Below are 56,555 nucleotides of genomic sequence, written 5' to 3'. Positions count from 1 at the left end.
CATCGGGGAGGGTGTACTGGTTGACCGGCGCCTGGCTGGTGGCACAGCCGCTCAGGGCCAGTGCCGCCAGCGTGGCGGTCAAGAGGGTTGCGAGGCCGCGTGGCTTCATGGCTGGCTCCTTGTGCCGGGGGCGCGCGGAATCGGATCTTCGCCGTCCTGGGTGTCGAGCAGCAGCGCGCGCGGGTCTTGACTGATCTTGCGCGCCGCGGGCTGGAGGTCGCGCATCAGGCGCTCCACCTGATCCAGGGTGTCGGTCAGCTCGCGGTAGGCCGGCGAGTCGGCGGACAGCCCCTGCAGCGTGGTCTGCAGGTCCTCGAGGGTGGCATTCAGGTTGCCCGGCAGGTCGCGAACGTCCTGATCGTTGACCAGTGCGTCGAGGCTCTCGGACAACTCGCGGACTTCCTTGAGCATGGTATTGGATGTCGCCAGGTTATTATCGAGGCTTGCCAGGATCGGCTCGATTTCCAGGCCGTTGAGCTTGTCGAGCAGCGCGGTGACCTGTGACTGGATCTGGGCCAGGCCGGTGGAGGTCGTCGGGAAGACGTCACGCTGGGCGAAGGTCTCGGCGGTATGTTCTCCGGCGCGCTGTTCGTCGAAGGTCAGGTCGACGAAAAGAGCGCCAGTGAGCAGGCTGCCGCTCTTCAGCGAGGCGCGCAGGCCACGGTCGAAGAGGCGGGTGAAACGCGCCTTCCATTCCTCCAGGTCGAGTTCCTGGCTGTCGATGCCGAGGCGTTGCGGCTCGATGCGGATCAGCACCGGGATGGCCAGGCGGTCGCGGCCGTCCGGCTGCGGGGCGGTGAAGTTCCAGGGCACGCTGGCCACGGTGCCGATACGCACGCCGCGGAATTCGACGGGAGCGCCCTTGGACAGGCCGCGCACGGTGTTCTCGATCAGCAGGACATACTCCAGGTATTCATCGAAGGTTCCCTGGCGCGCGCTCTTCTCATCGGGGTGCAGAGTGAAGGTAGTGTCCGCCGAGACGGGGTCTCCCTGGGGCAGGTCGTCGGGCACGCCGAAGGTCACCCCGCCGCCGAGCAGGGCTTCGACGGATTCCACCTGAAGGTTGACGCCCTGGGAGTCGAGGCTGAAGTCGATGCCGCTGGTCGACCAGAAACGGGTGTTGCGCGTGATCAGCCTGTGGTACGGACTCTCGATGAACACCCGGTGCTGCATTTCCTGATCTTCGATGTCGAAATCGGCCTTTTCGACACGGCCCACGGGGAAGCCCTGGAAGGTGATGGGATCGCCGACGCTCAGGGCATTGCCCACCTGGCTGACCAGGTTGATGCGCAGGCCTTCGGCGCCGGGGGCCGCAACCGGGGGCTGTTCGCGAACTTCGAAGGAGCGTGCCTCTTCCTCGCTGCGCCCCGGTTCGAGTTGCAGATAAGCGCCGGAGAGCACGGTATTGAGGCCACTGATGCCTTCACGGCCGATGCGCGGCTTGACCACCCAGAAACTGCTGTCCTCGACCAGCATGGGCTCTGCCTGGGTCTTCATGCGTGCCTTCATGACGACATGCGAGCGGTCGTCCGACAGTGACACGGACTCGATCTGACCGACCTCGACATTGCGCGACTTGATCAGGGTGCTGCCGGCCTCGATGCCATCGGCGCTGTCCATGGTCAGGGTGATCATGGGGCCCTGGCTGGCGTAGTTGTCGTAGATCAGCCAGGCACCGATCAACAGTGCCACGATGGGCACGATCCAGATCGGCGACAGCGGGGCCTGACGGGAGGTCCGGGCCCGGTGATCGTTGTCGTCCCGATCATTGTCGGCAGGAGTATCATTCATCGAAGGCGTCCTCGTTTCCTTTTCGGTTCGGCAGGCTCATCCCAGATCAGCCGTGGGTCGAAGCTCATGGCGGCCAGCATGGTGATCACGACCACGGCGCCGAAGGCGAGGGCCGCGGGTCCCGGGGTAATGGACATCAGGTTGCCGGCACGGATCAGGGCCACCAGGATGGCGACCACGAAGATATCGACCATCGACCAGCGACCGATGAACTCGGTCAGCCGATACAGTCGCGTCCTTGCCAGGGCATTCATGCGATGCGCTCTCGGGGCAACCAGACACAGCCACGCCAGGGCAATCAGCTTGCCCAGCGGGACGATCACGCTGGCCACCAGAATGACCAGGGCCACGGGCCAGGATCCCATCTCGATCAGTTTGACGACGCCACCGATGATGGTCGAGGGATCGGGCCGCCCGAAGCTGGTGGTGGTCATGATCGGATAGACATTGGCGGGTATGTACAACACCGCCGCGGCGGCGATCAAGGCCCAGGTGCGTTGCAGGCTCAGGGGGCGACGGTGGTGCAGGGGCTCGCCGCAACGCTGGCAGCGCCCCTTGCCGCGGGCGTCCAGGCGGTTGACCAGCCCGCAGGTGTGACAGCCGGTCAGGCCCTGGGGCGCGGCGGTCTGACCGGTGCGACTGCCGTCGGGGGCCGAGGGCTCGCCGGCCAGGGCAAACCACAGCCAGTCGCGATCCACGGACTGACTGGTGGCCACCAGCAGGATCACGAAGACACCGAAGGCCCAGAAGCCGGAGCCGAGATCGACCTGTGCCAGTCCGGCGATCTTGATCAGGCTGACCAGAGTGCCGACCAGAAAGACATCGGCCATCATCCAGGGCTCGAGATGCGCCAGCGAGCGGGCGATGACCCGACTCAGGGGCAGGGGCCTGCCGGTCAGGAGTCCGATCTGCAACAGGATGACGCCGCACAGGTAGAGAGCGGGCAGCACCAGGATGGTCAGCAGAACGGCGATGGCGACCACGGGTTCATGGTAGCCGATGAGTTGCGTGGCCGACTGGGTCAGCTCGATGTGGTTGCTGACGCCCTTGACGGTAAAGCCGAGGAAGGGGTAACTGATGGCCAGCAACAGGGTGACCAGCGAGGCCACGGCCAGGGCCATGCTGCGCTGCGCCGGGTAGCGGTGACGACGTACCTCGGCGTGACCGCAGCGCGGGCAGGTGGCCTGCTCGCCGGAGCGCAGCGGCGGCAGGGCCATGACCCAGTCGCACTGGTGGCAGGCCCGCAGACGCCGCCGTGAGTGACGCGACTCCGGTGGAGACTGGTCGACAAGCGGCGCTGATCCGGGCAGCGGAATCGGCGGGGGAATCGGCCTTGGCACTAGCGCGTCACTCTCATGATGGCTGGCATGGTCAAACAAGTGGTTGCTGTAAAGCGTCAGTGCCAAGTGTGTCACGTTGACGCCGACGGAACCATAGTCAAACATACAGGCCCGAATGTGACTGGAGATACCATGATGCTTCCCGTACTGGCGGTGCTAGCGGGTCTTGTGCTGTTGATGTGGAGTGCCGAGCGTTTCGTCGATGGTGCGGCCGCCACTTCTGCCCATCTGGGGCTTTCGCCCCTGTTGATCGGCATGCTGGTGATCGGCTTCGGGACCTCGGCACCGGAGCTGGTGGTGTCGGTCATTGCGGCCTACCAGGGCAATCCTGGGCTGGCGCTGGGCAACGCCTATGGCTCCAATATTGCCAACATCGGCCTGATTCTCGGGCTGGTGGCGCTGATCTCGCCACTGGCGGTGCATTCGAGCATGGTGCGTCGCGAGCTGCCCATTCTGGGCAGCGTAACCCTGCTGTCGGCGCTGCTGTTGCTGGGCGGCGTGGTGAGCCGTCTCGAGGGCGGGTTGCTGCTGTTGATCCTGGCGGCCTTCATGGCCTTCTCGATTCGGCAGGGGGCGAAGACGACGTCCGATGCGCTGTCCACTGACACCGAGGAGAGCCTCGCCCAGCACTCGATGACGCTGCGCGCCGGGCTGATGTGGACGGCTCTGGGGCTGGTGCTGCTGGTAGTGAGCTCGCGCCTGCTGGTGTGGGGCGCGGTTTCGATTGCCCAGAGTTTCGGCGTCAGCGACCTGATCATCGGCCTGACGGTGGTGGCGGTGGGCACGTCGCTGCCCGAGCTGGCCTCGTCGATCAGTGCCCTGCGGCGCCGCGAACATGACCTGGTGTTGGGCAATGTGGTGGGTTCCAACCTGTTCAATACCCTGGGTGTCGTGGGGCTGGCGGCGCTGATCGCACCCATCGAGGTGGCCTCCGAGGTGCTGTTGCGCGACTGGAGCCTGATGATGGCCATGACCCTTCTCATGAGTGTCTTCGCCCTCGGCTGGCGGGGGCGCGCCGGGCGCATCAATCGGCTCGAGGGCGGTGCCCTGATGGCCATGTATCTGGTCTATACCGGCTTCATGATCAATCTGGTGGTGCAGGGCGGCTGATCACTCGAGACGCTGGGCAGGCTGCGACAATGCGACACGCTAGCCTGTCATCCCGATGGCGTTATGATAGCCGGAGCATGACCGACAGACTCCCGGACGCCCATCCGGTGTCCAGGAGTCTGTCGACGATGCCGGATCGTGCAGGACCTGCCTGCCTTGTCTATCGCGCAGCCATCTGGAGCCGGATATGGAACTCGATCCTCTGCTGCTGTCTCGACTGCAATTTGCCTTCGTGGTTTCCTTTCACGCCATATTTCCGGTGTTCTCCATCGGTATCGCTTCCTATCTCGCTCTGCTCAACGGTCTCTTCTACAAGACCGGCAATCCAGCCTGGGAACGTCTGGCCATCTTCTGGGCCAAGGTGTTTGCCGTGGTGTTCGGCATGGGGGTCGTCTCGGGCATCGTGATGTCCTTCCAGTTCGGCACCAACTGGAGCAACTTCTCCTGGGCGGCCTCGAATCTGCTGGGTCCCATGCTCAGCTATGAGGTGGTAACGGCCTTCTTCCTGGAGGCGGCCTTCCTGGGGGTGCTGCTGTTCGGGCGTGGCAAGGTGCCCCAGGGCGTTCACCTCTTCGCGTCCCTGATGGTGGCGCTGGGGACCTTCATTTCGGTGTTCTGGATCATCTCGGCCAACAGCTGGATGCAGACGCCGGCCGGGGTCGAGATGGTCGATGGCCGCTTCCAGGTGACGTCCTGGTCCGCGGCGATCTTCAATGCTTCCTTCCCGTATCGCTTCGCGCACATGGTGCTGGCGTCCTTCCTGACAGGGGGCTTCGTGGTCGCCGGCGTGAGCGCCTGGTACCTGCTGATCGGTCGCGATGTCGAGGCCAATCGCAAGGCCTTCTCCATGTGCCTGTGGTTGTTGCTGGTGCTGGCACCGGCCCAGGCGGTGGTGGGTGATGCCCATGGCCTCAACACCCTGGAGCATCAGCCGACCAAGGTGGCCGCCATGGAGGGCAACTGGGATCGCCAGGGCAATGCGCCCCTGCTGTTGTTTGCCTGGCCGGATCAGGACGCGCAGGAAAATCTGGTGGAGTTCGGCATTCCGGGGCTGGCGAGCCTGATCCTGACCCATGATGTCGACGGCGAGATTCCTGGTGTCAGCGAAGCGGCGCCCGCCGAACAGCCGCCGGTGTGGCTGGTCTTCTGGTCGTTCCGCGTCATGGTGGGAGTCGGCCTGGTGATGATCGGGGTGGCGATCGCCGGGCTCTGGCTGCGCGCCCGGGGGCGCCTGTACGAGAGTCGCGGCTTCCTGCAGTTGATGCGGGTGATGAGCATTGCGCCTTTCGTGGCGGTACTGGCCGGCTGGTTCGTCACCGAGATCGGCCGGGCGCCCTGGCTGGTCTACGGCATCATGGATCAGGCCGAGTCGTTGACGTCGTCGCTGAGTGGCTGGATGGCGCTGACCACCCTGCTCGGCTATGTGGCCGTCTATGCCGTGGTCTTCTGGGTCGGTGTCTACTACCTGACCCGGGTGGTGCGCCAGGGCATGCTGCCGGACCTCGAGCCGCATGACGATGAGGTCGAGCGGCCGATGCGCCCGCTTTCCGCCACTCATGTCCCCTTCGAGGACGCCGCCAGTCAACCGGGCAGGAGCTGAGTCATGGAAATGTTGGATTTATCGCTGATCTGGGCCGCGATCATCGGCTTCGGTGTCATCATGTACGTGCTCATGGATGGCTTCGATCTGGGCGTGGGCCTGCTGTTTCCGTTTGCCCCGGACGAAGTGGGGCGCGATGTGATGATGAACACCGTGGCCCCGGTCTGGGATGGCAACGAGACCTGGCTGGTGCTGGGCGGCGCCGGTTTGCTGGCGGCCTTTCCGCTGGTCTATACGGTCTTCCTGCCGGCGCTGTATCTGGGCGTCTTCCTGATGCTGGCCGGGCTGATCTTTCGGGGCATCGCCTTCGAGTTTCGCTTCAAGTCGCATCGCAACCGCCACTGGTGGAACCGCGCCTTCTGCTGGGGCTCGGCGGTGGCCTCCTTCGCCCAGGGCGTCGTAGTGGGCGCCTACATCCAGGGCTTTGCGGTCGAGGACTATGTCTATGTCGGCGGGCCCTTCGACTGGCTGACGCCCTTCAGCGTGCTGACCGGCCTGGGCCTGATGGCGGGCTATTCCCTGCTGGGCGCGACCTGGTTGATCATGAAGACCGAGGGGCGTCTGCAGGAGTGGGTCTATCGTCTGACCCCCAGGCTGCTGGTCGGGGTACTGGCGGTGTTCGCCATCATCAGTGTGTGGACGCCCTTCGTCGACGAATTCGTGCGCGAACGCTGGTTCGGGCATCTGCACCTGATCTGGATCTTCCCGGTTTTGGCCCTGGTGTGTGCCGGTCTGGTGTGGCGGGCCGTCCGGCAGCGGCGTGAAGGCCAGCCCTTCATTGCCACCCTGGGGCTCTTCGTCTTCACCTATCTGGGGCTGGTGGTCAGCAAGTGGCCCTACATCGTGCCGCCGGATTACACCATCTGGGATGCCGCTTCGGCCCCGGAGTCCCAGCTGTTCCTGCTGCTCGGGGTGCTGTTCGTGATTCCCATCGTGCTGGCCTACACCGCCTGGACCTACTGGGTCTTCCGCGGCAAGGTCCGCGAAGGTCAGGGCTATCACTGAGCCGATGCCCGAGATGACATCATCCCTGACGGCGCGCAGCTGGCTGGCGCGTCTCGCCCGGGCCGAGCGCAGGTCGCTCGGCCTGGCGGTCGTGGCGGGTCTGGTGGCCGGCCTGATGACCATCCTGCAGATGGCGACCCTGGCCTGGCTGGTCAGCGCCCTGGTCATCGACGCCGTCCGGCCGGCGACGCTGTTGCCGGGGTTCGCGCTGCTGGCGGTGGCCATGGTGCTGCGGGCACTGGCCCAGTGGTGGCAGGAAACCGCCGGCGTTCAGGCAAGCCTGCGGGTTCGCGCCGAGGCGCGGCGTATCCTGCTGGATCATCTGCAGTCACTCGGTCCAGTGGGGCTGACCGGGCATCATACTGCCAGCCTGGCCAATCGGGTCGTCGATCAGGTCGAGGCCCTGGATGGCTATGTGGCGCGTTTCCTGCCGCAGATGCGGCTGGCGGTGCTGGTGCCGCTGGTCATTCTCGGGGTCGTGCTGGCCCTGGACTGGCTGGCGGCGCTGTTCATGCTGCTGGCCGCGCCGCTGATTCCGCTGTTCATGGCGCTGGTCGGCATGGGGGCCGAACGCCTCAATCGCGATCAGTTCGAGACGGTGTCGCGCCTGTCGCGTCATTTCATTGACCGGGTGCGGGGCATCACCACCCTGCAGCTGTTCGGTGCCGGTCGCCAGGCGGCCGATGACGTGTACGCGGCCGCCGATGCCTATCGCGTGCGCAGCATGCGCACCCTGCGTATCGCCTTTCTGTCCTCGGCGGTGCTCGAGTTTTTTGCCGCCGTGGCCATCGCGGTGGTGGCCATGTACGTGGGCTTCGGTCTGTTGGGGTATATCACCTTCGGGCCCGCGGACCAGTTGACCCTGTTCAGCGGTCTGCTGGTGCTGCTGCTGGCGCCGGAGTTCTTCCAGCCGCTGCGCAGCCTGTCCCAGCACTATCATGATCGCGCTGCGGCCCTGGGCGCGGCCGAGGGCATGGTCGAACTGCTCAATGAAGGCTCGCCGCGGCAGGGCCACATGCCGGCCGCTCCGCGGGGCAAGGCGCTGGTCGAGCTGGACGCGGTCTGTGTCCGTCATGCTGAACGCGGCCGTGTGCTGGGACCGCTCGACCTGACGCTGGAAGCCGGCGAGGTGCTGGGCATCAGCGGTTCTTCCGGGGTGGGCAAGTCGACACTGCTGCAGCTGCTGGCCGGCTTCGTCGAGCCCAGCGCCGGTGAGCATCGCGTCGTGCCGGGATTGCGCCTGGCCTGGATGGACCAGCGCCCCTTGCTGATTCATGGCAGCCTGGCCGACAACCTGCGGCTTGCCGCGCCACAGTCAAGCGACGCGGCCCTGCGCGATGCCCTACAACGTGTCGGCCTGGGTGATCTCCTGGCGACGCTGCCGGCGGGGCTCGAGACTCCGCTGGGCGAGCGGGGTGTCGGCCTGTCGGGCGGGCAGGCTCAGCGTCTGGCGCTGGCCCGCATCTTCCTTTCCGAGGCGCCGGTGGTGCTGCTGGACGAACCCACGGCCAGCCTGGATGCCGACAGCGAAGCGCGGGTATTGGCGGCCTTCTCCGCGCTGATCGAACAGGGCCGAACCCTGGTCATCGCCAGCCACCGGGCAGCGCCGCTGGCCCTGGCGAGTCGGCGGCTGACGCTGCAGGAGCAGGGAGGGCATGGCGATGAATGAGACCGGGGTGATCACGACGCTGCGGCCCTGGCTGAGACATCTGGCGCGTCGGCGCGGGCGTCTGGCGATCGGTGCTCTGCTGATGCTGCTGGCCCTGATGGCGGCCCTGGGGCTGCTGGCGCTTTCCGGCTGGTTCATCACCGCCACGGGCCTGACCGGCCTGGCGCTGGCGGCCGGGGCGGCCGTGACCCTGGATGTCTATGTGCCGGGGGGCGGCATACGCACCTTTGCGCTGACGCGTACCCTGGCGCGTTACGGCGAACGTCTCTATAACCATGACACCGTGCTGCGGCTGTTGGCCGACCTGCGCGGCCACCTGTTCTCGGTGCTGGCGGCGCTGGATCTGTCCAGTCTCAGCCGGCGTCGCGCCAGCGACTGGCTGAACCGCTTGACCGCCGATATCGACAGCCTGGATAGCCTCTTTCTGCGTCTGCTCGCGCCGGCGCTGGTGGCACTGGTGGCGATTCTCGCGCTGAGCGGCTTTGTGGCGCTGTGGGCGCCGCTGGCCGGCGGGTCGGTGGCCCTGGTGCTGGGGCTGGTCTGGGTCTGGCTGACCTTCGGCCAGGCCCGTTGGGGCATGGCGGCGAGTCGGCGTCGGGTGGCCGAGCTGGAGCGGCTGCGCGGTCGGGTCATCGAGCATCTGGCGGGCATGGCCGAACTCGAGACCTTTGGTGCCCTGGCCGAGCAGCGCCAGCGTCTGGATGTCATCGAGGCACGCCTGCGCGAGGATCAACGCCAACTGGGCCGCATCGCGGCCCTGGGCATGGCGCTGGGCGGTCTGGTGATCGGCCTGGCCTGGCTGCTGGCATTCTGGGTCGGCGCCACGCTGTGGGAGGCCGAGCGTCTCTCCGGTCCCGTGCTGGTGATGATCCCGCTGGCCATCATGGCGCTCAATGAAGCGGTGATGGCATTGCCCATGGCCTTCACCCAGTTCGGTGCCACCCTGGCGGCCGCCGAGCGACTCAATGCCCTGGAAGCCGCGCGTCTTGCGCCGAGTGAGCCAGTCGCCAGTCGCGACTTGCCGTCGGGCCCTCTGCCGCTGGTGCTCGATGGGGTCAGCCTGCGCTATCCCGGTGCCCTGAAAGCGGCGCTCGCGGATGTCTCGCTGACCCTGGCGGCGGGCGAGAGGGTCGCCCTGTGCGGGCCCTCGGGGGCCGGCAAGTCCAGTATTGCCGCACTGGTGGCTCGCCAGCTGCGGCCGGACAGCGGGGCCATCTACCTCGGGGGATGTGCTGTCGAGGAACTTGACGAGGCCGCCCTGCGCCGCCGCCTGGCGGTGTTGACTCAGGACAGCGAGCTGTTCGACGACAGCCTGGCGGCCAACCTCTGGCTGGGGAATCCGCAGGCCAGCGAGGCGGCGCTGTGGCAGCGCCTCGATGACGTCGAGTTGGGCGACTGGGCGCGTGAGCTGCCCCATGGACTGGCCACCCGAGTCGGCGAGGGTGGCCGGCGGCTGTCCGGCGGCCAGGCCAGGCGCGTGGCCCTGGCACGCCTGATGCTCCGTGATCCGGGCCTGGTGCTGCTCGATGAGCCTTTCAATGGCCTGGATGCGCCCCTGGCGCGGCGACTGGCGGCGCGTCTCGACCAGTGGCTGGAAGGGCGCAGCGTGATCGTCTTTTCCCATCACCATGAACCAGAGGTTCAGCCCTTGCCGGGGGTGAGCCGCCGGGTGAACCTGTCCCATCAGGGGTGAGAGTGGGCCCGGCCAGTGAGCGGCGGCGCCTCTGCTTGCCACAGCGGTGAGGCATGCCGGAGCATGGTGAGCCTCACAGTCGATCGGGTGAACTTATGCAGGATTTTCTCAGGCAACTGCCCAAGGCCGAGCTCCATCTGCACATCGAGGGGACCCTCGAGCCGGAGCTGATGATGGCACTGGCCGCACGCAATGGTGTGCCTCTGCCGTATGCATCGGTCGAAGAGGTCCGCCGGGCTTATGACTTCGCCGATCTGTCGGCGTTTCTCGAGCTGTATTTTCTCGGCATGAGCGTCCTGCGCCATGAGGCGGATTTTGAAGACCTGGCCATGGACTATTTGCGTCGCGCCCATGCCGAGGGCGTGGTGCATGTCGAGATGCATGTCGACCCCCAGGCGCATCTGGCCCGCGGCGTGTCGCTCGACGCGGTGCTCAACGGCCTGGAGCGGGCCCGTGAGCGGGCCGCGCGGGAACTCGATATATCGACGGCCCTGATTCTGGCCTTCCTGCGCGACAAGCCCGTCGAGGAGGCCATGCAGTTGCTGGAAGCGGTCGAGCCCTACCGTGAGCGATTCGCCGCGGTTGGACTGGATAGTGCCGAGATGGGGCATCCTCCGGGCCGCTTCGCCGAGGTCTTCCGGCGTGCCAGGCAGATGGGGCTGGCCTGTGTGGCGCATGCGGGCGAGGAGGGGCCGCCCGAATATATCCACGAGGCGCTGGAGCAGTTACAGGTGTGCCGTGTCGATCACGGCGTGCGCTGCCTGGAGGATCCGGCCCTGGTCGAGACACTACGCGAGCGTGGCATCGTGCTGACGGTCTGCCCGTTGTCCAACGTCAGCCTCAAGGTGGTCGAGCGACTCGCGGAGCACCCCTTGCCGCGCCTGCTCGAGGCGGGGCTCAGACTGACCCTGAGCTCCGACGACCCTGCCTATTTCGGCGGCGGCATGCTGGACAACTTCGTGGCCTGCCGGGAGGCCTTCGGCTGGGGTGAGGCGACCTTCCGGCAACTGGCGGCCAATGCCATCGACGAGGCCTTCATGAACGAGGCCAGGCGTGCCGAACTGCAGGCCCGGCTGGCGGATGGCTGAAGGGGACGTCAGTCGGGGGAGGTGGCCTGCTTACTCCGATCGCTGATGAACCCGCTCGCCGTTGGCCCAGGTGGCATGCACGGCGCGATCATCGCCGAGCATCATCAGCGCGAAGAGGCGCTCGGCCAGGTTCCGGCAGCGGGCATTCTGTCGCTTGAGCAAGGGGCTGGCATCCGGGTCGAGGACGACGATATCGGCCTCGCCACCGGGGCGCAGTTGGCCGATATGCTCGTCGAGACGCAGGGCTCGCGCATTGCCCAGGGTCAGCTGATAGAAGCCTTGCCAGGCGGTCAGTGGCTGCCCCAGTAACTGGCCGACCTGATAGGCGGCCTTGAGACTGCCCAGCGGTGACAGGTCGGTCCCGCCGCCGACGTCGCTGGCCAGGCTGACGGTCAGCCCCGCCTGGCGGCAGGCCTGGCGATCGAAGAGGCCGCTGCCGAGGAACAGATTGGACGTGGGGCAGAAGGCCACATTCGCTCCGGCATCCGCCAGCCGCTGGCGCATGGGCTGGGTCAGGTGAATGCCATGCGCGAAGGTGCTGCGCGGGCCGACCAGGCCGTGGCGTTCGTAGACGTCCAGGTAGTCGCGACTCTCCGGAAACAGCTCGGCCACCCAGTCGATCTCGCCCTGGTTTTCGGAAAGGTGTGTCTGCAGGTGCAGATCCGGCGCATGGCGCAGGACGGCTCCCGTGGCATCCAGCTGCTCGCGGGTCGAGGTCGGCGCAAAGCGCGGCGTCAGGGTATAGCCCAGGCGGTCACGGCCGTGCCAGTCGGCGATCAGGCGTTCGCTGTCGGCGATGCCGCCCAGCGGGCTGTCGAGCAACTCGGGCGGGGCGTGGCGATCCATCAGCACCTTGCCGGCCAGCATGCGCAGCCCGCGTCGCCGGGCGGCGGTGAAGAACGCATCGACCGAGCCGGGGTGAGAGGTGCAGAACACCTGGGCCGTGGTGGTGCCGACGCGCAGTGATTCGTCGAGAAAGGCCTCGGCGATGACATCGGCATGGGCCTGGCGGGCGAAGCGGCACTCTTCGGGGAAGGTGTAGTGATTGAGCCAGTCGAGCAGCTGACGCCCCCAGCAGGCCATGATGTCGAGCTGTACATAGTGCACATGGGTATCGATGAAGCCGGGCATCATCAGCTTGTCGCGATAGTCGACGGTCTCGATATTCGCCGGCAGGTCCTCGGCCAGCGCCGCATAGTGACCGACGCGACGGATGAGACCGCCTTCGATCAGAATGGCGCCGTCCTCGTCATGGAAGACACTGCCCTCGGCCGGGGCATCGCTGTCTCCCGGGTCGTGATGGAAGCTCAATAGCGGGCCACGCAGTAGACGCATGGCGGGTCGGGAGTCACTCATGCAGCACGCTTTTCCGGACATCGTCAGTAGATGACACCAGCATGACAGCTCGCGGTGAGAAAACCACCCGATGGAGCTCCTGAGGCGAGCAACAGGCAGTCGAGTAGGCATTCCCCGGTGCGACGCTGTGACGCAGGATTCAGGCGGCCCGCAGGGGTTGCTGGCCGGGCCGCATGGCTGAGAAATTTCGTCAGGCAGGGTATGATGCCACTTTGCTGATGATAAGGGGTGGTCGGTCATGGAGCAGCAATGTCCGTGCGGCAGTGGCGACACACTGGCCGCTTGCTGTGGTCGCTACCATGCGGGGGAGCCGGCCCCGGGGCCGGAAGCGCTGATGCGTGCCCGCTTCAGCGCCTTTGCACTGGGGCGCAATGACTATCTGCTGGCGACCTGGCATCCGGACAAGCGGCCGGCCAGTCTGCCGGACGAGGACCCGACCCATTGGGTACGCCTCGAGATCGTCGATTCGCATGGCGACGGCGACCAGGGGCGGGTGCAGTTTCGTGCCACCTTTCGTGAAGGCAGCCGCTGGGGCGTGCTCGAGGAAGACTCGACTTTTATTCGACGCGAGGGACAATGGTGCTATGTGGATGGTGAACCCCGGGTGACCCGCCTCAAGCCGGGCCGCAACTCGCCCTGTCCGTGTGGTAGTGGCAGGAAGGGCAAGCAGTGCTGCATGCGTGGCTGAACGCTCGGGTCGTGAAGCTGGGCGTGCTTTCTGACGGAGGTTGATAGATGAAGAACCGTGGTCTCGTGCTGTGTCTCGCCGTCCCGGTGGGGTTTCTGTTGCTGCTGGCGGGGCTGATCTTTGGTGGTCAAGCCATTTCGGCCATCAAGCTCGACAGCGAGATCGAGCAGGCGCTGGCCGGCAAGCTGGCGAGCAGCGCGGCAATCGAGGTCGACAAGCTGCAGCGCGTCAACAACGGCTATGGCTATTGCGGTGTCTACAAGTCGGCCGCATCGGAGAACGGTTACGCATCCTTTTTCTACAATACCATCAATGGGCGAGTCACCCTGGACATCGAGTCGGACCGCTTTACCTCGAACTGTGGTCTGTCGTCCTTCTGCTGAGCCATCACCCGGGGCCGCCCACCCGATGACGCGAGTCATCGCCTTCAGAGGATAGTTGCATGACGCAGATAATTCGCAGGAAAGGTTTTCCCGCCACGGCGGCAATGCTGCTGGCTACCCTGGTCGGCGGTGTCCTGCCCCTGAATGCCCAGGCCGCCGATCTCGAGGTCAGTGATGCCCGGATGCGCGTGCTGCCGGGTGACACTCCGGCCGCCGGCTATTTTCGGCTGGATAACAACGGGAGTCGAACGGTGGTGCTGGTCGGCGCCCAGAGCCAGGCCTTCGGGCGGGTTGAACTGCATCGCAGCATGAGCGACGAGGGGATGGCCAGCATGGAAGCGGTAGACCGCCTGGAAGTACCGGCGGGCGAGCCGATCGAGTTTGCCCCCCAGGGCTATCATTTGATGCTGATGCAAGCCGTCGGCGAGATCGCCGTGGGGGACCGTGTGGAGATCACTCTGCAGTTCGAACAGCGTGAATCGCTGTCGGTCGAGTTCGAGGCGGTTCCGCCCACGTCCATGTAGGAGTCAATCTTGGTGTTTCCCGTTTCCGCTACCCCGGGCAGAGCCGATCGCCACACCGCATGTCGCCTGGTTGCCCTGTTGTTCGTCATGCTGATGATGGTCGGTTGCGTCGATCGTAACTGGGAAACCAATGACATCACGGATGTCATGCCGGATCTGGAGTTCGACCTGGTCGACGAGAATGGCCAGGACGTCAGCGCCCAGGACTACATTGGCAAGCCGACCTTCATGTTCTTCGGGTTCACGCACTGCCCGGATGTCTGCCCGACCACCCTGGCCAAGCTGTCGGCGGCCATCAAGCAGCTCGACAAGGAACAGCGCGATGACGTCCGGGTGCTCTTCGTGTCGGTGGATCCTGGACGCGACACGCCGCAGGTCATGAAACAGTATACCGAGGCCTTCGGCCCGCAGTTCATCGGCCTGACCGGCAAGCGCAAGCAGATCGATGCGCTGACCAATCGCTATCGCGTGACCTATGAGTATGGCGAGCCGGATGAGCAGGGCGACTATAGTGTCACTCACTCCAGCAGTGTCTTTGCCTTCAATCGGCAGGGTGAGGCGCGCTTCATGGCCAGTGATTTCGACTCCATCGAGTCGATCGTCGGCGACCTCGAGTATCTGCTGAAGCACGGTTGAGTGGCCGCGCGAACAGTGCGAGCCGGTACTCCTCTGCCTGACATGCAAAAGGCCCGTCGGCTCAATACCGGCGGGCCTTTTGCTGTCCTTGTGGCATCGCCCGGGTCACAGGGTCATGGCTGCAACCCAGCCAAAGGCAATCAATGGGATGTTGTAGTGCAGGAAGGTCGGCACCACGCTGTCCCAGATGTGGTCATGCTGGCCGTCGGCATTGAGGCCGGCGGTCGGGCCTAGCGTCGAGTCCGAGGCCGGGGAGCCGGCGTCGCCCAATGCCGCTGCGGCACCCACCAGGGCGATGGTGGCCATGGGCGAGAAGCCGAAGTTCAGGGCCATGGGCACATAGAGTGACGCAATGATCGGAATCGTCGAGAAGGACGAGCCGATGCCCATGGTAATGAACAGCCCGACGAGCAGCATGATCAGGGCAGCCAGGCCCTTGTTGTCGCCGATCATCTCGGTGGAGCTGGTGACCAGCGCCTCGACTTCGCCACTGGCCTGCATGACGCTGGCGAAGCCCGCCGCCGAGATCATGATGAAGCCGACCAGCGCCATCATGCGCATGCCTTCGGTGAAGATGTCGTCCTGCTCGTGCCAGCGGAAGACGCCACTTACCGAAAGCAGGGCGAAGCCGAACAGGCCACCCAGCACCATGGAGCCGCTGAACAGCTGGACCGCCACCGTGCCGACCAGGGACAGGCCGAGGATCACCAGCTGCCAGGGCTTGAGGTGCTGGGCGGCCTCGCTGGGTGTTTCGTCGCCATGCGCCAGGTCGATATCCTGATAATCGCGCTTGCGGCGATAGCTGAACAACACCGCGATGAACAGGCCCATGGCCATGCCGCCGATGGGCACGATCATGGCCATGGGCACCATGCCGGCTGTCACGTCCAGGCCGTTGTCGTTGAGGTTGGTCAACAGGATGTCGTTGAGGAAGATCGAACCGAAGCCGACCGGCAGCAGCATATAGGGGGCGGTAATGCCGAAGGTGATGACGCAGGCCACGGCGCGGCGATCGAGCTGGAGGTGATTCATCAGCTTGAGCAGCGGTGGCACCAGTACCGGGATGAAGGCGATATGCACCGGGATCAGGTTCTGGGAGCTGACTGCTGCGGCCAGCAGTACGCCCAATACCATGAAGGCAATGCCGCGGTGATTGGCGGAGGCATCATCCAGGTTGAGACCGGCAATGGCCTTGTTGGAAAGCAGCTGGGTGATCCCCGAACGTGACAGCGCCACAGCGAAGGCACCGAGGACGGCATAGGAGATCGCCACCTTGGCGCCATCGCCCAGGCCGTCGTTGAAGGCGGAGAGAATCTCCCCCAGCGGCATGCCGGCGGTGAGACCGCCGACCAGGGCCGCGGCGATCAACGCGAACACAACGGAAACGCGCATCAGGCTGAGGGTGACCATGACCAGAATGGCCAGAACTACTGCGTTCATGTCTTGTCCTTGTTGAGGATGTCGATTGTTGTTGGTGTCGCCCCTATCCGCTGCTGATACGGCAAGATTTGGAAGGGGCGACGGGGCGATGCTTGCCGGTCAACACACCTGGCTGGGTAACAGTTCGGCGGGCGCCAGACGACTGAGATGGCGTTTCGCGAGGAGCTTGCTGGCGGCGTCGATGTCCGGTGCGAAGAAACGGTCCTTGTCGTAGTAGGCGACATGCTCGCGCAGTACCCGGCGAGCTTCTTCCAGGGTGTCGGTGGTCCTGAGGCCGTCGCGGAAATCCAGTCCCTGGCAGGCGGCCAGCCATTCGATGGCGAGGATGCCTCGCACGTTATCGGCCATTTCCCACAGTCGCTTGCCGGCGGCCGGCGCCATGGAGACGTGGTCCTCCTGGTTGGCCGAGGTCGGCAGGCTGTCGACACTGTGCGGGTGCGAGAGCGCCTTGTTCTCGCTGGCGAGTCCGGCCGCCGTCACCTGCGCGATCATGAAGCCCGAGTTGACGCCGCCGTGTTCCACCAGGAAGGGCGGAAGCTGGGACATGTGCTTGTCCATCATCAGCGAGACGCGACGCTCGGTGAGCGAGCCGATCTCGGCGATGGCCAGCGCCAGGTTGTCGGCCGCCATGGCGACCGGCTCGGCATGGAAATTGCCGCCGGAGATGATATCACCCTGTTCGGCGAACACCAGGGGGTTGTCCGAGACGGCGTTGATCTCGATGCCCAGGACCTCGGCGACCTGGCGGATCTGGGTGAGGGCGGCGCCCATCACCTGGGGCTGGCAGCGCAGGGAATAGGGGTCCTGGACCTTGCCGCAATCGACATGCGAGTCGCTGATCTCGCTGCGCTCACCGAGCAATTGCCGGTAGGCGGTGGCGGCATCGATCTGGCCACGCTGGCCGCGCACCTCATGGATGCGGGAATCGAAGGGCGAGCGCGAACTCAGGGTGGCTTCCACGGTGAGCGAGCCGCAGACCGTGGCGGCGGCGAACAGGTCCTCGGCATCGAACAGGCCCTTGAGCGCGTAGGCGGTGGAGACCTGGGTGCCATTGAGCAGGGCCAGACCTTCCTTGGGCGCCAGCGACAACGGTTCGAGGCCGGCCTTGGCCAGGGCCTCATGGGCCGGCAGCCATTCTCCGCGATGGCGTGCCTGCCCCTCGCCGAGCAGCACCACACTCATGTGCGCGAGCGGGGCCAGGTCGCCGGAGGCGCCTACCGAGCCCTTGAGCGGGATGTGCGGGTAGATCTCGGCGTTGATCAGTGCCACCAGGGCATCCAGGACCTCACGGCGAATGCCGGAGAAACCGCGGGCCAGGCTGTTGACCTTGAGGACCATGATCAGTCGCACCAGGTCGTCGTCCATGGCGGCACCGACGCCGGTGGCATGGGACAGCACCAGGGAGCGCTGGAGATCCTCGAGCTGGTTCTTTTCGATGCGGGTCTGGGCCAGCAGGCCGAAGCCGGTGTTGACGCCATAGACGGTGCGATCTTCCTCGACTACACGATTGACGCAGTCGACGCCGGCGGCGATATCGGCATCGGCACTGGTCGGCAGGGAGACCTGGAGAGGGGCTTCGAAGACCTGGCGCGCCTGGGCCAGGGTCATCTTGCCGGGTTGTATCTCGAGATGGTTCATGTCTTCCTCTCCGAGGGGTATAAGTGGGGAACACGCGCGATGAAGAGATCCTGTCGTGAGGTATCGCGAAGCAAGTCGTAGGCTGCTTGCAGATCCAGATACAAGCCATGCTCCTCTTCATAGAAAGGAATTACTTCTCGCAGTATTCTCCATGCCAGTTCAGTGCTTGATGCGAACTCCTGATCATCGATCAAATCGAATGCCTGTGCGGCCACCAAATACTCGATAGAGAGTACACGGAAGGCGTTGTCGAGGGCCTGGTCTAGTTTCAGGGCTGCACTTTCGCCGAAGCTTAGATGATCCTCTTGCAGTCCCGAGGTTAGGAAGTTGTCGGTGACTGCAGGCTGAGATAAGCGCTTGTTGTCGGCGACCATCGATGCGGCTGAGTACTGGGCGATCATCATGCCTGACTTCACTCCGCTCTCAGATGTAAGAAAAGGTGGAAGCTGGTTGGTCTGTGGCGTCACGAGACGATAAGTTCGACGCTCGGAGATAGAACTCCACTCACACACGGCGATCGCGAGCAGGTCGCATGCCATAGCAACCGAGGCGCCGTGTGGGTTGGCCTGGGAGACGGGGCGGAAGCTAGATTCCGCTTTGATCATCAAAGGATTGTCTGTCGCCGCATTTAGTTCGCGGCTTATCTGTCTGGCGGCATGGTCGAACTGATCGCGACAGGCACCATGGACTTGAGGCATCGAACGTAGGCTGAGCGCGTCTTGGAGATGATGCCCTTGGCAGCGCGCGAGACGCCGGCTGCCCTGCAGCATTTGCTGTAGGTTCTCCCCGCAATACTGGACGCCTTCATGCCGCTTGAGCTGTGTCACCTCCGACAAGAGGGCATCCTGCTGGCCACCAAGAGCCTCAAAGGTCATAGCACCGATGACATCGGCCCAGGCGGCAAGGCGAGCAGTATCGTCAAGCGCCAGGCAAGCCAGGCCAGTCATTGCCGGGGTGCCGTTAACCAAGCTGAGGCCGTCCTTTGGGCCGAGACGGATAGGTGACATGCCGATGGCGTTTAAAGCTTGTTGGCTCGGCATTCGCTTGCTATGGAACTCGACCTCTCCATGGCCGATCAGTGCCAGACCAATGTGCGCCATGTGGGTGAGATAGCCGACCGAGCCCCGAGATGGGACGACAGGGGTGATGCCTTCGTTCAGAAGCCGCAAAAGTCCTTCCACGGCAGCGGGGCTAATGCCGGAGTATCCATGACTGTAGTTGATAACAGCACAGCAGAGAATCGCCCGAACTTGCTCAGTGCGAAGTGGCGGACCGATGCCACAGGCATGACTCATCAGCGTGTGGTGTGAGAGGCGTTGGAGCTCGCTATTTTGGAGAACTACGTTACATAGCGCACCTAAGCCGGTATTGATACCGTAATGCGGTGTGCCTGAAGAGGCAATTTCTTCTACGGCCTGTCGTGTCGTGCCAATTCGCTCCCAAGCGGTCGAGGACAGTGAAAGAGCGGCTCCGTGGCGTGCGACTTCAACCACCTGCCGCCAGTCGGTAGGGGTTGAGCCGATCTCGATATGCTTCACGTCACTCATAAGTTTTCTCCGCCGGTTGATCCGAACTATCAGACTGCTGTTTAGGCGCTCCTCGGCCGATAAAAACCTTGACTGCTGAGGCCACGATCAGTGCGAACAAGAACAGCACGATAAAGCCGCCTGCTGCAGCTAAGAACTTGATCCCATCTACTCCCTGGGCACCGCCACCGAAGGCCACCATTATAAAGGCGATGACGCCTATCGAGAGTCCCCAAATAATCTTCTGCTTCCGGGGAGCCTCTTCGCTTGCACTCATGTTCTTGGTGCAAATGGTGGCGATTGTTGAGGACATCGAGTCAGAGGCGGTGGAGAAAGAGAGGATCAGAGTAAGTATTGCTAGTGGAATCAGTAGGACGGACAGTGGGATGTGCTGTAGGAACCCCCAGAGCCCTGATACTGCGCCGCTCTGGGTCACCACTTCGATGAGGTCTAGGGTCCCATCCATCTGCCATTTGATGGCAGATCCGCCCCATATGGCGAACCAAACTATGCCGAATACCGCGGGTAGGATCCAGTTGATGATAAGGAATTCACGAAGTGTTCTTCCATAGGAGATTCGTGCTAGGAACAGTCCCATCAATGGAGCATAAGCGATCCAGATCGACCAGTCGTACATAGTCCACCAGGTCACCAGGGCTTCCCCTCCTGACTCTTTGGTATCGAATGACCAAAGGAAGAAGTTATCGAACCAATAACCCAGACTGGTAACCGACAGACTGAGGATGTAGTTTAGCGGCCCTATTATCAGTAGAATTGCGACGAAGGCGTAAAAAATATAAGCATTAACTGATGATAAGAAACGAATACCACGTTTAAGGCCGGAAAGTGCCGAAGTGATAAAGATAGCCGAGATGACTAACGTTAGTGCCAGCCAAGTAGTGGGGTTGGAGGTGATTCCATACTCTACTTCTAGTCCGGAGCTGATTAGAGCTAAGCCGGCTCCCAACGATGAGGCGAGCCCCAGGGCGATTGCTAGTACGGATATAATATCGACAATTGCGCGAATCAATGGCTTGCTTTCGGCGTTGCCGAGAATTGGTACGAGTGTTGACGAGATAGAGAAGCGCTGTTGGCAGTTAAAGTGCATATAGCCAATCATCAAACCGACTATAGAGTACATGGCATAGGGGATAAAGCTCCAGTTGTGGAAACTTCTGGCCAGTGCGAAGATGGCAGCCTCGGCGCTCCTCGGGTCGAATGATTGGTTATCGATCTCGCCATAAACATTGCCCAGATAGATGATCGGCTCATTGACTGAGTAAGTCACCACTCCAGTGGCAATGCCACCGGTAAGTGCCATGGCGAAAGTCGTCGGCATAGAAAAAGTAGGCTTGGCATTTTCGCCACCTAGGCGAATGTTTCCGGATTTGGAAAAGAATATATAAGTGGTTATGCCTAGCGTTGTAAAAGCCAGTAACTGATAGAGCCAACCAAAGTCGGATAGTGAGAGATAGAACAGCTTTCTGGCAACACTGACCAGCAACTCATTGTTGATCAGTCCGATAGTGACTGCCAGCAAAATGATGGCGAAAGCTGGTATAAAGACCTTTCGATTTAGACTTTTGTTGCCTTGTGTTGGCATAGAAGCCTCCGTTGGGTTTTGTTGTACTAATCTTATAAATGGTGCTGACTTGCTCGTCGCACGAAAGCACCGTCATCTATCATGTTACGCGTTGCTGATATCCCCGAGTGCTACTTAGTTTGCATCGGCAGGTCGAGTCCATTCTCTTTGGCGCACTCCTTGGCGGTGTCATAGCCGGCGTCGGCGTGTCGCATCACGCCTGTCCCCGGGTCGTTGCGCAGCACCCGGCCGAGGCGGGCATGGGCATCATCGCTGCCGTCGCAGACGATCACCACGCCGGCATGCTGGGAGTAGCCCATGCCCACGCCGCCGCCGTGGTGCAGCGAGACCCAGGTGGCGCCGCCGGCAGTGTTGAGCAGGGCGTTGAGCAGCGGCCAGTCGGAGACGGCGTCGGAGCCATCCATCATCGACTCGGTCTCGCGGTTGGGACTGGCCACCGAGCCGGAGTCCAGGTGATCGCGACCGATGACCACCGGCGCCTTGAGCTCGCCGTTTCTGACCATCTCGTTGAAGGCTTGGCCGAGACGGGCACGATCCTTGAGGCCGACCCAGCAGATTCGAGCCGGCAGGCCCTGGAAGCTGATGCGTTCGCGGGCCATGTCCAGCCAGTTGTGCAGGTGCGGGTCGTCGGGGATCAGTTCCTTGACCTTCTGGTCGGTCTTGTAGATGTCCTCGGGGTCGCCGGACAGTGCCGCCCAGCGGAAGGGCCCGACGCCCTGGCAGAACAGCGGGCGGATATAGGCTGGTACGAAGCCGGGGAAATCGAAGGCGTTCTCGACGCCTTCTTCCTGGGCCATCTGGCGAATGTTGTTGCCGTAGTCGAAGGTCGGGATGCCTTGCTGCTGGAAGTCGAGCATGGCTTGCACGTGCACGGCCATGGAGCGCTTGGCAGCCTTGACCACCGCTTCGGGTTCAGTCTTGCCGCGAGCGACATAGTCGTCCCAGGTCCAGCCGGCGGGCAAGTAGCCGTGCAGCGGGTCGTGGGCACTGGTCTGGTCGGTGACCATGTCCGGACGCACGCCGTGCTCGACCATGGTCGGAAGCACCTCGGCGGCGTTGGCACACAGGCCGATGGATACCGCCTTGCCCTCGGCGGTGTAGCGCTCGAGGCGAGCCAGGGCGTCGTCCAGGTCCTCGGCCTGCTCGTCGAGATAGCGGGTGCGCAGGCGGAAGTCGAGGCGCGATTGCTGGCACTCGATGTTGAGCGAGCAGGCGCCGGCCAGGGTGGCGGCCAGTGGCTGGGCGCCGCCCATGCCGCCGAGACCGGCGGTGAGGATCCAGCGTCCCTCGAGGGTACCGTCGTAATGCTGGCGGCCGGCCTCCACGAAGGTCTCGTAGGTGCCCTGGACGATGCCCTGTGAGCCGATGTAGATCCAGGAGCCGGCGGTCATCTGGCCGTACATCATCAGGCCCTTTTTATCCAGCTCGTTGAAGTGCTCCCAGTTGGCCCAGGCCGGTACCAGGTTGGAATTGGCGATCAACACGCGGGGCGCGTCCTTGTGGGTCTCGAACACCCCCACCGGCTTGCCGGACTGGATCAGCAACGACTGAGTGTCTTCCAGGCGCCGAAGGGTCTCGACGATCTTGTCGTAGCATTCCCAGTCCCGGGCGGCGCGGCCGATGCCGCCGTAGACCACCAGGTCCTCCGGGCGCTCGGCGACGTCCGGGTGCAGGTTGTTCATCAGCATGCGCAGCGGTGCTTCGGTGAGCCAGCTCTTGCAGGTGAGCTCGCTGCCGGTGGGGGCGGCGATCTCGCGGCTGGGGTCGTGACGCTTGTCGGTATGGGACATTTCTTGGTTCCTCGCAGGGTCTCACGGTAAGGGGGCTGACGGCCGGACTGCAGACTCAGCCGTTCAGGGTCAGTAGGTGAACGAGGCGTGCCGCCACTCTGGCGGTGCGGCCATCGATGTCATGCTCGGGATTCAGCTCGGCGAGGTCGGCCAGGCGCAGCTTGCCGCTGTTGCGTACCGTTTCTACCAGGGGCTCGATCAGTGCCAGGGGCACGCCGCGCGCCGCCGGCGCGCTGACGCCCGGTGCTTCGGCGGCGGGCAGGACATCCAGGTCGATGGTCAGGTAGAGGGCGTCGCAACGAGCGATGAAACGTTCCAGGTCGCGCCGGATGGCGTCGATTCCGGTGTGCGTGATGTCGCGATCCTCACGGATCAACACGCCCAGGTCGTCGGCGCGCCGGAACAACGCTCGGGTGTTGGCGGCCCGGCTGACGCCGAGGCAGGCGTAGCGAAACGGCCAGCCATTGGCCTGACACGCTTCGGCGATCTGCGAGAAGGGAGTCCCGGAGGAGCGCACATGGACCGGGTCGCGCAGGTCGAAGTGGGCATCGAGGTTGATGATGCCGACACGCGGTCGTGTCTCGCGGGGCGCGAGGTGCCGGGCGAGCCCTTGCCAGCTGGCGTAGGCGACTTCGTGGCCACCTCCGAGCACGATGGGCAGGTGGCAGGCGTCGAGCAATGGGGCCAGGCGCTCGGCCAGTGCCTCCTGGGCGGCTTCCAGGGCGTCGCCGTCGCAGCTCACGTCGCCGGCGTCGAAGGCCGGTCCCTGGCGATGCCAGGCCAATGGCGCGAGAGCACGACGGATCGTGGCGGGGCCGTCGGCGGCGCCGACCCGGCCCTGGTTGCGAGCCACACCGGCATCGCTGGCGAATCCGAGCAGGGCACACCCGCTCGGGGCGTCCTCGGCGAGAGGCGCGACGCGTTGATGCCAGCGATCGCTGTCGGGCTCGGGGTCAACGCGGCCCTGCCAGGGACTCATGTCGATCTCAGTGGCCATGCGCCTGATCCTCCACGGGTTGGCCGGCGACGACGCGCTGGCGCAGTCGACCGGGCTGGACGGCATAGGCGAGTTCCGCCGGGGTGTCGATGTTCCAGAGGCAGAGATCGGCAGGCGCACCTTCGCGCAACCTGCCGAGTTCGGGCATTCCCAGCGCCCGGGCGCCGTGCGCGGTCATGCCGGTCAGTGCCTCTCGCGGGGTGAGGCGGAACAGGGTGCAGGCCATGTTGAGCATCAGGGTCGGCATGAACAGTGGTGAGCTGCCGGGGTTGGCATCGGTGGCGACGGCCATCGGTACGCCGGCCTCGCGTAGCCCGGCGATGGGCGGCTGCTGGGTCTCGCGCAGGGTGTGGAAGGCGCCCGGCAGGATCACCGCCACGCTGCCGGCATCGCGCATGGCGGCGATGCCGGCGTCGTCGAGATATTCGATATGGTCGGCGGACAGGGCTCCGTGACGGGCGGCCATGGCAGAGCCGCCCAGATTGGACAGCTGTTCGGCATGGGCCTTGATCGGCAGGCCATGGCCCCGGGCCGCTTCGAAGACGCGCTCGCACTGGGCCACCGAGAAGGCGATCTTCTCGCAGAAGACGTCGACGGCGTCGGCCAGCCCCTCGGCCGCGGCCGCCGGGATCATCTTGTCGCAGACCAGGTCGATGTATCCGTCACTGTCGCCTGCGTATTCCGGCGGCAGGGCGTGGGCGCCGAGCAGAGTCGTGACGACGCGCACCGGCCGGGCCTCGCCGAGGCGGCGGGCGACGCGCAGCATCTTGAGCTCGTTCTCCACGTCTAGGCCGTAGCCCGACTTGATCTCCACGGTGGTCACGCCGTCGGCGAGCAGAGCGTCGAGTCGTGGCAGGGCAGCGGCGAACAACGCGTCTTGGCTGGCTTCGCGCGTGTCGCGCACGGTGCTGATGATGCCGCCGCCGCGTCGGGCGATTTCCTCGTAGCTGACGCCTTCCAGACGCGACTCGAACTCGTCGGCGCGACCGCCGCCGAATACCAGGTGGGTGTGGCAATCGACCAGGCCCGGCGTCATTACGCCGCCGCTGCCCATCGGAAGGCATGTATCGGCGAGGGAGGCCGAGAGTTCACGCATCGGGATCAGGGAGTGGATGCGGTCGTCCTCGACGATCACTGCCATGGAATCGGGCAGGGTCTGCTGGCCATCGAAGACGGTGACGTCCTGCCAGAGTCGGTGAGTCCGGGGGTGGGTCATGCTGACGCCTCCTGGTGCATTTGTATATACAAAAGGCTAGCGCATTCTTGTGTCTTCGTCATCCTGTGTGATGCGCTCCTTTCGAAAGTTGAAAAGTCGCGAAGCAGTGTGATTAAGTAATTAAAATCAATATTTTAACTGACTACATGGATGCTTTTGGTCAAGTTGTCCTGCAAGGGTACGACCAAAGTATTAAGGCTGAAGACCAGGGGAGAATGGCGTAACTCTTTGGTCTGTTGTATATACAAATAGTCCGACACTTTGCATCCCCACAAGAACACCCCAGCCCACAAAGACGATCCAGGAGCCTTCCATGGCGAGTTCCTCATCCGACAATTCCCGGCGTCGGGGTCCCTCGACGGCCACTGTGTTCAAGCTGTTCGTCCCAAGCCTCGTCGGGGTACTGATCTTCTTCGTGCCGATGACGCTCGGTGGCAATACGACGATCCCGCTGGATCACATGGTGACCGGTGCGCGAAGCCTGCTGGGCGAGGGCAGTGGCATTTATGCTCTGGCGCTGATCGTCGCCGGGGCGCTCTATCCCCTGATCAAGGGAAGCTGGCGGCGCAGCATGACCGAGCGGGTCTTTACCGTGCTCAAGCTGGCCGGTGTGGCGGCAGCGGTGATGGCCTTGACCGGCTGGGGGCCCGACTTTCTGCACGAATCGGACATGCTGCCGTTTCTGTTCGACAAGTTGGTCATTCCGGTGGGACTGATCGTGCCGATCGGTGCCATCTTTCTGGCGCTGCTGATCAGTTTCGGCCTGCTCGAGCTGATCGGTGTACTGGTCCAGCCGGTGATGCGGCCGGTGTGGCGCACGCCGGGGCGGAGCGCGATCGATGCCGTGGCGTCCTTCGTCGGCAGCTATTCCATCGGCCTGTTGATCACTAACCGGGTCTACCAGGCGGGACAGTATTCGGCTCGGGAGGCGGCGATCATCGCCACCGGCTTCTCCACGGTATCGGCGACCTTCATGATCATCGTCGCCAAGACGCTGGGTTTGATGGAGATCTGGAATCTCTACTTCTGGTTGACTCTGGCCATCACGTTCACGGTGACCGCGATCACGGTACGGATTCCGCCCCTGTCGAGCATGGATGACAGCAAGCGTGACGGTGAGCCGGAGGCCGTGTCGGGGCGTCGTCTCGCCACCGCTTGGCGTACCGGGCTCGAGGTGGCCGAGCGGGCGCCGAGCCTGCTGTCTAGCGTGGCGCTGAATTTCCGCGAGGGGCTGCTGATGGCGATCAGTATCCTGCCGTCGATCATGTCGGTGGGGCTGGCCGGCCTCTTGCTGGCCAAGTACACACCCTTGTTCGAGTGGCTCGGCTGGGCCTTCTATCCCTTCGTGGCAATCTGGGGGCTGGATGAAGCCGCCGCCCTGGCCCAGGCTTCGGCAGCGGGGCTCGCCGAGATGTTCCTGCCGGCCCTGCTGATGGGCGATGCCGGCCTTGTGGCACGCTTCGCCGCCGGTGTGGTGTCGGTTTCCTCGGTACTGTTTTTCTCGGCCTCGATTCCCTGCATCCTGTCCACCAGTATCCCGTTGTCGGTAGGGCGCATCGTGGTCGTATGGTTCCTGCGGGTGGCCTTGAGCCTGCTGCTGGCAGTGCCGGCGGGTTACCTGGTGCAGGCACTGGCCGCTTGAGGAGCATGGCGTGCGTCGCAGGGCCTTGGAAGTGGGAGGGGCGCCGGGGTGACATCAGCGCCGGTCGACGCCGTTCAGTTGGTATGCAGCGAGGAACGCAGCTTGTATCGGTCGCCGGGGTGGATCAGGCGGGCGTAGCTGATCAGGTGGTCCCCTGACCAGGTGCGCCGGATCATTCTCAGGCAGGGTTCGTGGGGGGTGATGTCGAGTCGCTGTGCGGTGTCGACGTCGACCAGCACGGCTTCGACGACGTGCTCCACATCATTGATCGGGCAGGCCGCCACCAGCACCTCATTGGGTGTATGCCGGGTGAAATCCGTCTCCAGGTAGTGGGGCACTCGGCTGGGATTGACGTAGCGGTCCTCGAGCTGAATGGGCACGCCATCCTCGCGATGCACGATCAGGGTATGGAAGACCCGGGCGCCGTTGCGGACTCCCAGGTAAACCGAGGTTTCGTCGTCGGCGTCCAATGCTTCGGCACGCAGGACTTCGCTGGTGTAGACGTGTTCTCGACTGCGGACTTCCTCGGCGATGTTGTGAACCTCGATCAGCGAGGATTCCGCCTTGCGGTCGGTGACGAATGTACCGACTCCCGGCTGACGCGTCAGGTATCCCTTCTGGACAAGGTCGCGGATGGCCTTGTTGGCGGTCATGCGACTGACCGCGAATTCTTCGGCGAGCCGTTCTTCAGGGGGAATTCGGTATTGCGGAGGCCAGTCGCCGCTGTGAATCTTATCAAGCAGATGTCGTTGTATCTTCAGGTAGAGGGGCAGGGAGCCGGCCATGCGTTATCCTGTGCGTCCATTCTGGTGGAAACGGAAAATATCAGAACGGCGATAACCGCCGTCCCGTGTTCCAGGCACTTTCGTACAATGCCCAGGAGTTCATGATGTCACGAACTAATCGTTGGGGCACATCCCCGACGCCCCTCAGCAGCCCCGCCGCGGTGCGTAACCGGCAACCCATTCTCGAGGTCCTGCAGGCGGTGCTGCCGGAGCAGGCCGAGGTGCTGGAGCTGGCCAGCGGCAGTGGCGAGCATGCCCTGCATTGTGCGACGGCGATGCCGGGCTGGCGCTGGCAGCCCAGCGACCTGGAGGATGAGTCGCTGGCGTCCATCGAGGCCTGGAGAACTGCCTACGGCCCCGACAATCTCGCCACTCCCATCCGTCTGGATGCGAGCCGGGAGTGGCCGGATGGTAAGCTGGATGCCATCGTGGCCATCAATCTGGTGCATATCTCGCCCTGGCAGGTTACCGAGGCGTTACTGACTCGCGCCGGCGAGAAGCTGGTGACGCAGGGTGTGCTCTATCTGTATGGGCCCTATCGGCGCGATGGGCGGCATACGGCCTCCAGCAATGCGGCTTTCGATGCCGATCTGCAGCAACGGGATCCGCGCTGGGGGATTCGTGATCTGGGCACCGTCGTGGCCGAGGCAAACAACCAGGGTCTCGTTCTGGATCGTGTGGTCGAGATGCCGGCCAATAATCTCAGTCTGGTACTGCGCCGCGAATAAGCGGCGTTGTGTCGGGTCGGTCGGGTTGCGAAGATAGGTCGACTACCCATTCGTCAGTGAGTGCATAGCGTGGACAAGTATGAGGTCAAGCTGGATCAGGCGGCGAGGGCGGCCTGGCTGTCGCATGTCGGTGGGCGGACGCAGGACGAGATCGCCGCCCAGCTCGGGGTGTCGCGTCCCGGGGTGCAGCGCTTGCTGGCCCTGGCGCGCCAGGAAGGCCTGGTCAAGGTGCATATCGATCACCCCATCGCGCAGTGCACGGCACTTTCGCAGACCATTCGCGATGCCTTCGATCTGGGCTTCTGCGATGTGGTGCCGGCGGATGCCGATGCCGGGGGCGACAATGCTCGGTATCTGGCCGTGGCGGGGGCCGAACGGCTGGCGCGGCTCCTCGAGCGCTCCGACCCCCTGACCCTGTCGCTGGGCACCGGGCGTTCGGTACGTGCCATGGTCGAGTCACTGCGCCGGCTCGATCGACCGCAGCATCGCATCGTCTCGCTGGTCGGCAATATTGCCCGGGATGGCTCGGCCAACCGTTATGACGGTGTCATGTTGCTGGCCGACAAGACCGGCAGTGAGCGGTTTCTGCTGCCGGCACCGGTGGTGGCGGGCTCCGTTCAGGAAAAGGAAGCGCTGCTGGGGCAACCATTGTTTCAGGCGATTGCCGGTGTGGCGCATCAGTCCGAGGCGGCTTTCATCGGGGTAGGGCGCATCGACCGCCAGGCGACACTCTTCCAGGACCATTTCATCAGCGAGGTCGAACTCGAGGAGCTGCTTGAGCGGGAAGCCGTCGGCGAGTTGCTGGGCTGGCCGATGAATGCCCACGGTGAACTGATCGACTGTTCGACCAGCTGGCGCGTCACCAGTCTGCCGTTGTCGATGTTGCGTGATCAGGAAATGGTGGCGCTGGCAGGAGGCCGCAGCAAGGCACCGGCGATCCTGGCTGCGCTGCGGGGTGGCTGGTTGAAGAGTCTGGTGACCGATGAGCAGGCGGCGCGTTATATCGTCGAGCATATCTAGGCCGCTAAGGGCGAGCGTCGAGCGAGAAACGAGCAACCAGCGGCGAGAAACGAGAGACGAGAAACGAGAAACGAGCGGTTGGGAGTCGATGACTCGAAGCTTGAAGCCTGAAGCCTGAAGCTTGAAGCTTGAAGTGACCCCTGACCCCTGACCCCTGACCCCTGACCCCTGACCCCTGACCCCTGACCCCTGACCCCTGACCCCGAAGTTCGCTACCCGCCGCTCGAATCTCGAAGCTCGTCGCTCGTAACTCGAACCTCGCAGCTCGCTGCTCGAAGCTCGTCGCTCGTAACTCGAACCTCGAACCTCGAACCTCGAACCTCGCAGCTCGCATCCCCAGCCTAGCCTAAAGTCTAAGCCTCTCGGCTTTGCGTTTTACGCGCCCTTGATCGATCATTTGATCAATCGCTGATTTCATTGATCGGATCAGCGTGGGGTCTGGCCCCGTCGAGCAACAACAAGAAGGCCTTCCTGTGAAGGCGTCGAATCAACAGGAGCATGCCATGCAGCGTCATCGTCTATTTCCGCTGGCCGCGCTTGCGGCACTGGGGACCACCGCCACCACGGCGGCCCAGGCAGAAACCATCACGGTTGCCACCGTCAACAACAACGACATGGTGATCATGCAGAGCCTCACCGACGCCTTCGAGAAGGCGCATCCGGATATTACCCTGGATTGGGTCGTGCTCGAGGAGAATGTCCTGCGTCAACGCATGACGACGGATATTGCCACCCAGGGCGGGCAGTTCGACGTCATGACCATCGGCAGTTATGAAGCGCCGATCTGGGCCGAGCGTGGCTGGCTGGAGCCCCTGGATGATCTGCCGGAATCCTATGATCAGGACGACCTGCTCAAGCCGGTGCGAGACGGTCTGAGCCATGAGGGTACCCTGCATGCGCTGCCGTTCTATGCCGAAAGCTCGATGATGTATTTTCGCAAGGATCTGTTCGAGCAGGCGGGGATCGAGATGAGCGAGCAGCCGACCTGGGACGAGGTGCGTTCCTGGGCCGGCGAGCTGCATGATCCCGAGAATGAAGTCGCCGGCATCTGCCTGCGTGGCAAGCCGGGCTGGGGCGAGAACATGGCCTTTGTGTCCACCCTGGTGAATACCCATGGCGGGCGCTGGTTCGACATGGACTGGAACCCCGAGATCAACAGTGAGGAATGGCAGGAAGCGGTTTCCTTTTATGTGAACCTGCTCAACGACTATGGACCGGCGGGAGCCAGCTCCAACGGCTTCAACGAGAACCTGGCGTTGTTCTCGCGAGGCAGCTGTGCCATGTGGGTCGATGCCACCTCGGCAGCCGGCAAGCTGTTCGATCCCGACGAGTCCAAGGTCGCCGATCAGCTCGGCTTTGCGCCCGCGCCGGTGGCCGAGACCCCCAAGGGGTCGCATTGGCTGTGGTCCTGGGCGCTGGCGATTCCGAGCTCCTCGGAATCCACCGAAGCGGCCAAGACCTTCATTCGCTGGGCGACGTCGAAAGACTACGTCAACCTGGTTGCGGAGCGTGAAGGCTGGACCAACGTACCTCCCGGCACGCGCGAGTCCACCTATGCCAGTGAGCGCTATCAGGAGGAAGCTCCGTTCGCCGGCTTCGTGGTCGACGCCATCCGTAAGGCGGATCCGCTGGACTCCACCCTGGAGCCCAATCCCTATGTCGGGGTGCAGTTTGCCGGCATTCCCGAGTTCCAGTCGATCGGCACCCAGGTAGGCCAGATGATCGCCTCGGCATTGACCGGTCAGGTCAGCGTCGAACAGGCGCTGGACTCCGCCCAGCGTGCAACCGAACGTGCCATGGAGAGGTCCGGGTACATCGAGTGATCGCTTGTGCCATCCGCGGCGGTGTTCCGGCACCGCCGCGTTTCCCGCCCTTGCTGGCATTACAACCGACGAGTAACGACCCATGAACAAGACTCGTGCCTCCGGTCGTACCGTCGGCGGTCTGCGTACCCTCTCGCTGCAGGCCCCCGCGGTAACCCTGCTGCTGCTCTGGATGCTGATACCACTGGCGATGACCGTGTGGTTCTCCTTCCAGCGCTACAACCTCCTGATGCCCGGCATGAAAGGATTCGCCGGCACCGAGAATTACGAATACCTGCTCACCGATCCGGCCCTGTGGTCGGCCATGGGCACAACCTTGCTACTGGTCGGGTGGGTGCTGGCGATTACCGTCGTCGGGGGCACTCTGCTGGCCGTGCTCTTTCAGCAGGACTTCTTCGGGCGTGGCGTGGCGAGGGTGCTGGCAATATCGCCGTTCTTCGTCATGCCCACCGTCAGTGCCCTGGTCTGGAAGAACATGATGATGCATCCGGCCAACGGGGTGCTGGCCTGGCTGGCGGAATCCTTCGGGCTGCCGGCGGTGGACTGGTTCTCCAGCCTGCCGTTGACCTCGATCATCATCATCGTGTCCTGGCAATGGCTGCCCTTTGCGCTGTTGATCCTGCTGACGGCCATCCAGTCCCTGGATGACGATCAGGTCGAGGCAGCACGCATGGACGGTGCCGGTCCCATTGCCATCTTCTTCTACATCACGCTGCCGCACCTCAAGCGAGCCATCAGTGTGGTGATCATGATCGAGATGATCTTCCTGCTGACGGTATTCGCCGAGATCTTCGTCACCACCTCGGGTGGGCCGGGGCTGGCGACCACCAACCTGGCATATCTGATCTATATCCGAGCCCTGCTCGACTTCGATGTCGGCACGGCGTCTGCCGGTGGGGTGATCGCGATCATTCTCGCCAACATCGTCGCCATCTTCCTGGTCCGCATGGTGGCCAAGAACCTGGAAGAGTGAACCGGCCAAGCCGAGGAGATATTCCCATGACGACGACCCTGTCGAACAAGGATGCGCCCATGGATGCGGCCCGCGGTGATGCCGCGGTACGCTCCAAGCGGCTGCGTGGCCTGGGCATAGCCGTGCTGGGCTGGTCCGTGGCGCTGGTCATCTTCTTCCCGATCTTCTGGATGATCCTGACCGGCTTCAAGACGGAGGCCGAGGCGATCGCCGAGCCGAGTCTGTTCTTTTCGCCGACGCTGGAGAACTATCACGACGTCCAGGCGCGGGCTGACTACTTCAAGTTCGCCTGGAACAGCGTGGTGGTGGCCTTTGGCTCGACCCTGCTGGCCCTGTTGATTGCCATTCCATCGGCTTATTCCATGGCCTTTCTGCCGACCAAGCGGACCAAGGGCACCCTGCTGTGGATGCTGTCGACCAAGATGCTGCCACCGGTCGGGGTGCTGGTACCGATCTACCTGATCTTCCGCGATTTCGGGCTGCTCGATACCCTGACCGGACTGACCATCGTCTATACCCTGATGAACCTGCCCATCGTGGTCTGGATGCTCTACACCTTCTTCAAGGACCTGCCGCGGGACATTCTCGAGGCCGGGCGCATGGATGGCGCCAGTACCCTGCAGGAGATTGCCTATCTGCTGATGCCGCTGACGCTGCCGGGCATTGCCTCGACGGGGCTGTTGTCGGTGATCCTGAGCTGGAACGAGTCGTTCTGGAGCCTGAACCTCACGACTTCCCAGGCGGCCCCTCTGCCGGCCTACATTGCGTCCTTCTCGAGCCCTGAAGGCCTGTTCTGGGCCAAGCTTTCCGCCGCCTCGACCATGGCCATTGCACCGATCCTGGTCTTTGGCTGGCTCACCCAGAAACAGATGGTACGTGGCCTGACCTTCGGCGCCGTCAAATAAGAGGACAATTTCATGGCAACTCTGCAACTCAATAACGTCGTCAAGAGCTTCGAGGACACCCAGGTCATCCAGGGCGTCGATCTGGAGGTCAAGGACCAGGAGTTCGTGGTCTTCGTCGGGCCTTCGGGCTGCGGCAAGTCCACGCTGCTGCGCATGATTGCCGGGCTCGAGAGCACCACTTCCGGCGATATCGTCATCGAGAATCAGCGCGTCAATGACCTGGGACCGGCCGAGCGGGGCCTGGCCATGGTCTTCCAGAGCTATGCGCTGTATCCGCACATGACGGTGGAAGACAACATGGGCTTCAGCCTCAAGCTGGCCGGCGAGAACAAGCAGGCGCGACGCGAGAAGGTGCTCGAGGCGGCCCGCATCCTGCAGCTTGAGCCCTTGCTGGATCGCAAGCCCAAGGCGCTTTCCGGCGGTCAGCGTCAACGTGTGGCCATCGGTCGGGCCATTGTGCGCAATCCGAGCATCTTCCTGTTCGACGAGCCCCTGTCGAACCTGGACGCGGCCCTGCGCGTGCAGATGCGCATCGAGCTGGCTCGTCTGCATGAAGAACTCAAGGCGACCATGATCTATGTCACCCATGACCAGATCGAGGCCATGACCATGGCCGACAAGATCGTTGTCCTGCAGGGCGGTGTGGTCGAGCAGGTGGGGTCGCCCATGGAGCTCTATCACCATCCGCGCAACCGCTTCGTGGCGGGCTTCATCGGGTCGCCGAAGATGAACTTCCTACCGGTCACTGCCGAGTCGCCCGCCGCCGATGGGGTCACCATTCGCTTGCCCGGCGGGGACACCACCCGTGTCCCGGTGCAGGGCACGGGCTGTCAGCCGGGCGAGGCGCTGACGCTGGGTGTGCGTCCCGAGCATCTGGTGCTCGACGAGAGCGGTCCGCTGCAGGGCCGGATTCAGGTCATCGAGCGCCTGGGCGGTCAGACGTCGCTGTATGTCGAGATGGACGACGATCTGATCACCCTGATGGTGGATGGCGATGTGGCGCATCGGGTCGGCGATGACGTGCGCTTCAGCTTCGAGCCGCGCCGCGGTCATCTTTTCACCGGCGACGACATGGCGCTGGAAAGCCTCGAGCGGCACCCGCTGGCATCCCTGACCCGCCAGGATCATCGTGCGGCCAGCGACGCCGATGCCTGAGGAGCCGCCATGGAGATGTTGATCTTCGACTGCGATGGCGTGCTGGTCGACAGCGAGGCAATTGCCGAGGCGACGCTGGTCGAACGACTCGCGACCTGGCTGCCGGATGTCGATATTCATGCCCGACTGGGCGAGGCCCTGGGGCTGACGACGGCCGCCATTCTGGAGCGGCTGGCGGCCTTCAGCCGGCATGACCTGCCGGCCGATGCCCTGGGTGCCATGGATGCCGAAATCGAGCGCCGTCTGGCGCTGGAACTCACCGCCATCGACGGGGTGAAGGAGGCGATATGCGAACTCGGCATGTCGATGGCGGTGGTGTCCAACAGCCATCGCGGCCGGGTTCGAGCCTCTTTGGTGCATACCGGCCTGAATGCCTGTCTGGGCGATTCACCGATCTTCTGTGCCGAGCAGGTGGCACGGCCCAAGCCGGATCCCGCGGTCTATCGGCTGGCGATTGATGAGCTGGGGTGCCGACCGGGCGAGTGCCTGGTGGTCGAGGACAGCGTGGCCGGTGTCACGGCGGCGTGTGCGGCCGGCATGACGGTGGTCGGCTTCACCGGGGCCAGTCACGTCATGCCCGGTCAGGCCGAACGGCTGCGTGCGGCCGGTAGCTGGCAGGTGATGGCACGCATGCATGAACTGCCGGGATTGGTCGCTCAATGGCGACAGACAGGGCCCGAACGACTAACGGGTGTGGGGAGGGGGAAATGAAACTCGCCGACAAGGTGGCGGTGATCACCGGTGGCGCCAAGGGCATCGGCCTGGCGATTGCCGGTCGTTATCTGACCGAAGGGGCGCGCGTCGTGATTGCCGATGTGGACGCCCGTGCCATCGATGAAGGCCTGAATCAGCTGGGCGACGACGACAGAACCCTGGGGCTGTCACTGGATGTGCGCTATCAGGCGTCGATCGACGCCATGGTGGTGGAGGTGCTGGAGCATTTCGGGCGGATCGATATTCTCGTCAACAATGCGGCTGTGTTTGACATGGCCCCGGTACTGGAGGTCGAGGCCGCCAGTTTCGATCGCCAGTTCGACGTCAACGTCAAGGGGCTCTTCTTCACCCTGCAGGCCGTGGCGCGGGTCATGGTCGAGCACGGGCAGGGCGGGGCCATCATCAACATGGCTTCCCAGGCGGGGCGACGCGGCGAGGCTCTGGTCAGCACCTACTGTGCCACCAAGGCGGCGGTGATCAGCCTGACCCAGTCCTGTGCCCTGGGGCTGGTGGAGCATGGCATTCGCGTCAATGCTATTGCGCCCGGGGTCGTCGATACCCCCATGTGGGCGGAGGTGGACGCGCTGTTCGCCCGTTACGAGGGTCGGCCGGCAGGAGAGAAGAAACGGCTGGTCGGGGAGGCAGTGCCCATGGGCCGCATGGGCCGCCCCGAGGATTATGCCGGTGCCGCCGCCTTCCTGGCCTCGGATGACAGCGACTACATCGTGGCGCAGACCCTGAATGTGGATGGCGGCAACTGGATGAGCTGATATCCCTCGCGCCGGTCGCGCGTCGAACGGATACCGGCTTTACCGGTCGATGGCCGGATGCGACTGCGCGCCCGGATCGACCCTGCCAGTGTCGGAGTATGCGAAGGAGGCAGGACAGCTGACATGACATCCGATATTCATGAGGTGGTGGCTCGGCTGCTCGCGGCGGCGGAGCGGCGTGACCGCTTCATCGTGGCGCTGGCCGGGCCGCCGGCGGCGGGCAAGTCCTTCTGGTCTCAAGCCCTGTGTCAGGCACTCGATGACCGTGAGCCGGGCAGTGCGGTGGTCGTGCCCATGGACGGCTACCACTTCGACAATGCCGTGCTCGAGCCCCGTGGGCTGCTGCCGGTCAAGGGCGCACCGGCAACCTTCGATTGCGCCGGCCTGCAGCATGATCTGGAGCGCATCCGTCGCGGCGAGGATACGGTCGCCGTGCCGGTGTTCGACCGTCCGCTGGATCTGGCCCGGGCCGGGGCGCGGCAGGTCACGCGGCGTCACCGTCTGGTCATCGTGGAAGGCAACTATCTGTTGCTCGACGAGGCCCCCTGGTCGGCGCTGCATGACATTTTCGACTTCACGCTCTTCCTGGATGTCGATGACGACCTCCTGGAAGCCCGCCTTCTCGAACGCTGGCAGGCAATGGGCCAGGACCCTGACGGGGCGCTCGAGCGCACCCGCGACAAGGACATGCTCAATGCCCGCTTGATCAAGACGCACTCGGTCGCCGCCGATCTGGCGTGGCGCCCGGTGTAATCCATTACGCCACATACCAACGCCAGGACTGTGCCGGCAGCGCTCAGGGCCTGCAGCATGGCGACGGGCGCTTGCTTGTCGCACCCCTCCACAATCGCCAGGAGAGATGAACATGACACGACTCAGCAACGACCAGTTAGCCCGGCTCCCGGCGAAGGTGGCGCGTCCCGAATATGACCGTGGCGCTATCACGCCGGGTATCGTGCATATCGGCGTCGGCGGTTTTCACCGCGCCCATCAGGCCATGTATCTGGACCAACTGATGTCCCGGGGACAGGCCCATGACTGGGGGATCATCGGGGTCGGGGTAATGCCGGGGGATGCCCGCATGAAAGAGATCCTGTCGGCCCAGGACCATCTCTACACCCTGGTGGTCAAGCATCCCGACGGTCGCTACGAGCCGCGGGTGATCGGCTCGATGATCGATTACCTGCATGCCCCGGAGGACCCGCTGGCGGTGATCGAGGCCATGGCCGATCCGGCCATCCGAATCGTCTCGCTGACGGTGACCGAGGGCGGCTATAACCTGCACCCGGTCACCGGAGAATTCAATCTCGACGAGCCCGCCGTGCATCAGGATCTGACAGCGTCGAGCCTGCCGCGGACCAGCTTCGGCCTGGTGACCGAGGCCCTGGCCCGGCGTCGTGAACGGGGACTGGCGCCGTTCACGGTCATGTCCTGCGACAACATCCAGGGCAACGGGGAGGTGGCCAAGCGCATGTTCAGTGCCTTCGCCGCGGCGCGGGATCCGGAGCTGGGTGAATGGATGCGGCGCGAGGTGGCGTTTCCCAATTCCATGGTCGATCGCATCACCCCGGTGACCACCCCTGACGACATCGACGAGGTGGCCCGGCGTTTTACCATCGAGGATGCCTGGCCGGTGGTCTGTGAACCCTTCACCCAATGGGTGCTCGAGGATCACTTCACCCAGGGTCGGCCGGCATTCGAGGACGTCGGCGTGCAGCTGGTCGAGGATGTCGAACCCTATGAGCTGATGAAGCTGCGTCTGCTCAATGCCAGCCATCAGGCGCTGTGCTATTTCGGCTACCTGGCCGGCTATCGTTATGCCCATGAGGTCTGTCAGGACGAGCTCTTCGTCAACTTCCTGCTCGATTACATGGTCAAGGAGGCGTCGCCTACCCTGGCGGAATTGCCCGGGGTGGATCTCGACGACTATCGACGTACCCTGATCCAGCGTTTCGCCAATCCGGAGATCCGCGACACCCTGGCTCGGTTGTGCGCCGAGAGCTCCGACCGGATTCCCAAGTGGCTGCTGCCGGTGATACGCGAGCAGTTGGCCAACGGGGGCGAGCTGCATCGCGCCGCGGCCGTGGTGGCCAGTTGGGCGCGTTACGCCGAGGGCATCGACGAGGCCGGCGAGCCCATCGAGGTGGTGGACCGGCTCAGCGAGTCATTAAAGGCCGTGGCGCAATCCCGTCAGCCGCTGGCCTTCATCGAGCAGCGCGAGCTGTTCGGCGATCTGGCCGCACAGCCGCGTTTCGTCGAGGCGTATCGCACGGCGCTCGATAGCCTGCACGAAGGCGGCGCACGCGCTACCCTTGAGTCGCTGGTCCAGGCTTGAGGGGGAAAAGGATGTATATCGGAGTGGATTGCGGCACCCAGAGTACCAAGGTGGTGGTCGTCGATGTGGAAGCCGGCCGCCTGCTCGGCGAAGCGAGTCGTGCGCACCGGTTGGACGAGGGCGAGAACGGGCGTCGCGAGCAGCACCCCGCCGACTGGATCGCGGCCTTCCGCGAGGCCTTCAAGGCGGCGGTGACGCAAGCGCGGGTCGATCCGCAGCAGGTGCGCGCCATTGGCGTATCCGGGCAGCAGCACGGCATGGTGGCCCTGGATGAGGCCGGTGAGCCCGTCTACCCGGCCAAGCTTTGGTGCGACACGGAAACCGCGGCCGAGAATGCCCATCTGGTCGCGCGTCTGGGCGGCGAAGCGGGGTGCCTGGAAAAGCTGGGGCTGGTGCTGCAGACCGGCTATACCGCTTCCAAGGTGGCCTGGTTGAGGGCGCATCATCCCGAGCGCTATCGGCGCATCGCCACACTGCTGCTGCCGCATGACTATCTGAATTTCTGGTTGACCGGCGAACGGGTCGCCGAAGCCGGCGATGCCTCGGGTACCGGTTATTTCGACACGCATCGCCGCTGCTGGCGGCATGATGTTCTGGCGGAGATTGCCCCGGAACTCGATGCGGAGCGGGTATTGCCGCGTCTGATCGAGGCCGAGCAGCCGGCCGGCGTGGTGCGGCCGGCCCTGGCGCGCGAGCTGGGGCTGCGCGATGACGTCCTGGTGGCCAGTGGCGGTGGCGACAACATGCTGGGGGCTATCGGCACCGGCAACATCGCGCCGGGACTGGTGACGCTGAGCCTGGGAACCTCGGGCACGGTCTGTGCCTATTCCGAGCGACCGGTCGTGGCCGAGGACGCCATGGTCGCCAACTTCTGCGCCAGCAGCGGCGGCTGGTTGCCGTTGATCTGCACCATGAATGTGACCTCGGCGACCAATTGCGTACGCGAGATGTTCGGGCTGGACGTCGCCGGCTTCAACGAACGGGTCGCTCATGCGCCGATCGGGGCGGAAGGGGTCACGACCCTGCCGTTCTTCAATGGCGAGCGGGTACCGGCCTTGCCCCAGGCCACCGGAAGCTTTCTGGGGCTCAACAGTGTCAATACCACCTCGGCCAATCTGTGCCGGGCCGTGGTGGAAAGCGCTACCTTCGGCATGCGTTATGGGCTCGAGCGGCTGGGACCGCTGGCCGAGGGCGCCAGCCAGATTCGCCTGATCGGCGGAGGTGCCCGCAGTCCGGTATGGCGACAGATGGTCGCCGACATCACCGGGACCCCGGTCGTCTGCCCGCAGATCACCGATGCCGCGGCGCTGGGTGGGGCCTTGCAGGCGGCCTGGTGTGATCGCCGGGCCACCACCAGCCTGGCATCGCTCTGCGAGCGCCTGGTACATCTGGATCCGGCGGCCTCGGCCGAGCCGCAACCCGCGAGTGTCGAGGCCTATCACCGGGTCTATGCCCGTTATCGCGATGCCTTGCATCGCCACCATGCCATCCCCAACAACTGACAGGAGCTTGACATGACCACGCGACTCGATGCGCTGCGAGAACATTCTCTCGTGGTGGCCGATACCGGTGATCTGGACGCCATTCGTCGTTACCGTCCCCAGGATGCCACGACCAACCCCTCCCTGTTGCTCAAGGCCTTCGACATGCCGGCCTATCAGGATCTGATCGACCGGGAGCTGGCGGCCGTCTCCGGGGACGGCGATGCAGCGGTGGCGGAAGCCATCGACCGGCTCGCCGTGGCCAAGGGCTGCGAGATTGCCGGCCTGATTCCCGGCCGGGTATCCACCGAGGTACCGGCCGCGCTGTCCTTCGATACCGAGGCCAGTCTGCGCAAGGCCCGGGAGTTGATCGAGGCCTACGACAAGCGAGGGGTAGGACGCGAACGCATCCTGATCAAGTTGGCGGCCACCTGGGAAGGCATTCGCGCCGCCGAGCGCCTCGAACGCGAAGGCATCAACTGCAACCTCACTCTGTTGTTCAGCGATGCTCAGGCGCAGGCCTGCTTCGATGCCGGGGTCTTCCTGGTGTCCCCCTTCGTGGGGCGGGTGACCGACTGGTACAAGCAGGCCACGGGCCAGGAATACGCGCCGGACGAGGATCCCGGCGTTCAATTCGTGCGCGGTGTCTGTCGGCGTGCCGATCAAGGCGGGCATGCCACGGTGGTGATGGGCGCCAGCTTCCGTACGGTCGATCAGGTGCTGGCCCTGGCGGGCTGTCCACGGTTGACCATTTCGCCGGCACTGCTCGAGGAGCTGGCTTCCAGCGAGGGCGATGTCGCCCCTCGCGTCAAGATGGGCAGCGGGCAAGGCTCGCCGGGCGAAGCCATCGACGAGGCCAGTTTCCGCTGGCAGCACAATGCCGACCCCATGGCCAATGACAAGCTGGCCGAGGGCATTCGCCGCTTCGACGAGGATCACCGAGCGCTGGCCCGGCGTGTGGCCGAGCGTCTGGCCAGATAAGTTTGCTTCCGGGGCGTTATCAGCGCCCCTCCGGGATCTCACCGGGTACGCGATAGCGCGGGCCTTCCCGCTGGCGTTCCTGCCGAGTCTTGGTTTCATCCTCGGCGGGTACGCCCCACACCGTCTCGCGACTGCCGTCCTGCCAGGTATAGGTCGTGCAGCCTCCCAGCAGAAGCCCGGTCAGCAAAGCGCTAATCAGAATCGAACGTTTGGCGATGTTCATGCAATCTCCTTCGGGCCATCCTGCGCGATGGCCGTTGCGTATCCGGAGCGGCAACCAGGCCGAGCCGCTGAGTATCCTGCCTTCATGGTAACGCCGCTGTGCCTGCAAGGGCATAGCGGCGGTCCACGAATGGTTCCTGCATGGTGGAGATATTAGGGGGAATGTTTTTAGCAGGCTAACATTTGTGCTAACCTGTTCGACTTTCGTCATGTCGGTGACGGCCGATGAGCCAGGCTTGCCGGAACCGATGCCAGGAACGTCTGTCCAGGAATTCGTCCATGTCTCCAGATCAGCGTTTTGCGCGCTGGGTCCGCGTTGCGCTCGTGACCTTCTGCGCCCTTTTTGTGTACTTCGTGGTGGCCGATACCTTCATGCCGATGACGCCCCAGGCCCGCGTTCTGCGGCCGGTCGTCCAGGTGGCACCTGAGGTCGGGGGGCGTGTCGAGGCCGTGGCGGTCGACAACAATCAGGCCGTCGAGCAGGGAGACGTGTTGTTCCGCATCGAACGTGATCCCTATCAGCTGGCCCTCGAGGAGGCGCGTCTGGCCCGCCAGGCGGTCCGGCGCGATAATGCCTTGATCGAGGCCGATCTGGCCGAGGCCAGGGCGGAGCTCGAATCCGCCCGCTCCACGGCGGAGGAACTCGAGGCCGAGCGCCGCCGTGCCGAGACCCTGGTCCAGCGACAGGGGATGTCGCGCCAGCGCTTCGAGCAGATCGCCGCCAATCAACGCGAGGCCGGCGCCGCGGTGGATGCGGCCAGGGCCCGCATTCGACATCTGGAGGTCAAGCTCGGGGAGCGAGACGCAGCCAATCTGCAATTACGCCAGGCCGGCAATGCCATCGACCAGGCCGAACTCGACCTTTCCCGCACCCTGGTACGCGCCGAGCGCGACGGGGTGGTGTCCAATCTGCAGCTGCGGGAGGGCGATTATGCCACTCGCGGGCAGCCGGCCATGGCACTGGTCGGCCATCGCCTCGATCTGGTCGCCGATTTCCGGGAAAAGAGCCTGCGCCACATTCGGGAAGGCGAACCGGCTCGCGTGGTCTTCGATGCCTATCCGGGGCGCGTGTTCGAGGCGCGGGTGACGTCCCGGGATGCCGGGGTGAAGGCCGGGCAGTTGATGGCCGACGGCAGTCTGGCGGATATACCGACCACCGATCGCTGGGTGCGCGATGCCCAACGGGTCCGCCTGCATCTCGATGTCAAAACGCCGCCCGAGCCCATGCCGGTCAGTGGTGCACGCGCCACGGTGCAGTTGTTGCCGCAGGCCAATCCGCTGGCCGGCTTCCTGGGGAGTATCCAGATTCATCTGATGGCCTGGTTGCATCATGTCTACTGAGCCGGGTAACAGCCTGAAGGGGCTGGGGCAGGGGGTGCGTCGCCTGTTGGCCCGTTCCGTCGGATTGGTGATGCCGCACAGGGGACAAGACTCCGTTGCCGAGCCCGGTGAATCGGCCTTCACGCATGATCATTTCCGACAGTGCCTGAGGATTGCCGGTGGGGCGACCATCGGCTTTTTGATCAGTCATCTGATGGGCTGGAACTATGGGGTCTTCTTTACCGTCTTTCCGATGTTCCTGCTGGGCATCATCCCGGTGTTCAATGCGCATGTGGTGCGTCAGTTCCTGGGCAATGCCTGTCTCAATGTCCTGGAAGTGAGCCTGGTGGTCGGCCTGACCCAGCACATGCCGGTGGTCATGACGCTGCTGGTGTTCCTGCTGTTCTATGCTCGTTTCCGCCTGATGGCCAGGGGGCCCCTGTTTGTCTTCGGCGCCAACGGGGTGCTGACGCTCAGTGTGCTCATGCACTTCGCCAGCTATCCCGGTCTCGACCTGGCCGACCTGCTGGCCAGCAATCTGGTGGCGAGTCTGCTGGCGGTGCTGATCGCGGCTGTCATGTACTGGCTGCTGCCGAACCGGACGGTGTCGACGCCACCCGCAGGCGAGGCGAAATCATCCGCCCTGATTCGACACCAGACGTTGATCGGTGCCATCACCGCTACGCTGTCCTTCCTGGTGTTTCAAATACTGGACCTGCGGGATTCCCTGTCGGCGCAGATGGCGACCATCCTGATTCTCTTCTCGCTGGGCTATCATGGTGCCCGGCTATCGGCCATCAAACGCGCCATGGGGACGCTGCTGGGCTGCAACATGGCGCTGGTGTTGCAGCTGGTGCTGTTCTCGCAGAGTGACCATCTGCTGCTGGTGGTGCTGAGTTACTGGATCGGGCTGATGCTGTTCAGTCGCGCGCATCTGCTCGAGGGAGGGGGATCGGGAGTCGGCTTCGGCGGCCTGACCACTCTGGGGATTCTGTATGGCCAGTATCTCGGGCCCAATCAGGATTTCTTCTATGACGCGCTCTACCGATTCAGCTCGATGTGCGTGGCGCTGGCGGCCACGCTAGTGGTGATGGCATTGCTGCACAGCCTGTTGAATCTGTCGCCCATGACTCGTGCCCGAGCCGACTGAGTCCCGGCTGCTGGCTCATCGGTCGGAGCGACCACACCACAGGGCACCATGGACGACGAGCCGCAGGCGACATACAAAAAACCGCCACCCGGCATGACCCGTGAGTGGCGGTTTTCAGGATTCTGGTCGGAGCGACTGGATTCGAACCAGCGACCTTCGCAACCCCATTGCGACGCGCTACCAAGCTGCGCCACGCTCCGATGATGGTCCCGGACTTGCCCGAGAACGAGGCGTATACTAGCGCGTTAATGACCAAATGAAAAGCCCCTTTTGCGCTTCTTTTTCAGGTGCTTGAGAGCTGGGAGGCGGTATGGTGGTCGTGGCCCCGGCTCTGCCACACTATGCAATGTCTGGAAACTGCCTGTGCTCGGCTATACGACGTTGAAAATCTGATCAAATTGCTCATTTACTCCTTGTAAACTCCGCATTTTCACAGCTTTTCGCCTTGTCTAACCTTCGCTCGTCGACTTTTCAGACAGTGCCTAGCGCTCATGGTTTATCACTCATCAGACACTACATCGGGAGGCGAGAATGCCGTTGGTCATGGGGATGAGCATGCTCCTGGCATGCCAGATGCTGGGGGAGCTGGTGGCGCGGGGCTTGTCGCTGCCCGTGCCGGGACCCGTCCTGGGCATGGTCATTCTGCTGGTCGGCCTGATGGTGCGCGGCGGCGTGCCCGACAGTCTGCGGCTGGCGGGGGAAGGGCTTCTGCGGTACCTGACGCTGCTGTTCGTGCCTGCCGGGGTGGGCTTGATGGCGCATGGCGCCCTGATCGGCGAGGAACTGCTGGCCATCGTGCCGACCCTGTTCGGCTCGACGGCATTGACCCTGGCGGTGACAGCCTGGGTACTGGCCCGCTTGCAGCGTCGCTTCGGTGTGGGGCGTCATGACGGGGGCAATCAATGAAGGTTCCGGCTCTCGACACCCTCTGGGTCTACCTGTCCGGCAGCCCCTTGCTGTCGCTGCTGGCAACCCTGGTCGCCTTTGCGCTGGCGGTCCGCATCAACCGCCTGGTGGGCGGCACGCCCTGGCTGCATCCCGTCACCCTGGCAATCGCCATCCTCATTGGATTCCTGCTGCTGGTGGACATGGATTACCCCAGCTACTTCGAGGGTGCCCAGTTCATTCACTTCCTGCTCGGGCCGGCCACGGTAGCCCTGGCGATACCGCTATACGATCACCGCGAGCGGGTCAGGCGGCTGCTCTGGCCACTCGTCGTGGCCTGTATGGCAGGGATATTCACGGCGGTGACCAGTACCCTCGGCATTGCCATTCTGCTGGGCGTCAGCCAGGAGACGCTGATGTCTCTGGCGCCGCGTTCTGTAACGTCGCCCATTGCCATGGGCATCGCCGAGCAGATCGGGGGCATACCCTCGCTGGCGGCGGGACTGGTCCTGCTGACCGGATCGATCGGCTGCGCACTGGGGCCGGGCATCTTTCGCTTGCTGGGGATCCGCGATCCGGCAGTGCAGGGCTTCACCATGGGGCTGTCGGCCCATGGATTCGGAACGGCACATTGCTTCGCTCGCCTGGGTGCAGTGGCCGGGGCCTTTTCTGGCCTCTCCATGGGGCTGACCGGGCTGCTCACCGCCTTTCTGCTGCCGCTCATCACGGGGCTGCTGGGCCTCGGGTGACGCCTTCCGGATTGTGTGAAGTTCAATTGATTGCGATTGAAGCGTGACGAAAACTCAAGCTCTTCTATACTCCTGACTGTGGAAAGCAGGAAAACGTAGCAACCAGTAAAACAACAAGATATGGGGGGAGGAGGCCATGCGCATTCGGCACGTGTGGCCCACGACGCTGGGTTGTCTGGGGCTGCCCCAAAGCGCGCTGGCCGTCGACTGGAACATGCCGGTCGGCGTCACGGATGTCAGTCGCGAGATTCATTCACTGCACATGATCATCTTCTGGATCTGTGTGGCGATAGGCGTTGTGGTCTTCGGTGCGCTCTTCTACTCGGTGTTCCGTTATCGCCGATCACGAGGGGCCAGGGCAGCCAGTTTCCATGAGCACACCACCGTCGAAGTGATCTGGACGCTGATTCCGACCCTGATCCTGGTCGCCATGGCGATACCGGCCACGGCGACCCTCAAGAAGATGTATGACGCTTCTTCTGCCGATCTGGACGTGATGATCACGGGCCAGCAATGGCGCTGGCGCTATTCCTATCTGGGCGAGGACGTGTCCCTCACCTCCAACCTGGCCACGCCGCGTTCCGAGGTGACCGGGGAGAGTGCCAAGAGTGACAACTACCTGCTGGAAGTCGATGAGCCGTTGGTCCTGCCGGTGGATCGCAAGGTACGGCTGTTGATGACCTCGGATGATGTCATTCACTCCTGGTGGGTGCCGGATCTGGCGGTCAAGCAGGACGCGGTACCCGGATTCGTCAACGAGAACTGGGTGCGCATCAACGAGCCAGGTACCTATCGTGGGCAGTGTGCCGAGCTCTGTGGGCGGGATCATGCCTTCATGCCGGTGGTGGTCGAGGCAGTCGAGCCGGAACGCTTCGAGACCTGGCTGGCGGAGCGCAAGGAGGCTGCGGCGCAGGCGGCACTGGGAGTCGACCGCGAATGGGCCCTCGATGAGCTGATGACGCGCGGCGAACAGGTCTACGGCAGCATCTGTGCTTCCTGCCACCAGCCGGATGGTCAGGGCAGTCCGCCGGCCTTCCCGGCACTTGCCGGCAATCAGGCCATGCTGGACGACGCTGACTATCATATCGAGACAGTGGTCAACGGCGTGTCAGGCTCTTCCATGCCGGCCTTCCGTAACACCCTGAATGCCGTCGAGCTCGCGGCGGTGATCACCTACGAACGCAATGCCTGGGGCAACGAGACCGGCGACGCCATTCAGCCGGCCCGGATTGCCGAATTGCTCGACGCACCCTGAGGGTGCGGTGCATATCGAGGAGGTAGGCCATGGCTTCGCACTTGCCGCCCGGATCATCCGCCCAGTCTCACCAGCTCGAGGCTGCCGGTACGGTGTCTGACACCCATCATGCCGGGCCGAAGGGGCTGATGCGCTGGTTGCTGACGACCAATCACAAGGAAATCGGCACGCTCTATCTGCTGTTTTCGCTTGCCATGTTCTTCATCGGCGGCCTCTTCGCCATGGTGGTACGCGCGGAACTCTTTCAGCCGGGGTTGCAGCTGGTCCAGCCGGAGTTCTTCAATCAGATGACCACCATGCACGGTCTGATCATGGTCTTCGGCGCCGTCATGCCGGCCTTTGTCGGTCTGGCCAACTGGATGATCCCGCTGCAGATCGGCGCGCCGGACATGGCGCTGCCGCGATTGAACAACTTCAGTTTCTGGCTGTTGCCCATTGCCTTCTCCATGTTGCTGGCGACCCTGATCATGCCGGGGGGCGCGCCCAACTTCGGCTGGACTTTCTATGCGCCGCTGTCGACCACCTATGCGCCGCCGTCCACGACCTTCTTCATCTTTTCCCTGCACCTGGCGGGTATCAGCTCGATTCTCGGTGCCATCAACATCATCGCCACCATTCTCAATCTGCGCACGCCCGGCATGCGCATGATGGACATGCCGTTGTTCGTCTGGACCTGGCTGATCACCGCCTTCCTGCTGATTGCGGTGATGCCGGTGCTGGCCGGAGTGATCACCATGATGTTGCTGGATATCCATTTCGGAACCAGCTTCTTCAATGCGGCGGGTGGCGGTGACCCGGTACTCTTTCAGCACCTGTTCTGGTTCTTCGGCCATCCCGAGGTCTACATCATGATCCTGCCGGCCTTCGGGATCGTTTCGGTGATCCTGCCGACCTTTGCGCGCAAGCCGCTGTTCGGGTATGCCTCGATGGTCTATGCCACGGCCGCCATCGCCATATTGTCCTTTCTGGTATGGGCCCACCACATGTTCGTGGTCGGCCTGCCGCTGGCGGCGGAGCTGTTCTTCATGTACAGCACCATGCTGATTTCGGTGCCCACCGGGGTGAAGGTGTTCAACTGGATCACCACGCTGTTTCGTGGCTCTCTGACGTTCGAACCCCCGATGCTGTTTGCCCTGGCCTTCGTGGTGCTGTTCACCATCGGGGGATTCTCTGGTCTGATGCTGGCCATCTCGCCGGCGGATTTCCAGTATCACGATACCTACTTCGTCGTCGCCCACTTTCACTATGTGCTGGTCCCCGGCGCGGTCTTTGCCATCATGGCGGCCGTCTATTACTGGTTGCCCAAGTGGACCGGTCATTATCCCCACCTGCGTCTCTCGCAGTGGCATTTCTGGTTGTCGGTCATCGGGGTCAATCTGACCTTCTTCCCCATGCATTTCGCCGGTCTGGCAGGCATGCCGCGCCGCATACCGGATTACGCCCTGCAGTTCGCCGATTTCAACATGATCACCAGTATCGGCGGCTTTCTGTTCGGTCTTTCCCAGCTTCTGTTCGTGCTGGTGGTCGTGCTGTGCGTGCGCGGCGGGGAAAAGGCGCCAGCCAAAGCCTGGGAGGGTGCCGAGGATCTCGAGTGGACGGTGGACAGTCCGGCCCCCTTGCATACCTTCGAGACACCGCCGGATTTCTCGCCGCATCGGCATTGAGGGCAGCACACGGAGGCCCGGATGAACAGCCAGTTCCTGGATGACAGACGCAGAGCGGTGAAGCGCACGGTGGCGCGAACCCTGGTGGCACTGGCCGCGATGTGTCTCTTTGCCTTCGCACTGGTGCCCCTCTATGACGTGTTCTGCGAGGTCACCGGGCTGAATGGCAAGACGTCGAGTCAGGCTCAGTCCCTGTCGGCCGAATCCGCGGACCAGAGTCGCCTGGTCACCATGCAGTTCATCACCCGCGGCAGTTCGGGGTTGCCCTGGTCATTGAGCACCGAAACCCGCCAGCTGCGCCTGCATCCCGGGCAGAGTGCGGAAGTGCATTTCACATTCCGGAATCTGGGCGACCGACCCTATGTGGCCAGGGCGGTGCCCAGTGTGTCGCCTTCCGAAGCTTCCGTGCACCTGCGCAAGCTGGCGTGTTTCTGCTTCGAGAACCAGCGTCTGGCAGCCGGCGAGCGCTTCGAGGCGCCACTGGTATTCCAGTTGACGCGTGATCTGCCGGAGGACGTCAAGACAGTGACTCTGGTCTATACCCTCTATGAACAGCGGGTCAGCCTGTCGCGCAGCAGCGCGTCCCAGCGGCCGGGAGGTGAAACATGAGCGGTGGCAGCTATTACGTACCCGCGTCCAGCAAGTGGCCTATTCTGGCGTGTATCGGCCTGGGCGCCATGATGCTCGGCACCGGGCTGGTGCTGGTGTATGGAGGGGCCGGGATGCCGGTCATGCTGGTGGGGCTTGTCGGGGTTCTGCTGGTGATGGCGTTGTGGTTTCGCGATGTGGTCCTGGAGTCGCGTCAGGGGCTTTACGACGACCAGATGGACCGCTCGTTCCGCTGGGGCATGGGCTGGTTCATCTTTTCCGAGGTGATGTTCTTCGCCGCCTTCTTCGGGACTCTCTTCTATGTCCGGACCTTTGCCTTGCCCTGGCTGGACGGTGAAGGGGCCAAGGGGGTGGCGGCCCTGCTGTGGCCGGACTTCAATGCCAGCTGGCCCTTGCTGGAACCGCCGGGAGACGGTGTTCAGGGGCCCTCGGCCACCTTGAGCCCCTGGCATCTGCCACTGGTCAATACGCTCATTCTGGTGGGGTCGAGCATCACCCTGACCGTGGCGCACGAAGGCCTCAAGGAAGGGCACCGGCGGGTGGCACGGCACTGGCTCGGGCTGACCGTGCTGCTGGGCATCTGTTTCATCGCCATTCAGGGGCTCGAGTATCGCGAGGCCTATCTGCATTACGGCATTACCCTGCAGGCCGGTATCTATGGTGCCACCTTCTTCCTGTTGACCGGCTTCCATGGTGCTCACGTGATCATTGGCACCGTGATCCTGATGGTCATGCTGGTCAGGGTGTACCGGGGGCACTTTGCGCCGGACAACCAGTTCGGCTTCGAGGCAGCGGCCTGGTACTGGCATTTCGTGGACGTGGTGTGGATCGGGCTCTTTCTCTTCGTGTATGTCTTCTAGCGCCGCTGTGTCCCAAACAGGCGAAGGTGGCGGGTCAATGCCCCAGGTGACCGGAGTAGAAGCCGTACAGCAACAGGGCCAGCAGCAGGGCCGCCAGCAGCACCCGAAGCTTCAGGGAGATGAGCACACCGCGCGAGCGGCCGCCATCCTTGAGCAGCCAGCCGGCCCCGGCCGCCAGGCTTGCTAGCATGCCGATGAAGACGAGCACGATGAGGATCTTGAGTAACATGGGGAACTCCCGGGAGAGGTGTTGGGCCGCTGGCCGTTGGCGTCGTCGCTTGATGCTGTGGTTCGGCCTCTGGGGGTGTCTGGTGGTGGTCGGCATGCTACTTGGACTATGGCAGTGGGAACGTGCCGGCGACAAGCGAGAGTTGCTGGCGAGCTTTGCATCGGCCCCGAGTCTGGTGTCTCCGCAACAGGCGCCGCCCGAAGGGGCGCGACTGACGCTCAAGGGGGAGTTCCTCGCCGGTCATACACTGTTTCTGGACAACCGCACACATGACGGGCAACTGGGGGTGGCGGCCCTGACGCCCCTGCGAGGCGTGGATGGCCGCTTGTGGCTCGTCGAGCGTGGCTTCCTCGCCACCGGGCCAAGTCGTGACACGCCGCGGGTCGACACCCCCGCGGGCGAGGTGAGGGTAGAGGGTCGCTGGCAGTCGGCCGGCGATTCTCCTCCCTTGTTCGGCCCCAATCGCGAAGGCCTGCGCCTGCAGCGCATCGAACTGGAGGCCTGGCCATCCCTGGGCCGATTTGCCCATGCCGGGTGGCTGCACCAGACCGCCGGTAAAGGGCAGCTGAAAGTCTGGTGGCAGCCCAATGTACTGCCGCCGTCACGTCATCAGGCCTATGCGCTTCAATGGTGGGGCCTGGCCGTGGCGGCGCTGGTGATCATGACCCTCGGCGCGCGCCGACTGAGGGCCGACAGGGAGGTTTCCTGATGTTCAAGGGTCCGGACGCCCGGGGGCGTTTCAAGTTGCTGGCACTCTTCGCGATATTTGCCATGCCGATGGCCATGGCCTGGGCCATGGTCGAATGGCGGCTGTGGATTCCGGATGAACGCACGGCCCATGGCCGTTTGCAAGCCGACCTGCCGATGATGAGCGACTGGCCGCTGAGTGGGACCGACCAGCAGGGCCCTGATGACTGGCTCATGGTCTTCGATTGTCGTGCGCCCTGTGACGCCGAGGCCGACCGCTGGTGGCGCGTGCATCGTGCCCTCGGGCGCGATGCCCATCGTGTCAGTCGTCTGCGTATCGGCGGCGCGCCTGGAGCGTCCTTGCCCGGCGAGAATGTCGTGGGCTGGCAGGCGCGTCCCGACTGGGCTCAGCCGGGCAATCTGTGGCTCCTCGATCCAGAGGGCAGGCCGGTGCTCAGTTATGGCACGGAGGTCGAGACGTCGCATGTGCTGGAGGATATCGAGCGCCTGCTGGAGCTCAATCCTGAGCCACCCATGGCGCGTCGCGATGAAGCCTGAACCTGAACGGAGGGCGAGTGCATGGAAGTCATCGGTCAACAGGGGGCATCGCTGCCGGCCAGGCAGCGCCTATTGTGCTGGTTGAGTCTGCTCGGCATGTGGCTGGCTCTGCTGGTGGTGCTGGTCGGTGCTTGGACGCGACTCGTCGATGCCGGCCTGGGGTGCCCGGACTGGCCGGGCTGCTACGGACACTGGGCGGTGCCGCATGCGGATGTGGCGCAATCGCATACTCCCGGAACGGGGTTCGATGCCGCCAAGGCCTGGATGGAAATGCTGCATCGATACCTGGCAACCCTGCTGGGACTGGTCGTGGTCCTGATGGTCCTGCTGGGCAGACGTCTGAGGAGACTGGCGGGGTATCCGTGGCGCTTGTCCCTCGCTCTGCTGTGTGTCGTGCTGGTTCAGGGGGCCTTTGGTGCCCTGACGGTGACCCTTAAGCTTTGGCCTCAGGTGGTGACCTTGCATCTGCTGGGCGGCCTGGCGGTCGCGGGTCTGTTTCTGTGGCTTCACCTCTGCCTGCGTCGCTCCCCGGGGCCGGGCCCGGCGCCTTCGCGGCCTCGCCGACTGACAGCGTTATGGCGTGTCGCCCTGGGGCTGCTGGTGCTTCAGCTGGCGCTCGGGGGCTGGACATCCAGCAACTATGCCGGTCTTGCCTGCCAGGGATTTCCGGCTTGCAACGCCCAGTGGTGGCCGAGTGTCGATTGGGGTGAGGGGTTTCATCTGACGCAGACCGTCGGGCCGGAGTATCTGCACGGCAAGTTGCATGGTGAAGCCCGCACGGCGATCCAGTTCGCTCATCGCATGGGGGGAGCGGCCTTGCTGTTGAGCCTGGTGGCGCTGGCGATACGCTGTCGACACCATCGCGACATCCGCAACCGGATAGTGGCCATGCTCGGGGCCTGCATCGGTCAGTCCGCACTCGGGGCTTCCAATGTGCTTTTGTGGATGCCGGCCTGGCTGGGGCTCCTGCATACGGCGGGGGCGGCCCTGGTAATGGTGCTCGGGTTGCTCGCTGTATGGCAGTGGCGCCTCACGGCAGAAGCGGCCACCCCAGCTCCGCACGCTCGGCCGCTGATGCCGCTGGGGCAGGACACCAGGGAGCCGTGGGGAGGTAGAAGGATACACCATGGCTGATGCTGGATGGGCGGATCGATTCCTGCGCTTGTGTTCTGGTCGGCGATAGGCGCGGTTCGGCCATCTTTGGTCAGGTCAGTGCGGAGGGGGTAGAATGTGATGCCACATGCGTTTTCCGTTGAAGCGAGACATGATTCATGACGAATACCACCGCACTGGTCCTCTTGGGCCTTGCCCTGGCGGCCGTCGCCGTACTGGGTGGCTATGCCGTGAAATTGTGGCGTGAGGTGCGTCGACGAGAAGCCTTTCGCCAGGACGAGTTGCGCCGTGCGCACGACAATTGCGTGGAAAATCTCGAGATGGTCGCCACTGCCTTGCAGCAGGGGCAGGTGGATATTACCGAAGGTGCCTGGCGCTGCAAGACGCTGCTGGACATCCTCGACAGTTCCCTGTCCTCGCGCCCCGAATTTGCCGCGTTCACCGAAGTTCACGAGCGTACCCGGCATCTGCACACCCACTCCGCTCGCCATGCATTGACGCCCAAGGAACGCTTCCGGGAGGATCGGGAGCGCTGGAAGGTGGAGAAAGAGTGGCGCGATGCCGTCATGGAGTCCGCCGCCAGGGTAGTCGCTTGCCGAGGGCACTGGCCGAATACCTTGCAGTGAATTGAATGACCTCGGCAAAACAATCTATTACACTTGTATCTGCGTTTTGCGATTGAAAGGTGGCTCGGTCTCCTGCAAGCTGCCAACTGCGACGACGTAGATGGCTAGTAAACGGATGGAGTCACAGTCATCTGTATGTTTGGCTGGTCGAGAGGGCATTTTCATGCTTTCTTGTCCTTTGAGGAAAGAGTTGATCGTCCTCGGTTAGCCATACCAACGAACTGGCTGGATGGCTAAGCCTTTGCTGGCCCAGCTAGATTTGTGTCAAGAAGGAGTCTTACATGAAAAAATCAACGACTGGCTTGTTGCTAGGTTCCGCTCTGGTTGTCGGCCTCTCCGGCTGCGCCAGCTCCGCTTCTCAATCCTCCGGCATGGGCGACAGCTCTGCTTCCGATCGTGCCTGGTACAAGCATCCTGCCGTGTGCAGCGTTGCTGGTGGCCTGATCGGTGGCGGTATCGGTTATGCGTCCATGGATGAAGACGACGAAGACACCGGCGCTTATGTCGGTAGTACCGTCGGTGCAACTGCTGCCGCGCTGCTGTGTGCCGAGCCCAACAAGGGCAAAGCGCCGGTAGGCGACAGCGATGGTGACGGCGTGCCGGACGACCAGGACGAGTGCCCGGGAACTCCGGCTGGCGTTGCCGTCGATGCAGTGGGTTGCCCGCTGGACTCCGATGGTGACGGCGTGCCGGACTATCAGGACCAGTGCCCGGGTACTCCGGCCGGTGCCGAGGTCAATGCCCTGGGCTGCGTCGAAGACCTGGTGCTGCAGGACGTCAACTTCGAGTTCGACTCCGCGCAGCTGACCATGGGTGCCGAGTCCGTGCTGAGCGACGTGGCTTCCAAGCTGCGCAGCAACGAAAACGTTCGTGTGCGTATCGAAGGCCACACCGACTCCGTCGGTCCGGCCAGCTACAACGAAGACCTGTCCCAGCGTCGTGCCGACTCCGTGGCTGACTATCTGTCCAGCCAGGGTGTCGCCGCCAATCGCATGAAGACCATCGGCTATGGTGAGCAACAGCCGGTTGCGACCAACGAGACCGATGCCGGTCGTGCCGAGAACCGTCGTGTCGAGCTGGGCGAGTGGCAGCAGTGATCCACGGCTGAGCCGTCCCCATCTGGCTCGGCCACTGGCCGAGTCATTTGACGACGAACAAAGGCGCCTGCGGGCGCCTTTTTTGTGCAGTCTTGCGTCATGGCGCCGACCCTGGGGCGTCTGGTAGGCTGTTGTACCTTCTCACAGAGCTTTCAGGTAACTCACCATCGCGACACGTGATCCCTGGTATGGATCACCACTGCGCTCAAGGAATCGTTTCAACATGCCCATCGTCACTCTTCCGGACGGCAGTCAGAGGTCCTTCGACGAACCCCTTTCCATCATGCAACTGGCCGAGAGCATCGGAACTGGATTGGCCAAGGCGTGTATCGCCGGTCGTATCGATGGCCAGCTGGTGGATGCCGCCGATGTCATCACCCAGGATGCCAGTGCCGCCATCATCACGGCGCGTGATCCCGAAGGGCTCGAGATCATCCGCCACACCTGTGCTCACCTGGTCGGTCATGCCGTCAAGCAATTGTATCCCGACGCCAGGATGGCCATCGGGCCGGTGATCGATGACGGCTTCTATTATGATATCGATTTCGGGCGTTCCGTGACGCCAGACGATCTCGAGGCCATCGAAGCCCGCATGGTGGCGCTGATCGACTCCGGCTACGATGTCGTTCGCGAATACGTCGAGCGTGACAAGGCCATGGCAACCTTCCAGCAACGTGACGAGACGTACAAGCAGGAGCTGGTGGCGGAAATTCCCGAAGGCGAGACCATTCGTCTCTATCACCATCAGGAATACATCGACATGTGTCGGGGGCCGCACGTCCCCAACACGCGTCACCTCAAGGCGTTCAAGCTGACCAAGCTGGCCGGCGCCTACTGGCGTGGCGACGCCGAACGTCCCATGTTGACCCGTATCTATGGCACGGCCTGGGGCGACAAGAAGCAGCTCAAGGCATATCTCAAGCGACTCGAGGAAGCCGAAAAGCGCGACCATCGCAAGCTCGCCAGGAAGATGGATCTGTTTCATCTGCAGGAAGAAGCGCCGGGAATGGTCTTCTGGCACCCCAATGGGTGGACCATCTATCAGGCGCTCGAGCAGTACATGCGCCAGCTGCAGATCGACAATGGCTATCAGGAGATCAAGACGCCCCAGGTGGTCGATCTCTCGCTGTGGAAGGCATCCGGCCACTGGGGACACTACAGTGACCTGATGTTCACCACCGAGTCGGAAAAACGCGAGTATGCCGTCAAGCCGATGAATTGCCCCTGTCACGTTCAGGTGTTCAATCAGGGCCTGAAGAGCTACCGTGACCTGCCGTTGCGTCTCGCCGAATTCGGCAGTTGCCACCGCAACGAGCCGTCCGGCTCGCTGCACGGCCTGATGCGGGTGCGCAGCTTCACGCAGGACGACGCGCACATCTTCTGCACCGAAGGGCAGATTCAGTCGGAAGCCGAGGCCTTCATCGCCCTGACGCTGAAAGCCTACAAGGATCTGGGGTTCGAAGACGTCGAGCTCAAGCTGTCCACGCGCCCCGAAGGCTTCATGGGTGAGCCGGCCCTCTGGGATCGTGCCGAGGCGGGTCTCGAGGCGGCGCTCGACACGACCGGGCTCGATTGGGAGCTGCAACCGGGCGAGGGCGCCTTCTATGGCCCCAAGATCGAGTTCTCGCTGCGCGACTGCCTGAATCGTGTCTGGCAGTGCGGTACCCTGCAGTTGGACTTCAATCTGCCGGGTCGCCTGGGCGCGCAATTCGTTGATGAGGATGGCGAGCGCAAGACGCCGGTCATGCTGCATCGGGCGATTCTTGGCTCCTTCGAGCGCTTCCTTGGTATACTGATCGAGCAGTACGCAGGTGCCATGCCGCTATGGCTGGCTCCTCAACAGGCGGTGATCCTGAACATCACCGATTCACAGCGCGATTATGTCACTTCTCTGGAGCGCCGTTTGCAGAAAATGGGGCTGCGAGTCAAGGCAGACTTGAGGAATGAGAAGATCGGCTTTAAAATCCGCGAGCATACGTTGCAGAAGGTCCCCTATCTCCTGGTGGTGGGAGATAAGGAAGTCGAAGCCGACTCGGTAGCTGTTCGCTCGCGAAGTGGCGAGGATCTCGGCACCATGACGGTGGATACCTTCATCGACCGCGTACAGGCCGAGCGGTGCTAGCGACATCTTCCAAGACAGAAGTGGAGGCGGAACCATCAAGAGAAGCAACCCTAGAGGACGCCCGCAGGAAAAGCGTCCGCCGATGAACGAGCGAATCACCGACGAACAGGTACGCCTGATCGACAACGACGGCGAACAGCTGGGCATCATGCCCACGCGCGATGCGCTGGAGCGTGCCGAAGCGGCTGGTTTGGATCTCGTGCAGATTTCCAATGCCGATCCGATCGTCTGCAAGATCATGGATTACGGCAAGTTCGTCTTCGAGCAGAAGAAGCAGAAGGCGGCTCAGAAGAAGAAGCAGAAGCAGATCCAGGTCAAGGAAGTCAAATTCCGGCCTGGCACCGACGAGGGTGACTATCAGGTCAAGCTGAAGAACCTGACACGATTCCTCGAAGGTGGCGACAAGGGCAAGGTCACCTTGCGCTTCCGTGGTCGCGAGATGGCCCACCAGGACATCGGTCGCAAGCTCATGGAACGCATTGCCGCCGATCTCGAAGAGATCGGCACTGTCGAATCCTTCCCCAAGATGGAAGGTCGACAGATGATCATGATCATTGCCCCCAAGAAGAAGTGATTCGGCGGCCAGTCAAACGGTTGGCGAGCCCTTGAGGCTCGTCTTCGGCCCCGGGTTTTCTTAACAATCTCGAGCGGAGTTCATCTCATGCCGAAAATCAAAGGCAACAGCGGCGCAGCCAAGCGCTTCAAGAAGACGGCCAACGGCTTCAAGCACAAGCAGTCGTTTCGTAGCCACATCCTGACCAAGAAGTCGACCAAGCGTAAGCGTCATCTGCGCGGTATGAAGCAGATCCACGACGCCGACAAGCCGCTCGTGCAGCGCATGCTGCCGAACCTGTAACCCTTGGTTGCCAACTTTCAACGTCAGGAGTAAGCCATGACTCGTGTCAAGCGTGGTGTCGTCGCGCGTCGTCGTCACAAGAAGATCCTCAAGCAGGCCAAGGGCTATTACGGTGCCCGTTCGCGCGTCTTCCGCGTCGCCAAACAGG

General features: G+C 63.5%; 54 protein-coding genes and 1 tRNA gene (2 of these 55 running past the window's edge). 40 read left to right on the top strand and 15 right to left on the bottom strand.

Translation table 11 applies throughout. The annotated features are described in order from the left end of the window. The 3 genes in view from QWY79_RS14870 to QWY79_RS14860 are tightly spaced (each overlapping or abutting the next) and all read right to left on the bottom strand, a layout consistent with a single transcriptional unit that may run on beyond the window. On the bottom strand, positions 1–109 hold the 5' portion of the coding sequence (locus QWY79_RS14870; protein ID WP_290274456.1) for a PqiC family protein. 488 nt of this gene lie to the left of the window's left edge; 109 of the gene's 597 nt are visible here — the first part of the coding sequence; it begins with the start codon at positions 107–109; its stop codon lies beyond the left edge, outside the window. Then, entirely contained in the window at positions 106–1,791 is a 1,686-nt protein-coding gene (gene pqiB / locus QWY79_RS14865; RefSeq protein ID WP_290274453.1) for an intermembrane transport protein PqiB, read from the bottom strand. Before pqiB ends, QWY79_RS14870 begins: the two co-directional genes overlap by 4 nt. Beyond that, positions 1,788–3,119, bottom strand: coding sequence for a paraquat-inducible protein A (locus tag QWY79_RS14860; RefSeq protein ID WP_290274777.1), 1,332 nt, complete (start codon positions 3,117–3,119; stop codon positions 1,788–1,790). The genes pqiB and QWY79_RS14860 overlap by 4 nt, the downstream gene beginning before the upstream one ends. Before the next feature lie 144 nt (positions 3,120–3,263). Here QWY79_RS14860 and QWY79_RS14855 point away from each other — a divergent pair, with 144 nt between their 5' ends. From QWY79_RS14855 to QWY79_RS14830, 6 genes are all read left to right on the top strand, one after another. Beyond that, a complete protein-coding gene (locus QWY79_RS14855) occupies positions 3,264–4,241 on the top strand; it encodes a calcium/sodium antiporter (protein ID WP_290274450.1) in 978 nt (325 codons plus the stop codon). Positions 4,242–4,428: 187 nt separating this feature from the next. Continuing rightward, positions 4,429–5,841 (top strand): cytochrome ubiquinol oxidase subunit I, encoded by a 1,413-nt coding sequence (locus QWY79_RS14850; RefSeq protein ID WP_290274447.1) that lies wholly within the window; start codon positions 4,429–4,431, stop codon positions 5,839–5,841. Between the two features lie 3 nt (positions 5,842–5,844). Beyond that, on the top strand, positions 5,845–6,846 hold the full coding sequence (cydB, locus tag QWY79_RS14845) for a cytochrome d ubiquinol oxidase subunit II (RefSeq protein WP_290274444.1): 1,002 nt from the start codon (positions 5,845–5,847) through the stop codon (positions 6,844–6,846). Positions 6,847–6,859: 13 nt separating this feature from the next. Further along, positions 6,860–8,515: a thiol reductant ABC exporter subunit CydD gene (gene cydD / locus QWY79_RS14840; RefSeq protein ID WP_290274441.1), complete on the top strand. Its 1,656-nt coding sequence runs from the start codon at positions 6,860–6,862 to the stop codon at positions 8,513–8,515. Beyond that, positions 8,502–10,208, top strand: coding sequence for a thiol reductant ABC exporter subunit CydC (cydC, locus tag QWY79_RS14835; RefSeq protein WP_290274438.1), 1,707 nt, complete (start codon positions 8,502–8,504; stop codon positions 10,206–10,208). Before cydD ends, cydC begins: the two co-directional genes overlap by 14 nt. Positions 10,209–10,303: 95 nt before the next feature. Further along, positions 10,304–11,296 carry an adenosine deaminase gene (locus tag QWY79_RS14830; RefSeq protein ID WP_290274436.1) on the top strand — a complete coding sequence of 331 codons (993 nt, stop codon included), beginning with the start codon at positions 10,304–10,306 and terminating at the stop codon, positions 11,294–11,296. Positions 11,297–11,326: 30 nt separating this feature from the next. Here QWY79_RS14830 and guaD read toward each other — a convergent pair whose 3' ends face one another. Then, positions 11,327–12,652, bottom strand: a complete 1,326-nt coding sequence (gene guaD / locus QWY79_RS14825) for a guanine deaminase (RefSeq protein WP_290274432.1) — start codon at positions 12,650–12,652, stop codon at positions 11,327–11,329. Between the two features lie 238 nt (positions 12,653–12,890). Between guaD and QWY79_RS14820 the strand changes: the two genes are divergently transcribed. From QWY79_RS14820 to QWY79_RS14805, 4 genes are read left to right on the top strand one after another with little or no spacing between them, the layout of a single operon-like run. Beyond that, a complete protein-coding gene (locus tag QWY79_RS14820) occupies positions 12,891–13,340 on the top strand; it encodes a YchJ family protein (RefSeq protein ID WP_290274429.1) in 450 nt (149 codons plus the stop codon). Positions 13,341–13,387: 47 nt separating this feature from the next. Continuing rightward, complete coding sequence (locus QWY79_RS14815) at positions 13,388–13,723, top strand: hypothetical protein (RefSeq protein ID WP_141319831.1); 336 nt, start codon at positions 13,388–13,390, stop codon at positions 13,721–13,723. Positions 13,724–13,782: 59 nt separating this feature from the next. Continuing rightward, on the top strand, positions 13,783–14,247 hold the full coding sequence (locus tag QWY79_RS14810) for a copper chaperone PCu(A)C (protein WP_290274424.1): 465 nt from the start codon (positions 13,783–13,785) through the stop codon (positions 14,245–14,247). 12 nt (positions 14,248–14,259) lie between these two features. Beyond that, complete coding sequence (locus QWY79_RS14805; RefSeq protein ID WP_290274773.1) at positions 14,260–14,883, top strand: SCO family protein; 624 nt, start codon at positions 14,260–14,262, stop codon at positions 14,881–14,883. A 105-nt stretch (positions 14,884–14,988) separates the two neighbouring features. Here QWY79_RS14805 and QWY79_RS14800 read toward each other — a convergent pair whose 3' ends face one another. From QWY79_RS14800 to hutI, 7 genes are all read right to left on the bottom strand, one after another. Further along, positions 14,989–16,323, bottom strand: coding sequence for a Na+/H+ antiporter family protein (locus tag QWY79_RS14800; protein ID WP_290274422.1), 1,335 nt, complete (start codon positions 16,321–16,323; stop codon positions 14,989–14,991). A gap of 99 nt (positions 16,324–16,422) precedes the next feature. Next, positions 16,423–17,961: a histidine ammonia-lyase gene (hutH, locus tag QWY79_RS14795; RefSeq protein WP_290274419.1), complete on the bottom strand. Its 1,539-nt coding sequence runs from the start codon at positions 17,959–17,961 to the stop codon at positions 16,423–16,425. After that, positions 17,958–19,508: an HAL/PAL/TAL family ammonia-lyase gene (locus QWY79_RS14790; RefSeq protein ID WP_290274416.1), complete on the bottom strand. Its 1,551-nt coding sequence runs from the start codon at positions 19,506–19,508 to the stop codon at positions 17,958–17,960. The genes hutH and QWY79_RS14790 overlap by 4 nt, the downstream gene beginning before the upstream one ends. Continuing rightward, entirely contained in the window at positions 19,501–21,090 is a 1,590-nt protein-coding gene (locus QWY79_RS14785) for a BCCT family transporter (RefSeq protein WP_290274414.1), read from the bottom strand. Before QWY79_RS14785 ends, QWY79_RS14790 begins: the two co-directional genes overlap by 8 nt. Before the next feature lie 110 nt (positions 21,091–21,200). Next, a complete protein-coding gene (hutU, locus tag QWY79_RS14780) occupies positions 21,201–22,880 on the bottom strand; it encodes a urocanate hydratase (RefSeq protein ID WP_290274411.1) in 1,680 nt (559 codons plus the stop codon). 55 nt (positions 22,881–22,935) lie between these two features. Beyond that, positions 22,936–23,877 (bottom strand): formimidoylglutamase, encoded by a 942-nt coding sequence (hutG, locus tag QWY79_RS14775; RefSeq protein WP_290274408.1) that lies wholly within the window; start codon positions 23,875–23,877, stop codon positions 22,936–22,938. Next, on the bottom strand, positions 23,867–25,093 hold the full coding sequence (hutI, locus tag QWY79_RS14770; protein ID WP_290274406.1) for an imidazolonepropionase: 1,227 nt from the start codon (positions 25,091–25,093) through the stop codon (positions 23,867–23,869). Before hutI ends, hutG begins: the two co-directional genes overlap by 11 nt. 313 nt (positions 25,094–25,406) lie before the next feature. Here hutI and QWY79_RS14765 point away from each other — a divergent pair, with 313 nt between their 5' ends. After that, the gene (locus QWY79_RS14765; protein ID WP_290274403.1) at positions 25,407–26,735 is read left to right on the top strand and encodes a YjiH family protein; all 1,329 of its coding nucleotides are present in this window, start codon (positions 25,407–25,409) and stop codon (positions 26,733–26,735) included. 74 nt (positions 26,736–26,809) lie between these two features. Here QWY79_RS14765 and hutC read toward each other — a convergent pair whose 3' ends face one another. Next, positions 26,810–27,520, bottom strand: coding sequence for a histidine utilization transcriptional repressor HutC (gene hutC, locus QWY79_RS14760; protein WP_290274401.1), 711 nt, complete (start codon positions 27,518–27,520; stop codon positions 26,810–26,812). A gap of 104 nt (positions 27,521–27,624) precedes the next feature. Between hutC and QWY79_RS14755 the strand changes: the two genes are divergently transcribed. The 12 genes from QWY79_RS14755 to QWY79_RS14700 all read left to right on the top strand — a co-directional run bounded on the left by QWY79_RS14755 (position 27,625) and on the right by QWY79_RS14700 (position 40,405). Then, positions 27,625–28,248: a DUF938 domain-containing protein gene (locus QWY79_RS14755; RefSeq protein WP_290274399.1), complete on the top strand. Its 624-nt coding sequence runs from the start codon at positions 27,625–27,627 to the stop codon at positions 28,246–28,248. A 69-nt stretch (positions 28,249–28,317) separates the two neighbouring features. Continuing rightward, positions 28,318–29,268, top strand: coding sequence for a sugar-binding transcriptional regulator (locus QWY79_RS14750; RefSeq protein WP_290274396.1), 951 nt, complete (start codon positions 28,318–28,320; stop codon positions 29,266–29,268). A 503-nt stretch (positions 29,269–29,771) separates the two neighbouring features. Further along, a complete protein-coding gene (locus QWY79_RS14745; RefSeq protein ID WP_290274394.1) occupies positions 29,772–31,091 on the top strand; it encodes an ABC transporter substrate-binding protein in 1,320 nt (439 codons plus the stop codon). Between the two features lie 82 nt (positions 31,092–31,173). Beyond that, positions 31,174–32,064, top strand: coding sequence for a carbohydrate ABC transporter permease (locus QWY79_RS14740; RefSeq protein WP_290274392.1), 891 nt, complete (start codon positions 31,174–31,176; stop codon positions 32,062–32,064). Positions 32,065–32,090: 26 nt separating this feature from the next. Continuing rightward, entirely contained in the window at positions 32,091–32,969 is an 879-nt protein-coding gene (locus QWY79_RS14735; protein ID WP_435389795.1) for a carbohydrate ABC transporter permease, read from the top strand. Between the two features lie 12 nt (positions 32,970–32,981). After that, positions 32,982–34,124 carry an ABC transporter ATP-binding protein gene (locus QWY79_RS14730; protein ID WP_290274389.1) on the top strand — a complete coding sequence of 381 codons (1,143 nt, stop codon included), beginning with the start codon at positions 32,982–32,984 and terminating at the stop codon, positions 34,122–34,124. Between the two features lie 9 nt (positions 34,125–34,133). Then, positions 34,134–34,835 carry an HAD family hydrolase gene (locus QWY79_RS14725; RefSeq protein WP_290274386.1) on the top strand — a complete coding sequence of 234 codons (702 nt, stop codon included), beginning with the start codon at positions 34,134–34,136 and terminating at the stop codon, positions 34,833–34,835. Continuing rightward, positions 34,832–35,608, top strand: coding sequence for an L-iditol 2-dehydrogenase (locus QWY79_RS14720; RefSeq protein WP_290274382.1), 777 nt, complete (start codon positions 34,832–34,834; stop codon positions 35,606–35,608). Before QWY79_RS14725 ends, QWY79_RS14720 begins: the two co-directional genes overlap by 4 nt. A gap of 123 nt (positions 35,609–35,731) precedes the next feature. After that, positions 35,732–36,361, top strand: a complete 630-nt coding sequence (locus QWY79_RS14715) for a nucleoside/nucleotide kinase family protein (RefSeq protein ID WP_290274379.1) — start codon at positions 35,732–35,734, stop codon at positions 36,359–36,361. 112 nt (positions 36,362–36,473) lie between these two features. Further along, positions 36,474–37,943 (top strand): mannitol dehydrogenase family protein, encoded by a 1,470-nt coding sequence (locus tag QWY79_RS14710; RefSeq protein WP_290274377.1) that lies wholly within the window; start codon positions 36,474–36,476, stop codon positions 37,941–37,943. 11 nt (positions 37,944–37,954) lie between these two features. Then, positions 37,955–39,445, top strand: a complete 1,491-nt coding sequence (gene xylB, locus QWY79_RS14705; RefSeq protein ID WP_290274375.1) for a xylulokinase — start codon at positions 37,955–37,957, stop codon at positions 39,443–39,445. Between the two features lie 12 nt (positions 39,446–39,457). After that, the gene (locus QWY79_RS14700; RefSeq protein WP_290274372.1) at positions 39,458–40,405 is read left to right on the top strand and encodes a transaldolase; all 948 of its coding nucleotides are present in this window, start codon (positions 39,458–39,460) and stop codon (positions 40,403–40,405) included. 19 nt (positions 40,406–40,424) lie between these two features. Here QWY79_RS14700 and QWY79_RS14695 read toward each other — a convergent pair whose 3' ends face one another. Further along, positions 40,425–40,628 (bottom strand): hypothetical protein, encoded by a 204-nt coding sequence (locus QWY79_RS14695; protein ID WP_290274370.1) that lies wholly within the window; start codon positions 40,626–40,628, stop codon positions 40,425–40,427. A 278-nt stretch (positions 40,629–40,906) separates the two neighbouring features. On the opposite strand from QWY79_RS14695, the gene QWY79_RS14690 reads away from it, so the two are divergent. Both QWY79_RS14690 and QWY79_RS14685 read left to right on the top strand, forming a co-directional pair. Beyond that, positions 40,907–41,968 (top strand): HlyD family secretion protein, encoded by a 1,062-nt coding sequence (locus tag QWY79_RS14690; protein ID WP_290274368.1) that lies wholly within the window; start codon positions 40,907–40,909, stop codon positions 41,966–41,968. Next, positions 41,958–43,097 (top strand): DUF2955 domain-containing protein, encoded by a 1,140-nt coding sequence (locus tag QWY79_RS14685; RefSeq protein ID WP_290274366.1) that lies wholly within the window; start codon positions 41,958–41,960, stop codon positions 43,095–43,097. Before QWY79_RS14690 ends, QWY79_RS14685 begins: the two co-directional genes overlap by 11 nt. Before the next feature lie 123 nt (positions 43,098–43,220). Here QWY79_RS14685 and QWY79_RS14680 read toward each other — a convergent pair. After that, positions 43,221–43,297: transfer RNA gene (locus QWY79_RS14680), tRNA-Pro, on the bottom strand. 331 nt (positions 43,298–43,628) lie between these two features. Between QWY79_RS14680 and QWY79_RS14675 the strand changes: the two genes are divergently transcribed. From QWY79_RS14675 to QWY79_RS14650, 6 genes are all read left to right on the top strand, one after another. Next, a complete protein-coding gene (locus QWY79_RS14675) occupies positions 43,629–44,003 on the top strand; it encodes a CidA/LrgA family protein (RefSeq protein WP_290274363.1) in 375 nt (124 codons plus the stop codon). Further along, entirely contained in the window at positions 44,000–44,731 is a 732-nt protein-coding gene (locus QWY79_RS14670) for an LrgB family protein (RefSeq protein WP_290274361.1), read from the top strand. Before QWY79_RS14675 ends, QWY79_RS14670 begins: the two co-directional genes overlap by 4 nt. A 136-nt stretch (positions 44,732–44,867) precedes the next feature. Beyond that, positions 44,868–45,986 (top strand): cytochrome c oxidase subunit II, encoded by a 1,119-nt coding sequence (gene coxB / locus QWY79_RS14665; RefSeq protein ID WP_290274359.1) that lies wholly within the window; start codon positions 44,868–44,870, stop codon positions 45,984–45,986. 29 nt (positions 45,987–46,015) lie between these two features. After that, positions 46,016–47,650, top strand: a complete 1,635-nt coding sequence (gene ctaD / locus QWY79_RS14660; protein ID WP_435389794.1) for a cytochrome c oxidase subunit I — start codon at positions 46,016–46,018, stop codon at positions 47,648–47,650. Positions 47,651–47,671: 21 nt separating this feature from the next. After that, the gene (locus QWY79_RS14655; RefSeq protein WP_290274357.1) at positions 47,672–48,259 is read left to right on the top strand and encodes a cytochrome c oxidase assembly protein; all 588 of its coding nucleotides are present in this window, start codon (positions 47,672–47,674) and stop codon (positions 48,257–48,259) included. Next, positions 48,256–49,119, top strand: a complete 864-nt coding sequence (locus tag QWY79_RS14650; protein WP_290274355.1) for a cytochrome c oxidase subunit 3 — start codon at positions 48,256–48,258, stop codon at positions 49,117–49,119. The genes QWY79_RS14655 and QWY79_RS14650 overlap by 4 nt, the downstream gene beginning before the upstream one ends. A gap of 34 nt (positions 49,120–49,153) precedes the next feature. On the opposite strand, the gene QWY79_RS14645 is transcribed toward QWY79_RS14650, so the two are convergent. Then, entirely contained in the window at positions 49,154–49,348 is a 195-nt protein-coding gene (locus tag QWY79_RS14645) for a DUF2909 family protein (protein WP_290274353.1), read from the bottom strand. Here QWY79_RS14645 and QWY79_RS14640 point away from each other — a divergent pair. The 9 genes from QWY79_RS14640 to rplT form a co-directional block, all read left to right on the top strand. Further along, positions 49,308–50,057 carry an SURF1 family protein gene (locus tag QWY79_RS14640; RefSeq protein ID WP_353960377.1) on the top strand — a complete coding sequence of 250 codons (750 nt, stop codon included), beginning with the start codon at positions 49,308–49,310 and terminating at the stop codon, positions 50,055–50,057. The genes QWY79_RS14645 and QWY79_RS14640 overlap by 41 nt on opposite strands. Continuing rightward, positions 50,057–50,593 (top strand): redox-active disulfide-containing membrane protein, encoded by a 537-nt coding sequence (locus tag QWY79_RS14635; protein WP_290274349.1) that lies wholly within the window; start codon positions 50,057–50,059, stop codon positions 50,591–50,593. The genes QWY79_RS14640 and QWY79_RS14635 overlap by 1 nt, the downstream gene beginning before the upstream one ends. A 21-nt stretch (positions 50,594–50,614) precedes the next feature. Beyond that, a complete protein-coding gene (locus QWY79_RS14630) occupies positions 50,615–51,727 on the top strand; it encodes a COX15/CtaA family protein (RefSeq protein WP_290274346.1) in 1,113 nt (370 codons plus the stop codon). 137 nt (positions 51,728–51,864) lie between these two features. After that, on the top strand, positions 51,865–52,332 hold the full coding sequence (locus QWY79_RS14625) for a DUF2489 domain-containing protein (RefSeq protein ID WP_290274343.1): 468 nt from the start codon (positions 51,865–51,867) through the stop codon (positions 52,330–52,332). A 281-nt stretch (positions 52,333–52,613) separates the two neighbouring features. After that, positions 52,614–53,429, top strand: a complete 816-nt coding sequence (locus QWY79_RS14620; protein ID WP_290274341.1) for an OmpA family protein — start codon at positions 52,614–52,616, stop codon at positions 53,427–53,429. Positions 53,430–53,652: 223 nt separating this feature from the next. Continuing rightward, entirely contained in the window at positions 53,653–55,551 is a 1,899-nt protein-coding gene (gene thrS, locus QWY79_RS14615; RefSeq protein ID WP_290274338.1) for a threonine--tRNA ligase, read from the top strand. Then, entirely contained in the window at positions 55,514–56,125 is a 612-nt protein-coding gene (gene infC, locus QWY79_RS14610; protein WP_435389797.1) for a translation initiation factor IF-3, read from the top strand. The genes thrS and infC overlap by 38 nt, the downstream gene beginning before the upstream one ends. 87 nt (positions 56,126–56,212) lie before the next feature. Next, positions 56,213–56,407 carry a 50S ribosomal protein L35 gene (gene rpmI / locus QWY79_RS14605; protein WP_141319905.1) on the top strand — a complete coding sequence of 65 codons (195 nt, stop codon included), beginning with the start codon at positions 56,213–56,215 and terminating at the stop codon, positions 56,405–56,407. A 36-nt stretch (positions 56,408–56,443) separates the two neighbouring features. Continuing rightward, positions 56,444–56,555 carry the start of a 50S ribosomal protein L20 gene (gene rplT, locus QWY79_RS14600; RefSeq protein WP_013332273.1) on the top strand. The gene runs 242 nt beyond the window's last position, so 112 of the gene's 354 nt are visible here — the first part of the coding sequence; the start codon lies at positions 56,444–56,446; its stop codon lies off the right edge, out of view.

Source organism: Halomonas sabkhae, from assembly GCF_030409265.1.
GTDB lineage: Bacteria > Pseudomonadota > Gammaproteobacteria > Pseudomonadales > Halomonadaceae > Halomonas > Halomonas halmophila.
Note: the sequence above shows the minus strand (reverse complement) of the source record. Positions and strands in the feature narration are given on the sequence as shown.

Coding starts and splice junctions, on each gene's coding strand:
- pqiB (WP_290274453.1), bottom strand. CDS start 1,791: ATGAATGATACTCCTGCCGACAATGATCGGGACGACAACGATCACCGG.
- QWY79_RS14855 (WP_290274450.1), top strand. CDS start 3,264: ATGATGCTTCCCGTACTGGCGGTGCTAGCGGGTCTTGTGCTGTTGATG.
- QWY79_RS14850 (WP_290274447.1), top strand. CDS start 4,429: ATGGAACTCGATCCTCTGCTGCTGTCTCGACTGCAATTTGCCTTCGTG.
- cydB (WP_290274444.1), top strand. CDS start 5,845: ATGGAAATGTTGGATTTATCGCTGATCTGGGCCGCGATCATCGGCTTC.
- cydD (WP_290274441.1), top strand. CDS start 6,860: ATGACATCATCCCTGACGGCGCGCAGCTGGCTGGCGCGTCTCGCCCGG.
- cydC (WP_290274438.1), top strand. CDS start 8,502: ATGGCGATGAATGAGACCGGGGTGATCACGACGCTGCGGCCCTGGCTG.
- QWY79_RS14830 (WP_290274436.1), top strand. CDS start 10,304: ATGCAGGATTTTCTCAGGCAACTGCCCAAGGCCGAGCTCCATCTGCAC.
- guaD (WP_290274432.1), bottom strand. CDS start 12,652: ATGAGTGACTCCCGACCCGCCATGCGTCTACTGCGTGGCCCGCTATTG.
- QWY79_RS14820 (WP_290274429.1), top strand. CDS start 12,891: ATGGAGCAGCAATGTCCGTGCGGCAGTGGCGACACACTGGCCGCTTGC.
- QWY79_RS14815 (WP_141319831.1), top strand. CDS start 13,388: ATGAAGAACCGTGGTCTCGTGCTGTGTCTCGCCGTCCCGGTGGGGTTT.
- QWY79_RS14810 (WP_290274424.1), top strand. CDS start 13,783: ATGACGCAGATAATTCGCAGGAAAGGTTTTCCCGCCACGGCGGCAATG.
- QWY79_RS14800 (WP_290274422.1), bottom strand. CDS start 16,323: ATGAACGCAGTAGTTCTGGCCATTCTGGTCATGGTCACCCTCAGCCTG.
- hutH (WP_290274419.1), bottom strand. CDS start 17,961: ATGAACCATCTCGAGATACAACCCGGCAAGATGACCCTGGCCCAGGCG.
- QWY79_RS14790 (WP_290274416.1), bottom strand. CDS start 19,508: ATGAGTGACGTGAAGCATATCGAGATCGGCTCAACCCCTACCGACTGG.
- QWY79_RS14785 (WP_290274414.1), bottom strand. CDS start 21,090: ATGCCAACACAAGGCAACAAAAGTCTAAATCGAAAGGTCTTTATACCA.
- hutU (WP_290274411.1), bottom strand. CDS start 22,880: ATGTCCCATACCGACAAGCGTCACGACCCCAGCCGCGAGATCGCCGCC.
- hutG (WP_290274408.1), bottom strand. CDS start 23,877: ATGGCCACTGAGATCGACATGAGTCCCTGGCAGGGCCGCGTTGACCCC.
- hutI (WP_290274406.1), bottom strand. CDS start 25,093: ATGACCCACCCCCGGACTCACCGACTCTGGCAGGACGTCACCGTCTTC.
- QWY79_RS14765 (WP_290274403.1), top strand. CDS start 25,407: ATGGCGAGTTCCTCATCCGACAATTCCCGGCGTCGGGGTCCCTCGACG.
- hutC (WP_290274401.1), bottom strand. CDS start 27,520: ATGGCCGGCTCCCTGCCCCTCTACCTGAAGATACAACGACATCTGCTT.
- QWY79_RS14755 (WP_290274399.1), top strand. CDS start 27,625: ATGTCACGAACTAATCGTTGGGGCACATCCCCGACGCCCCTCAGCAGC.
- QWY79_RS14745 (WP_290274394.1), top strand. CDS start 29,772: ATGCAGCGTCATCGTCTATTTCCGCTGGCCGCGCTTGCGGCACTGGGG.
- QWY79_RS14740 (WP_290274392.1), top strand. CDS start 31,174: ATGAACAAGACTCGTGCCTCCGGTCGTACCGTCGGCGGTCTGCGTACC.
- QWY79_RS14735 (WP_435389795.1), top strand. CDS start 32,091: ATGACGACGACCCTGTCGAACAAGGATGCGCCCATGGATGCGGCCCGC.
- QWY79_RS14730 (WP_290274389.1), top strand. CDS start 32,982: ATGGCAACTCTGCAACTCAATAACGTCGTCAAGAGCTTCGAGGACACC.
- QWY79_RS14725 (WP_290274386.1), top strand. CDS start 34,134: ATGGAGATGTTGATCTTCGACTGCGATGGCGTGCTGGTCGACAGCGAG.
- QWY79_RS14720 (WP_290274382.1), top strand. CDS start 34,832: ATGAAACTCGCCGACAAGGTGGCGGTGATCACCGGTGGCGCCAAGGGC.
- QWY79_RS14715 (WP_290274379.1), top strand. CDS start 35,732: ATGACATCCGATATTCATGAGGTGGTGGCTCGGCTGCTCGCGGCGGCG.
- QWY79_RS14710 (WP_290274377.1), top strand. CDS start 36,474: ATGACACGACTCAGCAACGACCAGTTAGCCCGGCTCCCGGCGAAGGTG.
- xylB (WP_290274375.1), top strand. CDS start 37,955: ATGTATATCGGAGTGGATTGCGGCACCCAGAGTACCAAGGTGGTGGTC.
- QWY79_RS14700 (WP_290274372.1), top strand. CDS start 39,458: ATGACCACGCGACTCGATGCGCTGCGAGAACATTCTCTCGTGGTGGCC.
- QWY79_RS14695 (WP_290274370.1), bottom strand. CDS start 40,628: ATGAACATCGCCAAACGTTCGATTCTGATTAGCGCTTTGCTGACCGGG.
- QWY79_RS14690 (WP_290274368.1), top strand. CDS start 40,907: ATGTCTCCAGATCAGCGTTTTGCGCGCTGGGTCCGCGTTGCGCTCGTG.
- QWY79_RS14685 (WP_290274366.1), top strand. CDS start 41,958: ATGTCTACTGAGCCGGGTAACAGCCTGAAGGGGCTGGGGCAGGGGGTG.
- QWY79_RS14675 (WP_290274363.1), top strand. CDS start 43,629: ATGCCGTTGGTCATGGGGATGAGCATGCTCCTGGCATGCCAGATGCTG.
- QWY79_RS14670 (WP_290274361.1), top strand. CDS start 44,000: ATGAAGGTTCCGGCTCTCGACACCCTCTGGGTCTACCTGTCCGGCAGC.
- coxB (WP_290274359.1), top strand. CDS start 44,868: ATGCGCATTCGGCACGTGTGGCCCACGACGCTGGGTTGTCTGGGGCTG.
- ctaD (WP_435389794.1), top strand. CDS start 46,016: ATGGCTTCGCACTTGCCGCCCGGATCATCCGCCCAGTCTCACCAGCTC.
- QWY79_RS14655 (WP_290274357.1), top strand. CDS start 47,672: ATGAACAGCCAGTTCCTGGATGACAGACGCAGAGCGGTGAAGCGCACG.
- QWY79_RS14650 (WP_290274355.1), top strand. CDS start 48,256: ATGAGCGGTGGCAGCTATTACGTACCCGCGTCCAGCAAGTGGCCTATT.
- QWY79_RS14640 (WP_353960377.1), top strand. CDS start 49,308: ATGCCGATGAAGACGAGCACGATGAGGATCTTGAGTAACATGGGGAAC.
- QWY79_RS14645 (WP_290274353.1), bottom strand. CDS start 49,348: ATGTTACTCAAGATCCTCATCGTGCTCGTCTTCATCGGCATGCTAGCA.
- QWY79_RS14635 (WP_290274349.1), top strand. CDS start 50,057: ATGTTCAAGGGTCCGGACGCCCGGGGGCGTTTCAAGTTGCTGGCACTC.
- QWY79_RS14630 (WP_290274346.1), top strand. CDS start 50,615: ATGGAAGTCATCGGTCAACAGGGGGCATCGCTGCCGGCCAGGCAGCGC.
- QWY79_RS14625 (WP_290274343.1), top strand. CDS start 51,865: ATGACGAATACCACCGCACTGGTCCTCTTGGGCCTTGCCCTGGCGGCC.
- QWY79_RS14620 (WP_290274341.1), top strand. CDS start 52,614: ATGAAAAAATCAACGACTGGCTTGTTGCTAGGTTCCGCTCTGGTTGTC.
- thrS (WP_290274338.1), top strand. CDS start 53,653: ATGCCCATCGTCACTCTTCCGGACGGCAGTCAGAGGTCCTTCGACGAA.
- rpmI (WP_141319905.1), top strand. CDS start 56,213: ATGCCGAAAATCAAAGGCAACAGCGGCGCAGCCAAGCGCTTCAAGAAG.